At 67.1% G+C, this 57,671-nt stretch carries 47 protein-coding genes (1 of these 47 only partly in view); 36 read left to right on the top strand and 11 right to left on the bottom strand.

Translation table 11 applies throughout. The features are described from left to right. Window positions 1-384 precede the first annotated feature (384 nt). Together DFJ67_RS35210 and DFJ67_RS35205 are read right to left on the bottom strand one after the other, a co-directional pair. The gene (locus DFJ67_RS35210; RefSeq protein WP_116073005.1) at window positions 385-1,779 is read right to left on the bottom strand and encodes an alpha,alpha-trehalose-phosphate synthase (UDP-forming); all 1,395 of its coding nucleotides are present in this window, start codon (window positions 1,777-1,779) and stop codon (window positions 385-387) included. Window positions 1,780-1,847: 68 nt separating this feature from the next. Then, a complete protein-coding gene (locus tag DFJ67_RS35205) occupies window positions 1,848-2,510 on the bottom strand; it encodes an HAD family hydrolase (protein ID WP_116073003.1) in 663 nt (220 codons plus the stop codon). Window positions 2,511-2,765: 255 nt separating this feature from the next. On the opposite strand from DFJ67_RS35205, the gene tkt reads away from it, so the two are divergent. Both tkt and tal read left to right on the top strand, forming a co-directional pair. After that, a complete protein-coding gene (gene tkt / locus DFJ67_RS35200) occupies window positions 2,766-4,889 on the top strand; it encodes a transketolase (protein WP_116077018.1) in 2,124 nt (707 codons plus the stop codon). A gap of 46 nt (window positions 4,890-4,935) precedes the next feature. Further along, entirely contained in the window at window positions 4,936-6,036 is a 1,101-nt protein-coding gene (tal, locus tag DFJ67_RS35195; RefSeq protein ID WP_116073001.1) for a transaldolase, read from the top strand. A gap of 1,262 nt (window positions 6,037-7,298) precedes the next feature. On the opposite strand, the gene DFJ67_RS35185 is transcribed toward tal, so the two are convergent. From DFJ67_RS35185 to DFJ67_RS35175, 3 genes are all read right to left on the bottom strand, one after another. Next, window positions 7,299-7,616: a hypothetical protein gene (locus DFJ67_RS35185; RefSeq protein WP_116072997.1), complete on the bottom strand. Its 318-nt coding sequence runs from the start codon at window positions 7,614-7,616 to the stop codon at window positions 7,299-7,301. A gap of 91 nt (window positions 7,617-7,707) precedes the next feature. Further along, window positions 7,708-8,400, bottom strand: a complete 693-nt coding sequence (locus tag DFJ67_RS35180; protein WP_116072995.1) for a hypothetical protein — start codon at window positions 8,398-8,400, stop codon at window positions 7,708-7,710. Window positions 8,401-8,553: 153 nt separating this feature from the next. After that, a complete protein-coding gene (locus tag DFJ67_RS35175) occupies window positions 8,554-9,120 on the bottom strand; it encodes a DUF8370 family protein (RefSeq protein WP_147315735.1) in 567 nt (188 codons plus the stop codon). A gap of 309 nt (window positions 9,121-9,429) precedes the next feature. On the opposite strand from DFJ67_RS35175, the gene DFJ67_RS35170 reads away from it, so the two are divergent. The 7 genes from DFJ67_RS35170 (at window position 9,430) to DFJ67_RS44820 (ending at window position 15,273) form a co-directional block, all read left to right on the top strand. Beyond that, complete coding sequence (locus tag DFJ67_RS35170; protein ID WP_147315734.1) at window positions 9,430-10,824, top strand: YopA family protein; 1,395 nt, start codon at window positions 9,430-9,432, stop codon at window positions 10,822-10,824. A gap of 159 nt (window positions 10,825-10,983) precedes the next feature. After that, window positions 10,984-11,280, top strand: a complete 297-nt coding sequence (locus DFJ67_RS35165; protein WP_239097106.1) for an ArsR/SmtB family transcription factor — start codon at window positions 10,984-10,986, stop codon at window positions 11,278-11,280. Window positions 11,281-11,288: 8 nt separating this feature from the next. Then, window positions 11,289-11,762 carry a GNAT family N-acetyltransferase gene (locus DFJ67_RS35160; protein WP_239097105.1) on the top strand — a complete coding sequence of 158 codons (474 nt, stop codon included), beginning with the start codon at window positions 11,289-11,291 and terminating at the stop codon, window positions 11,760-11,762. A 66-nt stretch (window positions 11,763-11,828) separates the two neighbouring features. Next, entirely contained in the window at window positions 11,829-13,253 is a 1,425-nt protein-coding gene (locus DFJ67_RS35155; RefSeq protein ID WP_203783467.1) for an FAD-dependent oxidoreductase, read from the top strand. A 4-nt stretch (window positions 13,254-13,257) separates the two neighbouring features. Further along, entirely contained in the window at window positions 13,258-14,508 is a 1,251-nt protein-coding gene (locus DFJ67_RS35150; protein ID WP_116072981.1) for an MFS transporter, read from the top strand. A 53-nt stretch (window positions 14,509-14,561) separates the two neighbouring features. After that, entirely contained in the window at window positions 14,562-14,690 is a 129-nt protein-coding gene (locus DFJ67_RS44490) for a hypothetical protein (protein ID WP_275407641.1), read from the top strand. Between the two features lie 40 nt (window positions 14,691-14,730). After that, entirely contained in the window at window positions 14,731-15,273 is a 543-nt protein-coding gene (locus DFJ67_RS44820; protein ID WP_116072979.1) for a DUF3515 family protein, read from the top strand. 999 nt (window positions 15,274-16,272) lie between these two features. Here the strand turns inward: DFJ67_RS44820 and DFJ67_RS35140 are convergent. Continuing rightward, window positions 16,273-16,716, bottom strand: coding sequence for a hypothetical protein (locus DFJ67_RS35140; protein WP_116072977.1), 444 nt, complete (start codon window positions 16,714-16,716; stop codon window positions 16,273-16,275). 256 nt (window positions 16,717-16,972) lie between these two features. Here DFJ67_RS35140 and DFJ67_RS35135 point away from each other — a divergent pair, with 256 nt between their 5' ends. From DFJ67_RS35135 to idi, 11 genes are all read left to right on the top strand, one after another. Beyond that, on the top strand, window positions 16,973-19,537 hold the full coding sequence (locus tag DFJ67_RS35135) for an ATP-binding protein (RefSeq protein WP_116072975.1): 2,565 nt from the start codon (window positions 16,973-16,975) through the stop codon (window positions 19,535-19,537). Window positions 19,538-20,178: 641 nt separating this feature from the next. Next, complete coding sequence (locus tag DFJ67_RS35130) at window positions 20,179-21,204, top strand: glycoside hydrolase family 99-like domain-containing protein (protein WP_116072973.1); 1,026 nt, start codon at window positions 20,179-20,181, stop codon at window positions 21,202-21,204. A gap of 20 nt (window positions 21,205-21,224) precedes the next feature. Beyond that, complete coding sequence (locus DFJ67_RS35125) at window positions 21,225-21,929, top strand: glycoside hydrolase family 99-like domain-containing protein (RefSeq protein ID WP_147315733.1); 705 nt, start codon at window positions 21,225-21,227, stop codon at window positions 21,927-21,929. 33 nt (window positions 21,930-21,962) lie between these two features. Beyond that, entirely contained in the window at window positions 21,963-22,610 is a 648-nt protein-coding gene (locus DFJ67_RS35120; RefSeq protein ID WP_147315732.1) for a streptomycin biosynthesis protein StrG, read from the top strand. A gap of 6 nt (window positions 22,611-22,616) precedes the next feature. After that, window positions 22,617-23,153 carry a glycoside hydrolase family 99-like domain-containing protein gene (locus tag DFJ67_RS35115; protein ID WP_116072967.1) on the top strand — a complete coding sequence of 179 codons (537 nt, stop codon included), beginning with the start codon at window positions 22,617-22,619 and terminating at the stop codon, window positions 23,151-23,153. A gap of 52 nt (window positions 23,154-23,205) precedes the next feature. Then, the gene (locus tag DFJ67_RS35110; RefSeq protein WP_170216120.1) at window positions 23,206-23,928 is read left to right on the top strand and encodes a glycoside hydrolase family 99-like domain-containing protein; all 723 of its coding nucleotides are present in this window, start codon (window positions 23,206-23,208) and stop codon (window positions 23,926-23,928) included. Further along, a complete protein-coding gene (locus DFJ67_RS35105) occupies window positions 23,925-25,868 on the top strand; it encodes a carbamoyltransferase family protein (RefSeq protein WP_116072962.1) in 1,944 nt (647 codons plus the stop codon). Before DFJ67_RS35110 ends, DFJ67_RS35105 begins: the two co-directional genes overlap by 4 nt. 23 nt (window positions 25,869-25,891) lie before the next feature. After that, window positions 25,892-27,160 (top strand): twitch domain-containing radical SAM protein, encoded by a 1,269-nt coding sequence (locus tag DFJ67_RS35100; protein WP_116072960.1) that lies wholly within the window; start codon window positions 25,892-25,894, stop codon window positions 27,158-27,160. A 562-nt stretch (window positions 27,161-27,722) separates the two neighbouring features. After that, entirely contained in the window at window positions 27,723-28,208 is a 486-nt protein-coding gene (locus tag DFJ67_RS44485; RefSeq protein WP_409362899.1) for a LuxR C-terminal-related transcriptional regulator, read from the top strand. A gap of 259 nt (window positions 28,209-28,467) precedes the next feature. Beyond that, window positions 28,468-29,232 (top strand): DUF3050 domain-containing protein, encoded by a 765-nt coding sequence (locus DFJ67_RS35090; protein WP_203783457.1) that lies wholly within the window; start codon window positions 28,468-28,470, stop codon window positions 29,230-29,232. Window positions 29,233-29,273: 41 nt separating this feature from the next. Continuing rightward, window positions 29,274-29,822: an isopentenyl-diphosphate Delta-isomerase gene (idi, locus tag DFJ67_RS35085; protein ID WP_203783456.1), complete on the top strand. Its 549-nt coding sequence runs from the start codon at window positions 29,274-29,276 to the stop codon at window positions 29,820-29,822. Between the two features lie 19 nt (window positions 29,823-29,841). Here idi and DFJ67_RS35080 read toward each other — a convergent pair whose 3' ends face one another. Together DFJ67_RS35080 and DFJ67_RS35075 are read right to left on the bottom strand one after the other, a co-directional pair. Beyond that, a complete protein-coding gene (locus DFJ67_RS35080) occupies window positions 29,842-32,382 on the bottom strand; it encodes an ATP-binding protein (RefSeq protein WP_239097104.1) in 2,541 nt (846 codons plus the stop codon). A gap of 206 nt (window positions 32,383-32,588) precedes the next feature. After that, window positions 32,589-34,760, bottom strand: coding sequence for an MMPL family transporter (locus tag DFJ67_RS35075; protein WP_116072954.1), 2,172 nt, complete (start codon window positions 34,758-34,760; stop codon window positions 32,589-32,591). A gap of 461 nt (window positions 34,761-35,221) precedes the next feature. Here DFJ67_RS35075 and DFJ67_RS35070 point away from each other — a divergent pair, with 461 nt between their 5' ends. After that, complete coding sequence (locus DFJ67_RS35070) at window positions 35,222-37,207, top strand: helix-turn-helix transcriptional regulator (protein WP_203783455.1); 1,986 nt, start codon at window positions 35,222-35,224, stop codon at window positions 37,205-37,207. A 7-nt stretch (window positions 37,208-37,214) separates the two neighbouring features. On the opposite strand, the gene DFJ67_RS35065 is transcribed toward DFJ67_RS35070, so the two are convergent. Beyond that, window positions 37,215-39,692, bottom strand: coding sequence for a BREX system ATP-binding domain-containing protein (locus tag DFJ67_RS35065; protein WP_116072950.1), 2,478 nt, complete (start codon window positions 39,690-39,692; stop codon window positions 37,215-37,217). Between the two features lie 161 nt (window positions 39,693-39,853). On the opposite strand from DFJ67_RS35065, the gene DFJ67_RS35060 reads away from it, so the two are divergent. The 9 genes from DFJ67_RS35060 (at window position 39,854) to DFJ67_RS35020 (ending at window position 49,883) form a co-directional block, all read left to right on the top strand. Further along, the gene (locus DFJ67_RS35060) at window positions 39,854-41,020 is read left to right on the top strand and encodes a polyprenyl synthetase family protein (RefSeq protein ID WP_203783453.1); all 1,167 of its coding nucleotides are present in this window, start codon (window positions 39,854-39,856) and stop codon (window positions 41,018-41,020) included. Continuing rightward, window positions 41,020-42,102: a mevalonate kinase gene (mvk, locus tag DFJ67_RS35055; protein WP_116072946.1), complete on the top strand. Its 1,083-nt coding sequence runs from the start codon at window positions 41,020-41,022 to the stop codon at window positions 42,100-42,102. Before DFJ67_RS35060 ends, mvk begins: the two co-directional genes overlap by 1 nt. Then, window positions 42,092-43,093 (top strand): diphosphomevalonate decarboxylase, encoded by a 1,002-nt coding sequence (gene mvaD / locus DFJ67_RS35050; protein ID WP_116072944.1) that lies wholly within the window; start codon window positions 42,092-42,094, stop codon window positions 43,091-43,093. The genes mvk and mvaD overlap by 11 nt, the downstream gene beginning before the upstream one ends. Continuing rightward, window positions 43,090-44,187 carry a phosphomevalonate kinase gene (locus DFJ67_RS35045; RefSeq protein WP_116072942.1) on the top strand — a complete coding sequence of 366 codons (1,098 nt, stop codon included), beginning with the start codon at window positions 43,090-43,092 and terminating at the stop codon, window positions 44,185-44,187. The genes mvaD and DFJ67_RS35045 overlap by 4 nt, the downstream gene beginning before the upstream one ends. Continuing rightward, window positions 44,184-45,248 (top strand): hydroxymethylglutaryl-coenzyme A reductase family protein, encoded by a 1,065-nt coding sequence (locus DFJ67_RS35040; RefSeq protein WP_116072940.1) that lies wholly within the window; start codon window positions 44,184-44,186, stop codon window positions 45,246-45,248. The genes DFJ67_RS35045 and DFJ67_RS35040 overlap by 4 nt, the downstream gene beginning before the upstream one ends. 2 nt (window positions 45,249-45,250) lie before the next feature. Next, window positions 45,251-46,447 (top strand): hydroxymethylglutaryl-CoA synthase, encoded by a 1,197-nt coding sequence (locus DFJ67_RS35035; RefSeq protein ID WP_116072938.1) that lies wholly within the window; start codon window positions 45,251-45,253, stop codon window positions 46,445-46,447. Window positions 46,448-46,467: 20 nt separating this feature from the next. Further along, a complete protein-coding gene (locus DFJ67_RS35030; protein ID WP_203783451.1) occupies window positions 46,468-47,337 on the top strand; it encodes an aromatic prenyltransferase in 870 nt (289 codons plus the stop codon). A 139-nt stretch (window positions 47,338-47,476) separates the two neighbouring features. Continuing rightward, a complete protein-coding gene (locus DFJ67_RS35025; RefSeq protein ID WP_116072934.1) occupies window positions 47,477-47,899 on the top strand; it encodes a DUF6220 domain-containing protein in 423 nt (140 codons plus the stop codon). A 13-nt stretch (window positions 47,900-47,912) separates the two neighbouring features. Continuing rightward, complete coding sequence (locus tag DFJ67_RS35020) at window positions 47,913-49,883, top strand: multicopper oxidase family protein (RefSeq protein WP_116072932.1); 1,971 nt, start codon at window positions 47,913-47,915, stop codon at window positions 49,881-49,883. On the opposite strand, the gene DFJ67_RS35015 is transcribed toward DFJ67_RS35020, so the two are convergent. After that, a complete protein-coding gene (locus DFJ67_RS35015; protein ID WP_147315731.1) occupies window positions 49,843-50,292 on the bottom strand; it encodes a DUF6069 family protein in 450 nt (149 codons plus the stop codon). The two genes, DFJ67_RS35020 and DFJ67_RS35015, sit on opposite strands and share 41 nt — an antisense overlap. 154 nt (window positions 50,293-50,446) lie before the next feature. Between DFJ67_RS35015 and DFJ67_RS35010 the strand changes: the two genes are divergently transcribed. After that, complete coding sequence (locus DFJ67_RS35010; RefSeq protein ID WP_116072928.1) at window positions 50,447-51,577, top strand: sensor histidine kinase; 1,131 nt, start codon at window positions 50,447-50,449, stop codon at window positions 51,575-51,577. Beyond that, window positions 51,574-52,236 (top strand): response regulator, encoded by a 663-nt coding sequence (locus DFJ67_RS35005; protein ID WP_116072926.1) that lies wholly within the window; start codon window positions 51,574-51,576, stop codon window positions 52,234-52,236. Before DFJ67_RS35010 ends, DFJ67_RS35005 begins: the two co-directional genes overlap by 4 nt. Here DFJ67_RS35005 and DFJ67_RS35000 read toward each other — a convergent pair. After that, window positions 52,142-54,166 (bottom strand): anthranilate synthase family protein, encoded by a 2,025-nt coding sequence (locus tag DFJ67_RS35000; protein ID WP_116072924.1) that lies wholly within the window; start codon window positions 54,164-54,166, stop codon window positions 52,142-52,144. The genes DFJ67_RS35005 and DFJ67_RS35000 overlap by 95 nt on opposite strands. A 234-nt stretch (window positions 54,167-54,400) precedes the next feature. Here DFJ67_RS35000 and DFJ67_RS34995 point away from each other — a divergent pair, with 234 nt between their 5' ends. The 4 genes in view from DFJ67_RS34995 to DFJ67_RS34980 are tightly spaced (at most 42 nt apart) and all read left to right on the top strand, a layout consistent with a single transcriptional unit that may run on beyond the window. Next, window positions 54,401-55,651 carry an aspartate kinase gene (locus DFJ67_RS34995; RefSeq protein ID WP_239097110.1) on the top strand — a complete coding sequence of 417 codons (1,251 nt, stop codon included), beginning with the start codon at window positions 54,401-54,403 and terminating at the stop codon, window positions 55,649-55,651. 15 nt (window positions 55,652-55,666) lie between these two features. Next, window positions 55,667-56,491: a 2-amino-3,7-dideoxy-D-threo-hept-6-ulosonate synthase gene (locus DFJ67_RS34990; RefSeq protein ID WP_116072920.1), complete on the top strand. Its 825-nt coding sequence runs from the start codon at window positions 55,667-55,669 to the stop codon at window positions 56,489-56,491. A 30-nt stretch (window positions 56,492-56,521) separates the two neighbouring features. Continuing rightward, window positions 56,522-57,625, top strand: a complete 1,104-nt coding sequence (locus tag DFJ67_RS34985) for a 3-dehydroquinate synthase II (protein WP_116072918.1) — start codon at window positions 56,522-56,524, stop codon at window positions 57,623-57,625. Between the two features lie 42 nt (window positions 57,626-57,667). Next, window positions 57,668-57,671, top strand: the 5' portion of a protein-coding gene (locus tag DFJ67_RS34980; RefSeq protein WP_203783447.1) for an amidohydrolase family protein. Its footprint extends 728 nt past the window's final position; the window shows 4 of its 732 coding nt (coding positions 1-4); the start codon lies at window positions 57,668-57,670; its stop codon lies beyond the right edge, outside the window.

The raw sequence follows: 57,671 nt of genomic DNA, 5'->3' as shown, positions 1-57,671 counted from the left end.
CCGACGCCTACCGACGTCAGGGCTTGCCGCAGACCATTCCGATGCCATCGACTCTCGGTTTTACCGAGCTTGCACCGCCGGTGAGTCACCGTCTGGCGATGTTTGCCCAACCCTGCCTATCTCCGCGGCAACTGCAGTCGCGGCGGCCTGGGCCATCGTTGCGTAGGTCAGTGCGACTATCGCCAGTGCGGCGGACTGCGTAGGTTCCTCGATCGCCATTGCCCGCTCGGCGCATGTGTCCGCATTACGCAGGGACGAGTCGTACTCAGCCCGGTGCTGACGTGCGCGGTCATCAGTCATCGATATCTCCTTTGTGCGAGGGCGCAGTCCTAAAAGGAGCGTCCGCGTACTGCGTGCCCGCGGCGCGACCAAGACTCGCGGTGTTCATCGTGAGGCGATTGTGAGTGCGCCGAGGAAGTCGTGTGCCCACTTGTCGATGTCGTTCTCGCGGACCTGATTACGCATCGGCCGCATGCGTTCGGCGAGCTCGGAGGTGTCGGCGTGCAGGGCGTCGGTGAGTGCTCGTTTTATGTCTTCGACGTCGTGGGGGTTGACCTGGAAGGCAGTGTCGAGTTCGGCGGCGGCGCCGGCGAACTCGCTAAGTACCAAGGCGCCTTGGTCGTCGAGACGGGCGGCGACGTATTCCTTGGCGACGAGGTTCATGCCGTCGCGCAAGGGGGTGATGAGCATGATGTCGGCGGCGAGGTACAGCGCGACGAGTTCGGCGCGGTTCATCGACTGGAACAGGTAGTGCACGGGGACCTGGCCGACGGCGCCGTATTCGCCGTTGATTCGGCCTACTTCGCGTTCGACCCGGGCGCGGAGTTCCTGGTATTCCAGCACGCGCATCCGGCTGGGGGTGGCGACCTGGACCAGGACCACGTCGTCGTTGGACACGGTGCCGTCGGCGAGCAGTTCGCCGTACGCCTCGAGTCGTTGTTCGATGCCCTTGGTGTAGTCGAGGCGGTCGACGCCGAGCAGCATGCGACGGTCGCCGCCGAGTTCGGTGCGCATCCGGCGAGCCTCGGCCTGCACAGCTGGGTCGGCGGCGAGCTTCTCCACCTCGCCGACGTCAATAGAGATCGGGAATGCCCGTGCCGTGACGACGCGTCCGTCATACACGACGTGCTGCTCCTGGGGATCGAGGCCCAGGAGGCGGCCGGTCAGTTGCAGGAAGTTCTGCGCCGCCAGCGGGCGTTGGAAGCCGACCAGATCCGCGCCCAGCAGGCCGCGCAACAGGTCGCCGCGGCGCGGCAGCTGCATGAACAACTCGACCGGCGGGAACGGGATATGCAGGAAGAAACCGATCCGTAGATCGGGCCGAAGCTCCCGCAGCATCGCCGGCACCAGCATGAGCTGATAGTCATGGATCCACACCGTGCCCGCTGGCGCGGCGAGGTGGGCGGCCGCCTCAGCGAACCGCCGGTTCACGGCCTCATAGGCCTGGCGCCACGGCCGGCGGTGCGTCGGTTGCTCGACGGCGTCGTGGAACAGCGGCCAGATGGTGGCGTTGGACTGCCCTTCGTAGTAGCGGTCGACGTCGTCGGCGCTGAGCCCGACCGGGTGCAGGTGCATGCCGTCGGTGTCGAACGGCTCGGGTGCGTCGCCCGGCTGTCCGGTCCAGCCGACCCAGGCGCCCCCGTGACTGCGCACGATCGGCTGCAGCGCGCTGACCAGGCCGCCAGGGCTGCGTGCCCAACTGCGGCTGCCGTCATCGTCCACGACCTCGTCCACAGGGAGCCGATTGGCGACCACTACGAACTCGTACGACTGGTTCACTTCGCTGTCCTCACCACACGGCAATACCTCTGGCTGACCAGATCAAACGCCTCATGCCCCTCGATCATTCAGCGGCTGGCGCGTGCCAAGGGCGTGCCGTCCAGGGCCCGGCGGAAGGCCACGAGCGAGTCGAAGACCTGCAGGACGCCGGCCTCCTGCAGCTCGCCGACGGAGAAGCCGCCGGTGCGGACTCCGATGATGGGGATTTTGAGTTTGGCTGCCGCTTGCGCGTCGTAGATCGAGTCGCCGACCATGATGCCGCTGGCGCCTTCGACCTTGGCCAGCGCCGTCGCCACGACATCGGGTTCGGGTTCGCTCTTGGCTACATCGTCGGAGGTGGTCCAGGCATCGGCGAGGGATTTGGCGCCGATGAGGTCGAGAAACGTTTCGACGTGCTGGGTCTTGCCGGAGCTGGCCAGGACCAGGCGGAATCCGCGCTCCTTGACTTCGGCCAGCAGCTCGTACGCGCCCTCGAAGGGCTGGATCTCCCCGATGAGCTCGTCGAATTCGTGCGTCCATGCCTCGCGCAGGTCGTCGCCGTGCGCCTGCTCGACCTCGGGGCCGCCTACTTCGGGCACGAACGTGTCCCCGCCCATCCCGATGCCGCGGTGGATGCGCCACATCGGCCGGGTGATGTCGTAGCGGCGGAAGGCGCGGAACCAGGCGAGGGCGTGTTGGTAGTTGGTGTCTACGAGAGTGCCGTCGACGTCGAAGATCGCGGTATCGGCCATGGTCTTTGACTGCCCTGCGGAGAGATTGTCATGCGGTACGGGGTGTTCAAATCGGTAAGCGGGGTAGTCAGGAACCCCCGGGCGAATCCGTATGCGCGTTTCGAGCGTTGACCGTCCTGTTCAAGGGAGCGCCGCTACCCGATGACCGCCAATGAGTCGGATCCCGTCACCGGGACGAAGAGCACCCGCCCGGAGGCCCCGGCCGAAGCCGCGAGCGATGCGCCAACCGGCAATCCCGTTCAGCCGCGTCCGACCATGCCCGATGGGATGGGCGAGTTGGACCGCCGCGCGATCGACACCGTGCGCGTGCTGGCCATGGACGCCGTGCAGAAGGTTGGCAACGGACACCCCGGCACGGCGATGAGTCTGGCACCCACGGCCTACCTGCTCTTCCAGAAGTGGCTGTGCCACGACCCGAGCGACCCGCAGTGGACCGGCCGCGACCGTTTCGTCCTGTCCATGGGGCACTCGAGCTTGACCCTCTACATCCAGCTTTTCCTTTCCGGCTACGGCCTGGAGCTTTCCGACCTGCAGGCGCTGCGCACCTGGGGTTCGCTGACTCCTGGCCACCCCGAGGTCAATCACACCCCGGGCGTGGAGACGACGACCGGCCCGCTGGGCCAGGGCGTCGGCAACGCCGTCGGCATGGCCATGGCCGCCCGCCGTGAGCGCGGCATGCTCGATCCTGACGTCCCCGACGGTGCGAGCGTGTTCGACCACACCGTCTGGGCGTTCGCCTCCGACGGCGATCTTGAGGAGGGGGTCAGCGGCGAGGCCTCGTCGCTGGCGGGCACGCAGGAGCTCGGCAACCTCGTCCTGGTGTATGACGCGAACCGGATCTCGATCGAGGACGACACGCAGATCGCCTTCACCGAGGACGTCGGCATGCGCTACGAGGCCTATGGCTGGCACGTCCAGCACATCGACGACGGTGAGGACCTGGCCGCGGTCGACCGGGCGCTGGCCGCAGCCAAGGCCGAGGCCGGCCGCCCATCGTTGATCGTGCTGCGGACGATCATCGGCTGGCCCTCGCCGAACAAGCAGAACACCGGCGCGGCGCACGGTTCCGCGCTCGGCGAGGATGAGGTCCGCGCTACCAAGCAGATCCTCGGCTTCGACCCGGAGAAGACCTTCGACGTCGCTCCTGAGGTGCTTGAACACGCCCGCCAGGTCGCCGAGCGCGGCAAGCAGGCGCACGCCCGTTGGCAGCAGCGCTTCGACGCGTGGCGGGCCGACAACCCGGACGGCGCTGCCCTGCTTGAACGGATGTCCGCCCGCACCCTGCCCGAGGGCTGGGCCGACAAGCTGCCCACCTGGGATGCCGACTCCAAGGGAGTGGCCACCCGTAAGGCCTCCGGCGAAATCCTGGCTGCCATCTACCCGGTCCTGCCGGAGTTGTGGGGCGGGTCTGCCGACCTCGCGGAGAGCAACAACACCGCGGTCAAAGGCGAGGCCTCGTTCCTGCCGACCGACCGGCAGACCAAGATGTGGAGCGGCGGCCCGTACGGGCGCACGCTGCACTTCGGCGTCCGCGAGCACGCTATGGGCGCGATCATGAACGGTATCGCGCAGCACGGCGGGACCCGCGTCTACGGCGGAACGTTCCTCACCTTCTCCGACTACATGCGCGGCGCCGTCCGGCTGGCCGCCCTCATGCAGCTGCCCGTCACGTACGTGTGGACACACGACTCCATCGGCCTGGGTGAGGACGGCCCCACCCACCAGCCGGTCGAGCACTACGCCGCGCTGCGGGCCATCCCCGGCCTTGACTTCGTCCGCCCGGCCGACGCCAACGAGACCGCGGTCGCATGGCGCACCATCCTCGAGCACAACGACCGCCCGGCCGGGCTCGCGCTCTCCCGGCAGAATCTGCCCGTCTTCGACCGCACCCAGTTCGGGTCCGCCGACGGGGTCGCCAGGGGCGGGTACGTACTGGCCGAGGCTTCCGGCGGCAACCCCAAGCTCATCCTCATGGGCACCGGCTCGGAGGTGCAGATCGCCGTCGCGGCCCGCGAAGCGCTGGAGGCCGACGGCGTTCCTACCCGCGTGGTGTCGCTGCCATGTTGGGAGTGGTTCGCCGCCCAGGACCGCAGCTACCGCGAGCAGGTGTTACCGCCCTCGGTGCGCGCCCGGGTCAGCGTCGAGGCCGGCGTGTCCATGGGCTGGCGCGAATTCGTCGGCGACGCCGGCCGCATCGTCGGGCTCAACCACTACGGCGCGAGCGCTGCCTACACCGTGCTGTATGAGCAGTTCGGCCTCACCGCCGACGCCGTCGTCACGGCGGCACGCGAGAGTCTCGCAGCCGCCGAGGCGCCGGCGCTCGCACCCACCGGTCCGGACGGCGCAGGCGTCCTGCACAGCCCCACCGGCGACCGCTGACCCGCGATCGCTCATCTCCGCACCCCACGATCCGGAAGGCACTGTCATGGCGCAGAACGAGAACCTGGCCGAGCTGTCGACGGCGGGGGTGGCCGTCTGGCTGGACGACCTCTCCCGTGACCGCATCCGCCGCGGCAACCTGCAGTCGCTGGTCGACGAATACTCGGTCGTTGGCGTCACCACGAACCCGACGATCTTCGCGGCCGCGATCAGCGGGTCCGACTCCTACGACGACCAGGTGCACGCGATGGCCGTCCGGAAGGTCAGCGTCGAGGAGGCGCTGCGGACGATCACCGCCGCCGACGTCCGCGACGCCTGCGACCTGCTGTCCCCGGTGGCGAAGCGCACCGGTCGCGACGGCCGGGTGTCGCTGGAAGTGTCCCCCGGGGTGGCGCGCGACACCGACGCCACAGCGGCGGAGGCGGCGCATCTGTGGTGGCTGGTGGACCGGCCCAACCTGTTCATCAAGATTCCAGCAACACAGGAAGGCCTGGCAGCGATCACCACGTCAATCGCCAAGGGCATCAGCGTCAACGTCACGCTGATCTTCAGCCCCGAGCGGTACCGGGCGGTCATGGACGCCTACCTGTCAGGGTTGGAGCAGCGGGTGCGCAACGGCGGATCGCTGAGCGGGATCGAGTCGGTTGCGTCCTTCTTCGTCTCCCGCGTGGACACCGAGATCGACAAGCGCCTGGACAAGGCCGGCGCCGACCCTTCCCTGAGGGGCAAGGCCGCGCTCGCGAACGCGCAGCTGGCCTACCAGGCCTACGAGGAGATCGTCTCTTCCGACCGGTGGCGCACGCTGAAGGCGCATGGCGCGAACCCCCAGCGGCCGCTGTGGGCTTCGACCGGAGTAAAGAACCCCGAATACCCGGACACCCTCTACGTCAGCGGCCTCATCGCGCCGGACACGGTAAACACCATGCCGGAGAAGACGCTGAAGGCCTACGCCGACCACGGCGGCCTCGGCACGCCCATTCAGAAGACCTACGACAAGGCAGCTCAGGTCATGGATGCCGTTTCCGCTGCCGGCGTCGACCTCGACGACGTGTTCAAAGTCATCGAAGACGAGGGCATCCAGAAGTTCGTCGACTCCTGGGACGAACTCACCGAATCGGTCCGCTCGGAGCTGGAGGATAAGAGTTGAGCCAGCTCATTGAGATGTTGAGGCTCTTGTCCCGGGTCGAGTTCGGCCATGTGTCGGCAGGTTCCTCGATGGACGCTCGCTGTGGGTCGACTACGGCAGCGAGTTGCTGGACGAGGACACCCAGCGGCGTCTACGAGCTCGAGCCGGGCGGCGGCGGCGGTCCATCGTGGGTCCACCAGTGGGAATCGCGTCGGCGTTGATCCGTGGAGGGGCGGCGGCATCCTGCTGGTCGCCGAGGTTCTCAGGACGCGGACTAGCCGGCGCCAGGTCTAGAAGAAGCGACGCCGCTTACGGCGCCCCATGCCGAGCAGATCGGCGAACTGCTGCATGCTTCTGGTCATCCCGCTGGGGCCCCCACGACGGGCTTCCAAAACCTGGCTGACCTTCCGAACCCCGGCGGCGGCCAGCGGCAATGCGACCGCCACGACGGCCCAACGACCCACTACGGTGGCGAGCATTAGCGGTTCCTCTCCTCGACAGTGCTGACACCTCTTGAATGCCCGGGCCGGACAGGAGGCGGACGGCTGTGCCAGGTGACGAGCTCATTCCGGACCAGGCTGCCATTTTCCTAAGACGGGAGCGCTCCACGGAGGCGTTCCTCGCCGAGTTCCAGCCTTCGACAGCCTCACCGACAGCGAGTTCGGCAGCGCCTTACGCGAAGCCAGGCCACCAGCACGCGCGGAAGCGTTCAGCCGCTATCACCACTACCTGCCCGCGCCATCCGCGACGGAAACCCGAACCCGGTCACGGAGCCGCATCGTTGAAACGGCCGCATGACCGACCCGCGCGACAACGACGTCCACAACCCGCGAAACATCGCTTGGGGCATGGCGGAAGAACAGACCTTAAACGAAGATCGCCCTGGTTTCGACCTAGCGCGTTCCTCGTGGGCAGCGATTCCCGCACTGTGGGGTCCGGGGTCGCCCCGGAAGGAAGATGCCATTTGTGGACCCAATGTGGCGGCATCCGAACCGCATTCCAGCAGCTCCGGGCCAGTTCGTGACCGTCACACCTGTGCGAAATCGGCGGTTGTAGTGCGTTCGCTGCGAGATCGCGCGGGGTCGCGTTGGGCCGCAGATCCTTCGTAGGCGGTTCGGGCTGCGGTGGATCGGGAATAGCGAACTTGCTCGTCCTGCCATCGCGATCCGGCCATGCTGGTGAGGGGTCTTGGCGATCGAGGATCCGCGTCGATTTGCCGAAATGTGAACTGCCTCAAGGTCGAGGCGAGCCGGGCCGCCTGGTTGGCGCGCCGACAGATCGGCTTATGAGCGGTAGCGCTCGCCAGGGTTCTCCACGGTGAACCACCGTTGCCCGCTCCCTTCCGAGTCGAACCCGTAGTGGCGGGCCCTGTACTGCTTGAGCGCGGCCTGCCACTGGCTGAGGATGAGGACCGCGTCGCTGTTCTGTGGCAGGGTCTCCTCGTCGAGCATGTCGACGAAGGCATGGCTGGGGTCCTTTTCGATGACCATGCTGAGCTCGCCGAGGAGCCGGTTGAGCATCTTGATCTTGAGGGTGTTGACAACGCCGTCCTGCTTCTTCTTGGACAGCTCCGTCATCTCGCGGTGAGCGGCCTCCAGCATCGGGACGAGCCGGTCGTACGTCGCGCCTGCTCTTCGGTCGGCGACGGCGAGGAGGCGTCGTTCGTCTGGGTACGGCGGGGCATGCGGTCTCCTATTTCGGGAGCAGGCGTGTGAACTCGACGTACTTCTTGCGTAGGGCCTCGATGGGGCGCCGCCCGGACTCGAGCAGAGCGACCATGAGGTCGAGATCGGAGTCGTCCAGGCACAGGATGACTTGGCGTTTGGACGAGTGCAGGTCGACGATGTTGCGCTGGACGCTGCTCTTGGGTGGGTTGCGCGCAACAAGGATGCCGAGGCGGCCCATGTCCTCGTCGTCGAGGTAGCGGTAGAGCTGGTTGACGTGTTCGGTATCGAGCGAGGCGACGTTCTTGAGTTCGAAGACGAGCTGCCGAGCGCCGTACAGGTCGCGCAGGTCGGTTAAGAACGGCGTCTTGCCGTCGTTGTGGAAGATGACGTCGCGGATGTGAGCGCCGCTGATGGTGCGATCTTGCTGGCCGGCAAGATCAAGCTCGGGGTACAGCGCGGAGGACAGGACGTCGAACGCGAGATCCTCGAACTTCTTGTCCGCGCCGTTGGCCCGGCCGGTCGGCAGCGCCTTGGTCTCCTTGACCTTCTTGGTGATGGTCGCGAGTCGCAGCGGGGTGAACAGCGGGTCGGGGGCGCAGACTTCGGCGGCGGCCTCCCGCTCGGCGACGTAGCCGCGAACGGTGTCGAAGTGGGCCCGGTTGTAGGCGAGCACTTCCTGCTTGGCGACGGCTCGGCCCGCGCGTCCGGGCGGCAGCACGAGCGGCGCATAGGCGGTGCGGTAGTAGTCGCCGTAGTTGATCCACGGGAGTCTGCGCAGCAGATTCAGCGGTGCGAGTATGACTGGCGAGCCGTCGGACGGATTGTACGGAAGCTGCGCGTCGAACGGCCGCCAGTCGAGCGCAGCCGGGTCCTAGCCGACCAGCCGGCGGCGCTTCGTGGGGATGCCCCACTGCTGGCAGTGGCGCTCGGTGAACTCGGCCAGCCAGCGTTTGATGACCGAGGCGGTCAGGTCGCTGATGCGGTCCTCGGCGATGCCGGGGACGAGCAGCGCGAGGATCTCCAGGTGGTCCAGGCCGGCGCTCTGCAGCTGGGGGACCTGCTGGAACGTGCGGATGATGCCTTCGATGGTGCCCGGACCCAGTGCCGATCCCCGCTTGGTGTCGGCGGCGTAGCCCAGGCCAAGCTCGACCGGCTCGCTGACCTCCGACAGGAGCACGGCCGCCCGGGTGGCCTGCCCGCCGACAGCGTGCCGGCGGATCTCCTCGACGAAGCCGAGCAGGTTGGCGTGAAGCTGTCTGTACTGCGGGTCCTCGGACTTCCAGAGCAGGAACGGGTCTATGTAGAGAGGCAGATCCTCGCGCAGGTGAGGGACGACGAAGTCCACTTCGTCCTGCCGGATGACCAGGCCGAAGACGTCACTGAGGCGCGGATTGACCATACCCATGGCGGGATCAACCTCGTCGTCGTCCGTTGCCACGTCACCCTGCCTTCAGACTTTTCCGCGAAGCCACGCTAACGGAGAGTCCTGACACTTCTGCGCCCCACCCCACGCAGACGCATCCGCCGACCGGCTGTCGCGCGACTCTACGAACAATCCACCGAACACGTCGCGGATCCTGCTGGTCGCTATCGCGCTCCACCTGCACAGTCCGTGAGCGTATCTCGACGCGTCAGTCTCCGGTCGCGGTGGCGACACGCCGTCACCCTGCAATATCGCGGCCGCGTGTGCGGGTAGTCTGGACGGCTGCCCACCCGGCGGCTATGACCTCTGAAAAGGACGGCTGCCATGCCCGAGATCGGCCCGATGAACCAACCTGAGGACCGGGAGCCGATGCGACCGGTGTACCCGTTCAACGAGCCCGGTAGCTCAATTGCCTTGTACGAGGGACCGATCGTCGGCGTCGCCCCAGGCCCCCGGGTTGGCCGGATTGAGCTGAGCTGTCGACCCAACAATGGCCTGCGATGGCACATCCGACCCGAGGGGAGCGACGGCCGCGTCGATCCGAGGCCAGCGTCGCTGATGGTGCAAAGGCGCGGGGGCGATTGGACGGTTGAGGCCCACCGACGCAACCTCAGCGAGGGCTGGATCAACATGGCGAGGTTTTCGCTGCCGGATGCACGCCTGCGGCGAGTGATAGCTCACTGGATGAATCTGCCCAAGATCTCTGGACCGATCGGTTTGACCACATCGGACGCCGATGGGAGGCGCTGGTGGCTCGGACGCTGGAAGACAGAAGTCGACGGGTGGATCCTTACGATGGACGTTCGCCCCGACTACGCCGAAGCCATGGCGGAGGCACATACAACGCACCTTTACCTGATCACGCACGTCATGGAGATCCGCAGGGCGGACGACGGTGACTTTGACGTCGAGTCGGTCGAGCAACTGTTGGACTGCCTGCGGGTTACTTTCTCGTTCGCGTTTGGCAGATGGGTCGCCCCTGTATTGCCGGTCGGGTACGACGCCATCGGTGACGTCGTATGGGAGATGTGGACCTCTCCCATCTGCGATCCAGCAAAACGGATCCCATCAGCGTGGCTCTTCAAGGGACGCCCGGAGGACCTGACCGAACTGACCCGCAAGGCGTTACCGGCGTTCAGAGATCAGCGGCGACCGGGTTTCGCCCGATTCCAGATGTGTATGGCCATTCAAGCCGTCGAGTCCGGCTTTGTAGAGCAACGGATTTTGGCCGCGGCACCGGCGCTCGAACACCTCGCGTGGGCCAACCTCGTGTCCGGCCAGCGCTGGTCACGAGACGACTACAGCAACCGATATGCCGAAGACCGGCTGCGATTCCTCCTCCAGGAAGCACGCATCCCCACTGACATCGACTCGGTCATATTGCCCGCGCTAGCGAACTTCGCGCGCCCTGAAAGCCTTGACGGACCGACCGCCACGACCCGCGTACGCAATCGCCTAATCCATCCCCAGACGCCAGAGGACCAGATCTACCGCCACGATGGCCTGGTGCAGGATGCTTGGCTTCTCTCGCGCCACTACGTCACACTCCTCATCCTCCACTCCATCGGCTATCGAGGCTCGACGGTGAGCCTCGTACAACAGACTGGGTGGGAAGGCAACGCGGTACCCGTGCCCTGGGCCGACGGCGAAGCCCCGTGCCCCGAGCCCAGGATGCCGCCGATCAGACGAAACGGTCGCCGAGGGAATCGACCCAGTTGACGTTGAGGATCGTTACTCGGCGTGTGTCATCACTTGCACCTGGCATCTAGGTTGGCTCCGATCTTGTGGATCGCTCCCGCTGCGTTGCAATTCGGGCTGGGCTCTCCGGCGGCGGTCTCCGCTGTCCCCTCGGCCGGATCCATGGTTGGCCGACCATGCGTGTTAGCGTGGTTCCGCGCTCTCGCGGACCCCACCCGGGTGCAGATCGTGGAATACCTGGCCCGCCAGGCGCGTCCGATGCCGGTCGGGGAGATCGTCGCCGCGGTCGGGTTCGCCCAGTCGACGGTCTCGCAGCACCTCAAGGTCCTCACTGAGGTCGGCTTCGTGCGGGTCGAGCCGGTCGGCAACGCCCGCCACTACCGCATCAACCAGACCTGCGTGGACTGCTTCCCGTCGGCGGCCGACGTCGTCATGGGCCGCCCCGCACCGACTCCGACCGGAGGGTGCGAATGCTGATCCGCCCGATGAAGGACGTTGACGCCGACGCGGTGCTGCGCATCTACCAGGCCGGCCTCGACACCGGCAACGCCAGCTTCGAGGTGACCGCGCCGACGTGGGAGGCCTTCGACGCAGCCAGGCTGCCCGCGCACCGGCACCTCGCCGTCAGCGACGATGGCACGATCGTCGGATGGGTCGCGGTGTCCGCGGTTTCGGCGCGACCCGTCTACGCCGGTGTCGTCGAACACTCGGTCTACGTCGACCCAAACGCGCAAGGCAAGGGCGTCGCCAAGGCCCTGCTGATGGCGTTGATCGCCTCCACGGAAGCCGCCGGCATCTGGACGATCCAGTCCGGCATCTTCGAGGAGAACACTGCCAGTCTCGCCCTGCACCAACGGGCCGGCTTCCGGACGATCGGTACCCGCGAGCGAGTCGGCCGGCACCACGACCGATGGCGCGACGTCATCCTGCTCGAACGCCGCAGCCCCACCGTCACCTGACCATCGCGAACCCCGCCCGAGCCGGACTCCACCCAGCTGATTCGAACGATTTCTAGACAAGGAGCCATCGTGAGTACGTCACTCCACGACCTGCCCGTCGTGGTCATCGGCGGCGGCCCGGTCGGCCTGGCCGCCGCCGCACACCTGGCCGAGCGCGAGATCCCGTTCGTCGTCCTGGAGGCCGGCGACGCGCCTGCCGCTGCTGTCCGTCAGTGGGGCCATGTCCGGCTCTTCTCGCCGTGGCGCTACAACGTTGACGCCGCCGCGCGCAGGCTGCTCGCCGACGCCGGCTGGGTCGAACCCGACCTCGACGTCCTGCCGACCGGCGCGCAGCTCGCCGACGACTACCTGCGCCCACTGGCCGACCTACCCGCGCTCAAGCCGCACGTCCGCTACGACTCCCGCGTCATCGCCGTCACCCGGCAGGGCATGGACCGCGTCCGCACCGCCAACCGTGCGACAACCCCGCTGCTCGTCCGGCTCGCCAACGGCGACGACCTGCTGGCCCGCGCCGTGATCGACGCATCCGGCACATGGACCAACCCCAACGTCCTGGGCGCATCCGGGATCCCCGCGCACGGCGAAGGTGAGGCGGTCGCCTTCCTGGAGCACGCGCTGCCCGATGTCGCGGGCGCCGACCGCAACCGGTTCGCCGGCAAGCGCACCCTGGTCGTCGGCGCCGGACACTCCGCCGCCAACACCCTGCTCTCCCTCGCGGAGCTCGCCGGCCAGACGCCCGAAACGAGCGTGGTGTGGGCGATCCGATCGACCAGCCCGGCCCGCACCTACGGCGGCGAGGCCGACGACGCCCTCCCTGCTCGCGGCGCGCTCGGATCGCGGCTTCGCGCCCACGTCGAGGACGGCACCATCGAACTCGTCACCGGCTTCGCGGTCGAACACCTCGAAACAACCACGGACGACCGGGTACGCGTCTCCCACGGCGCCACAACCATCACGGCAGATCGGATCGTGTCGGCGACCGGCTTCCGCCCTGACCACACCTTCGTCTCCGAGCTGCGACTGGACCTCGACCCGATCCTGGGCTCCACCCGCGCGCTGGCGCCGCTGATCGACCCGAACGAACACTCCTGTGGCACGGTCCCACCGCACGGCGCTGACGAGCTCGCCCAGCCCGAACCTGGCTTCTACGCCATCGGCGTCAAGAGCTACGGACGCGCACCGACGTTCCTGCTGGCGACCGGGTACGAACAGGCTCGCTCGGTTGTCGCGGCGCTTGCCGGCGACTGGGAGGCCGCCCGCGACGTCCAGCTCGACCTGCCCGAAACCGGCGTCTGCAACAGCAACCCCGTCCTCGACAGCGACACCATCGCCGGCGGCAGCTGCTGCGACACCAGCGCCGCGCCGGCTACCGAGCCTGCCGCGCGCGGCCTCGCGACCGGGATCGACGGCGGGCTGCTACGCGCGCCCTTGACCCTCATCTCGGTCACCGAAGCGGGTAACTCCGACCAGGCCGGCACCTGCTGCGGCTGAGCCGATGTCGACACCGACGCGGATGGCCGCCGACCGCACGGTTGGCGGCCCCCTGCCGGCGTTCCACGGTTGGCGCATCGTCGCCGTCTTCGGGATCACCCAGACCATCGGCTACGGCACCCTCTACTACGCCTTCGCCGTGCTGCTCCACCCGATCGCCACCGAGCTGCACGCCTCACCGACCGCCGTCACCGGCGCGCTCACCACCGCGATCCTGGCCTGGGCCGCTGCGGCCGTACCCGTCGGGAAATGGCTCGACCGGCACGGCGGCCGCGCCCTCATGACCGCCGGCGCCGCGGCGGGCGCGGTGTTGCTCGTCGCCTGGTCGCAGGTCCGCACCGTCGGCCAGCTCTACCTCGTCTTCGCCGGCCTGGGCGTCGCGATGGCCATGGCCCTCTACGAGCCCGCGACCGCGGTCATCGTGTCCTGGTTCGATCCGGCGCGGCGGTCCCGTGCCGTGCTCGCCATGATCGTCGTCGCCGGGTTCGCCAGCACGATCTTCATGCCGCTGACCGGATACCTCGAAGACCACCACGGCTGGCGCACGACTCTGCTGATCCTGGCCGCCCTCTACGCGGCCACCGCCGTGCCGCTGCACGCCACCGTGGTCCGCCGACCACCCGGCGCGCACCCGAGCGAGCGAACCGACTCCGAATCAGCCCGTGCCGATAGCGTCCGGGCAGCACGCCGCGACCCGCGATTCTGGTTCCTCGCCGTCGCCTTCGTCGCACACAGCGCGGCGATGAGCACCATGACCGTGCACCTCGTCGGCTTCCTCTCCGACGCCGGCCACCCCGCCACGTTCGCAGCCACCATCGCCGGACTGCTCGGCGTCCTTTCCGTCACCGGCCGCCTGCTCCTCACCGGCGCCCAACGAAAAGTCCCGCTCACCGTGCTGGTCGCCGCCATCTTCACCATCCAGGCCCTCGCCGCGGTCACCCTCCCGCTCCTCGCCGGCACCCGCGTCGGCGCCGCCGTCGGCGTGACCGCCTTCGGCATCGGCTTCGGCGTCGCCAGCCTGGCGGCACCCGCCCTGTTGGCCGACCGTTACGGCACCACGGCGTACGCCACGATCGCCGGAACCCTCGCCACACCCGTGACGCTCGCGAAAGCGGGAGCACCCCTCGGCGCCGCCGCGCTGCTCGCCGTCAGCGGCGGCTACCCGCCCGTCCTGGCCGCAGTCGGCGCCGCCTGCCTCATCGCCGCGGCCGGCATCCTCGCCCGCGCCCGCGCACCAGCCCCGACTGTCGGCTGACCGCGGACTGGCAGAGCATGGTCGAGGCGTAGCCACCAGGTCACAATTGTTTGGTGCTCGTCGAACTGCGCTCCGTACTGGACTGCCCGAAGCTTGATCGCGTCGGCGGGACCGCCACGCTGCAGCGTCGGCGCATCATCATGGCTTCTGACCGTGCACTACCTTCGTTCGTTGCCTACTAGGGGTGATGGGTAAGCCGTGGATCGCACTACACGTCAAGCGATGATCTACGCGACGGCAACAGCAATTCCACTTGCCGCAATAGCCGCGCTCTTGTTGTACGGGTATGGCTCTCCGACCTCGGATACTGCCGAGGCGACCGAGTCGGCACGGCCGCAGGCCACCGGGCCGGTGTCGATGATCGCGCCGAATATCCCGTCCGCCGCTGCTGACGTGTGCAAGAGGTTGGTCTCCGCGCTTCCGGTGGCGTTGCGGGATCGGCAGCGGCGGCCTGTGACAGCTGGGCCGGAACAGAACGCCGCCTACGGCGATCCACCTATTACCTTGACTTGTGGAGTTAGTCCTGCCGCGTTCCCCTCCACCGACCAGCTCTGGCGGCTCGACGCCGTGTGTTGGCACCACCGTGACGACGGCGACGCCACGGTATGGACAACCGTCGACCGTCAAGTGCCGGTGCAAGTGCGGCTGCCGCGTAAGTACGAGCCGGCGACGCAATGGACGATCGGCTTCTCCTCGAGTGTGAGCACCAGTGTGCCTACGCTTCCAGCGGTGCCAAGCGGCTGTCGGCCGAACGTCACGAGTTGATCCAAAGTGGTGTCATGCCGTTCTCGGGCTACGTCTCAGCTGGCTTCGGAGAGACGTCATCGGCCCGATCCTGGCAGCCAGCGACGCGGGATAGGTTGCCGGCGAGGAGCCCGATCGCAACGCCCCGATCCCAACCGTGGTTGACGGAACCCATGGGTCCATCACGGCATTCCACGCGCGCAGAACAGACACAGCGAGAGTCACGGCCACGCCGAGCGCTGGTGCGCACCGCCTGTGGTTCCGCTGCACGGAGATCAACAGCCGAGGACTCGAACTTCGCGTTACCTCTCGTCACGATCGTGCTCTCAACTACCCTCTTCTCAACCGGCGCGATGACGAACCCCGGTGCGAGGACGGATCGGTGCCGGGGTTCGTCATCGCGCCTACTGGCCTGGATCGATCAGCACCGGCTCGCTCTCATCGGCCTGCGCCAGCAGCGCATCGATCTCTGGCTGGACAGCCGTGGGTGTTGGCCCGCGACTTCCTGACGTGATCACACCGTCAACGCCGGCATTCGAAACGATGCGATGGCATTGGACGTTCGCCCCGTTGGTGCGCGTTCTCCGAGCGGGCCGGCATTGACTCCTACGGAGGCGGCGACGCCCCGGCTTCTCCGTCTGGTTTGCCAGCGGCTAGGCGCCTTCGCAGCAGCAAGGCGGAAATCAGAAGGCCGGCACCAGCAACGTCGCCAGTAACGCAAGCAAGACCCGCAGCAGCGCCAAGGGCCAAGCGGCATCCCGGTCGATCACCAGCAGTGCCCACTGCCCGAGAGCAAGGACGACCCAACCACCGCCAAAGATGAAGCCTTACTTCGGCGTCTTTGTCGTCTGCCACCAGGGCCGCGAGGGTGGGGTCACGACCACCAGTCTGTCTGTCTCCGCCCGACCCCGGCGACCCCTGGCTCGTGAGTCTCCGCGCGAGGCGGGCGTGCCTCCTTAATGGACGGTTACTTGCCCATCCAGCCAATTGCGGATCGCACTTTGGCAACCGTCCTTCGGTCTACTGGTTGCCGACCTTGCCATCGAGCTTCTCTGCCAGCGCGGCCGCCGTGTCGGGGGCGTCCGTGACGGCTGCCCAGCCCTTACCCGTCACCGCGGTACCCCCGAATGCCGCGCCGGCGTCCACCCACGCCGTCCGGTTTTCGGCGGTGTCGAACACCGCCAGCGTGACCTCGCCACCCGCGAGCTGGCACCGGCCGGTTTCGTACGAGTACAGCTGGGTCCCTATCACTTTGCCCTTGCACCCAGCGGTCTTCATCAGGCTCGCGACCCGCAGCCGCTTGGTGGCTAGTTGCGGTGCCCCAGTTTCCAGCGCGGGCGTGCTGGCGGCACCAACGGTCCAGGTCGGGTCTGCTTGGTCATCGCTGATGCCACAGCCTGCGAGCGAGAGGGACACAGCAGCGAGCATGACGGCGGCCGTGGCGGGCGAGGTGTGTGAGGTCATCCGGGCAGGGTGCCAGCTGTCCATCCGTGATCGGCAGTCCACGGTCGAAAGGTCAGCCTTCAGGGGGCGAAATGATGTTTGTGTTGCCATGCACGTTTGTCCGCCAGCGGGCGTCGGATCCGATAAGGGTCGTCGTCAGATCCGGCGGCCAGGCAGAACATCGCAGCCACGGGTCTTAGAACCCTTAACCTCGATCATGGGGAGTGTGGGCGGGACGCGGTCGCCGTGGCAGTAGCCAGGCGAGGGGGAATGGGCGATGTCCGAGCAATCGGTGATCTTGACCCCGGACCAGCGGTTGCGCGTGTTCGTGAGTTCGTCGATGACCGAGCTGGCGCCGGAGCGGCAGGCCGTCGGCGCGGCGGTGCGGCGGCTGCGGCTGGTACCGGTGATGTTCGAGCAGGGCGCCCGGCCTCACCCGCCGCGGGACCTCTACCGGGCCTACCTCGAGCAGAGCCAGATCTTCATCGGCGTGTACGGCGAAAGCTACGGCTGGATCGCGCCGGGGGCCGACCGGTCCGGGCTTGCCGACGAGCTCGACCTGGCTCGCCCGCTCCCTCGGCTCATCTACGTCAAGGAGCCGGCGCCACGGCGGGATCCGCGGTTGGAGAGCCTTCTCGAGGCGGTCCGTTGTGCCGGCGACGTGTCCTACCGGCGTTTCAGCGATGCCCCGGAGCTGCGTTCGCAGGTCGAGGAGGACCTCGCGGTGCTGCTCTCCGAGCGTTTCTCGCCGACCCCGCCGGTGGCGTGGGCGGAGCCGGGCGGCGGCGTTCCCGCGGCGCTGAACCCGCTGGTTGGCCGCGCCGACGACCTGGCCGCTGTCGACGCGATGCTGGCGGACGATCATGTGCCGCTGGTCACCCTGATCGGCCCGGGCGGGATCGGGAAGACCCGGCTGGCCCTGGCGGCCACCGAGCGGGCAGTGGACCGGTTTCCGGACGGCGCTCGCTACGTCGACCTCTCAGCAGTGTCCGACCCGGAGCTCTTGGGTGAGGCGCTCGCCCGTGGAATGGGCGTGCGCACCTCGGGCAGTGTGCCCCCGGCGGCCGACATCGCGTCCTGGCTGCGCTACAAGCGCCTGCTGCTGGTCGTCGACAACTTCGAACAGCTCACCGACGCGGCGCCCAGGGTCGCCGAGATCCTGCGCGCGGCACCAGGCGTGACGGCGCTGGTGACCAGCCGGGCACCGCTGCGCGTGGCCGGCGAGTGGGTGTACGCCGTGCCGCCACTGCCGACGACAGCCGCCGATCCCGCGACCTCGCCCGCCGCGCAACTTTTCCTACAGCGGGCGCGGGCCGCCTCGGCCAGCTTCGCGCTGACCCCGGACAACGCCGCCGCGGTCGACGAGATCGCGCGTCGCCTCGACGGATTGCCGCTGGCCATCGAGCTCGCCGCCGCCAGGACCGTTCTGCTCTCGCCCGCCGCGATCCTCGACCGGCTCAGCGACCGGCTCGGCCTGCTCACCAGCGGCGCACGCGACATGCCCGACCGCCACCGCACGCTGCGCGACACCATCGCGTGGAGCTACAACCTGCTTGGCGCTGACGAGCGCGGCCTCTTCAACCGGTTCGGGGTCTTCGCCGGCACATGCGACTTCGCGGCGGTCGAGGCGGTCGCCGAACCGCACCGCGACCCGTTCGCCGGTGTCGAGTCGCTGGTCGAATCGAGCCTGCTCGTCCAGCGGGCCGGTCCCGACGGCGAGCCCCGGTTCACGATGCTCGACACCATCCGCGCCTTCGCGCGGGAGAAACTGCGGGACAGCGGTAACTGGGCGGCGGTGTCGGCCACGCACGCCGAGCATTACCTGCAGATGACCAAGGACATCGCGCCGGAGCTCAACACGTCCGCCGCGCCGAGGCTGCTGCGCCGGCTGGAGTTCGAACACGACAACGTGGTCGCGGCGATGGAGTGGTTCCACGCCCACGACGACCCTGCCGCGGCGCTGGAGATCATGTGGGCAACCTGGGTGTTCTGGTGGCGCACCGGACACGTCGAGCAGGGCAACCGATACATGTCCCAGATCCTCGCCCGTGCCGATCTGCTCGACGACGGGCAGATCGGCATGGCATTGATGTTGGCCGGCGGTGTGGCGCTGGTGTCAGGCCAGTCGGACCGCGCCGAGAGCATGCTGGAGCCGGCACTCCCGCGGCTACGGGCAAGTGGCCACGGCCCGCTCGCGGCGCTCGCCGCGGTGACGGTCGCCCAGCTCGCCCTCGAACGCGGGGAGCAGGATCGCGCCGACCGCTATCTGCGCGAGTGCCACAAGCTAGCTCCGCGTGCCGGCAGCGGCTGGGAGGCGAGCCTGTTCCACAGCCGACTCGCGCTGATCGCCATGCGCCAGGGCCGACTCGACGACGCCCACGACAACCTGCGCGCGGCCCTCGACAAGTCCGGCACCGACCAGCTCGCCATGGTCGTCGCCGAATACCTCTTCGCGATCTATGCGGTCACCCAGGGCCGCATCGACGAGACGCGCCAGCACCTCCTCAACGGGCTGTCGGTCACCACGGCCGCGGGCGACGAGGGCGGGCTCGGGACCTTCCTCGCCGCGATCGCGGATCTCGACACCCGCACCGGAGACCTCGAGCGGGCCGTCCGGCTGGCCGCCGCGGCACAGGCGCTGCACACGCCGTCGAACGAGATGTGGATGCGGGGATTCGTATCGCCGTGGCCCACCACCGGCCTCGACGCCGCCGCTGTCCGCGCACAGTTGGGCGCGGACACCTACGGCACCGCCTGGCGGGCCGGCGAACGACTCGGCACCCAAGAGGCGGTCCGCGAGGCCATCAGCGAGCGACCCCCACCGGAAGAGGGCGCTACCTGAACGAAGAGCGCTACCTGAACGACGACCTCCGCCAACGGTGTGGCTGCACCTTGGCGTCTATTGATCTATTGATTCAGAATTGAGGAACCGGCTGTCCTTGCCAGACCCGTGCCGCCGGTCGAACGGCCGCTGTTTCGTCGATGATATTGCGATCGGTCAGCTCGCGCACGTCATGAACCGACATCGCGGTCGAGGACCCGAGCGCCGCGATCGGCCGGGGTTTGGCTGAGATCTGCAGCCGCCAACATAACCCGCATATCACGCGACGTTTAACCAACAGACCCTTCGAGGTCGGGCCCGGCACGCTGGGGAGGGGTTGATAGCCGCCTGGAATGCGTAGAACATCCGAAACAGATCGTTGGTGCAGCCTGCCAAGATCGCTATTCGCCCTGGATCAATGCCATGATCGGGGTTGGGCAAAGATTGTCTAAGGGCAAGTCTGTTGTGTCGGGGATGATAACGGCCGGTCACGAATCGATGTCTCAGCCGGCACGATTGACGAAGGCATCCATCCCACACGCTGCCATCTCAAGAATCGAACATGAACATCTTAGGCTAGCAGATCAAACGAAGTCTATCAATGCTCGACATGTTGTGTCCGTTGGCGTTATCTTCATACGGGGACCAACCTGGAGGCCGGCATGGCGAACCAGAAACGGGCCGTGTCCACATTCATCGCCTACTACTATCCTGGCTGGCACCGGTCGTCGTGGAAAGACTTCGACGAGTGGGGCCTACTGGATGAGAAGCGGCCGTGTTTTCCTGGTCACGAGCCGCTCGATGGACCCTTGAGCGGTCCATACGACGACACATCCAAACCGGTTGTTGGCCAGCAGATGGCAACCGCTCAGCACTACGGCGTGGCGGCGTTCTCGTTCTTCTTCTACCACGCCACCGGTGGGTATGTTCTGGAGCAGCCCTTCGAGCACGCACTCGCCTTGTCCGCGGACTCGGCATTTAAAGTGTCTGCCACTTGGTGCCTGCGGCTCCCTCATCAGTATTTCCCGATTCCGCTGGGCGACGATGACGCTCCGATCGCGGTGCCCGAGTTACCTCAGGAGAAGGCCAGTGAGCCACTGAGCCTCCGCCGACTGATTCCTGAAGCTCTTCTAGACACTCCCGTCTCTGCATTGTGCGACTGGTTCGCACCCGCCAATGTAACGCCGGTCCAACGGGGAGCGCCCATGAGTATGGCTATGTCAATGGTTCCTCAAAAGCTCGTGCCGCGGGAGGTGCCTCGTGCGACCATCCGCCAGGTTGTCGACCTACTAACCGGCATTGCGGCCGACCCCGACGAGCTGGGTGGCTGGCCCCTTGCCAAGTTGGAGCGTCACCTTGGGCTGGTCGGGCTTTTGGACCTGCAGGTCCGGTCGTTGCTGTTGCTCATGGATCGCCTGCACCTGGAAGCCGAGGTGCTCGACACGCTCACGGCCGAGGACATCGTCCTCGCGTTTGAGGAGACGGACGACACGATCACAGCTCAGGACCTCAGGAGGCTCGCAGCGTTGGGGATGCGGGCGGCGAATGATCTCGAGGTACTCGAGACGGTCACCGTGGACGAACTCAAGGGCGCCATGTCGCTGGGTGGCATGAGTGTCTTTTCGCTCAGAGATATTCGTGCCGCGCTGGAGGGAATCGCGCACGACACGGCCGCGCGGGACACATAGTGGGTGCGACACAGCGCATCGTGAAGCTCGCTCCCGAGCAGGCTAGTCGGTTTTTCGACCAGTTTGCGCGTCGTTTTGTGGACAATCGTGGTTACCAGACCATTGCCGGACGCCCGCTCATCGCCGTCCTCAACCTCCCTGACTTTCAAGCCGCCTACGGGACGGACGGACTCGCTCTACTGATGAGTTTGCTGAGAGCCCGAGTCGAGGAGACTCTAGGAATAGATCCGTTCCTGGTCGGCCTGCTTCCCGATGGTAAGGACGCCAGTATCGACGTGGCGGCGCGGATGCCCTGTGATGCCATTACTGGATACGGACTCCTCCCGGACTGGGCCGGTCCTCCGCTTCAGCGATATGAAGAGCTTCTCGAGCAGCGAGTCGCCGAGTGGTACCGCATCCAACGACGGATAAGCGTGCCGTTCTTTCCAGTGGTCTGCGTCGGGTGGGATGCGAGTCGACGCGGAGCACACATCTCAGACCTCCGTTCGGTCCGCAGCTTTCCCTGGCGGCCAATCATCGTCGGCAGCAATCCAGCGGCGTTCGGTGTTTTTCTCGATGAAGCCGAACGCTTCCTTGACGCGACCGACCCACCCGTTCGGTGTGTCTACATCCACGCTTGGAACGAGTGGTCGGAGGGGTCTGCGGTTGAGCCAGGGACCCGTTGGTCGGACGACTTTTTGAAGGAAATCGAAAAGCGTAACCGGATACAGGTTCTGACAATGTGACGAGGACCGTTCTCACGTTCGATCGGGGGCAGAATGACGCGAGCAGGACCCACCGTACCGTGGACGATCATCGCCTACGACCTGAACGAGTATCCATTCCCCGCACTCGTCGCGCGGATCCTACGAACATCCGAGCTGGCCGGCCTGCGACCATCGGAGGATGTGCCGCTGCTTAGCCGTCAGATGGATCAAAGCACCGCGTTCCATCGCATGTTCTACGAGAATTTCGACGGCGAACTGCGGGCGGTCTACGAAGCGTTCATTGCGGAGGTCATCGCCGACGAACTCGGCGAGCCATTTTGCTTTCAGGCGGTTCCCACGTTCCGGGTGCACCTGCCCGGAAACGTTGCGGTGGGCGAGTTCCACCGTGACGCCGACTATCACCATCCGCCGGGCGAACTCAACTACTGGTTGCCTTTGACACCGGCGTGGGACTCCAACACCGTATGGATTGAGGTCCCGGGAACCGAGCGCCAACTGCCGGCTGCGGCCATGCCGGGTCAAGTCGTCCATTTCGACGCTCTAAATCTCAGACACGGCAACGTTCAGAACCAAACCGGGGTCACCCGGGTTAGTTTTGACTTCCGGTGCATCCCGTTGCGCCTTTATGCGGAATCCGAAGGTCGCTCGGTTAACACCGGGCGAAGATTCGCGATAGGCGAATATTATAAGCATTTGTGAGGCGGCATGACCACGTCCGACGACCCTGCCACCGACCGCCCTGTCTTCGTCGTGTACGTATACCCCGGTTGGCACTTGAGCGATTACCGCACAGTGGACGAGTGGGATCTTCTTGAGCGAGCTCCGCAGCTTTTCCCCGGCCATCGGCCGCCCGCGCGGCCATTAGACGGAACATACGACGATGCCCAGGACGGCACGGCAAGGCGCCAACTCATGCTCGTCGCGGGTAGTGGAATATCGGCGCTCTCGTACTTCACCTACTTCTCCGGCGAACGACTAATCATGAATATTCCTTGGCAAAAGGCGATGCAGCAGGCGCCGACGGTTGAAGGCGTCCGACTGGCGATGACCCTATGTGTGCGTCTGCCGCACCCGACCTTTCCGGTTGGACCGGTACCCGCGCTTGCTGATGGCGTGGAGTTCGATCGACCGCCAGATGCTGACGACACGGGGTTGCTCGACCGCGATCTATCCACGCTGGGCCCGGGTGAACTCCATGCGATACTGGCGGCAATTGCGAGCCCCAAGACAGCGGCTCGGTAGGGTCGCGATTGTGTCCGGTACCACTCGCGTGTCGCCCAGTCGCGTCCCTCGGTTGACCAGTCGCAATCTGGAGCAGTTCATCGACTACTGGTCGGTGCAGGTGCGGTCGGACCGGTACTTACGCATCGACGGACGCCCGGTGCTGCAGTTGCTGAACCTCACCGATCTCTCGGACCTGTTCGGGGATCAGCGCGTTCCGATCATCGTGGAGATTCTACGGTCGCTAGCGCGCCGCCGCGCCCTCGACCCATATCTTGTCGGTGTGATAGGCCAAATCGATGAGCGCAATGCGGCCGCCTGTCGCCGGCTGGCGCTGGATGCGGTGACCGGGTATGGGCTGCTTCCCACCTGGCTTGGGGCCAGTATTCAGCGATACTCGGAACTAATCGACATCCGGGTACGCGAGTGGTATCAGTTCCAAGCCGACATCCCGATACCGTTCTACCCGGTAGTCTGCGCCGGATGGGATGCCTCGCCGCGCGGCATCCCCGTGGAGGAGTACCGCGACAATCTCGGATACCCGTACTCGCCAGTCGTCGTGGGGGAGTCGCCCAGCTTGTTCCACCGGTTTGTCGACGAGGCGCGGCTCTTCAACGCCGCCCATCCCCCGCGCGAGAACGTGATATTCGTTCATGCACTCAATGAATGGACGGAGGGATCCGTGATCGAACCGAGTGACCGTCATGGGTTCGGTTATCTGGAGGTGCTCCGCACGGCGACCGTCACCACCGCTGCCCAAGCCCGGCGCGGCGACCGATCTCCTACGTCGTCATGAACGTCTTGGGTCTAACAGGCGGCCCCCATACGCTGCTCGACGATTACCGAACGGTCCCGCACCTTGACGGCTATTGGCACGACGCCGCCGCGGCTTTGATCGTCGACGGCGTCCTCCGCTCGGCGCACGAGGAGGAGCGGCACACGCGCGTAAAGAACACCAGCGTCTTCCCGGCAAACTCAGTCGCGGCCTGCATGTCAGACGCGGGGATCGCAGCAGACGGACTCGACGCCGTCGCTGTGTACTTCACCGAGGCGTACTGGCGCAGGTATCTGAATCTGGTCAGACACTACGTGCCCGACTTCGCCTTCCTCGATCCGCGTGCGCTGATCCGTCAACGCCTGCGCGAAGTGCTCGGTGATGAGGTCTGCGCCCCGTTGCACTTCGTCGACCACCACCTCTGTCATGGATACAGCGCCTTGGCTTATTCCGGTTACCAGGACTGCCTCGTGCTCACTTTGGATGGCGCCGGCGATGAGGAAGCCGGGCGACTCGTACGTGTCAGGGACCGTCGGCAGGAGACACTCCATACGGTTTCCTTAGACAACAGCCTCGGTGGACTGTACCTGCATGTGACCAAGCACCTCGGCTACGGACAGTTCGACGAGTACAAGGTGATGGGCCTGGCGAGCTATGGCGACCCCAACCAGCTGGCCGACGACCTCGGAATGGTCCGGCTCAAAGAGGCAGGGCGATTCGAGGTCGAGTGGTCGTTCGTCGACAAGCTGGAGTCTGTGCTCCCGGCTCGCCGCCGGCACGAGCCGATCACGCAAGATCACGCGGACCTCGCCGCGTGCGTCCAGCGAGCGCTCGAAGGGGCGGTGCTGCACCTGCTGCAGTGGCACTGCGCTGAGGACGGATCGGACCGACTCTGCTTCGCCGGTGGCGTCGCTCACAACTCGACGTTGAATGGGGTTATCGAAGCGTCAGGCCTAGTCCGTAGCCTCTTCGTGCCGCCCGGCGCGCACGACGGGGGCTGCTCGATTGGGGCGGCCACGGCAACGTACCTGCGGGCACATCCACGCAGCCGCAGCACTCGAATGGCATCGGCCTACCTGGGCACGGCGATTCCCAAAGCTACAGCTGACGAGCTGGTACCCAAGTCCCTGCACCGCTTTCTGTCATTGGTCGACCTAACCACATTGGACAATCCTGTTGCGTCGTTAGCAGCGCGGCTCGCGGCCGGCGAAGTGATCGGTGTCGCCCGTGGACGCGCCGAGTTCGGTCCGCGCGCCTTAGGAAATCGCAGCATCTTGGCGGATCCCCGGCAGGCGGCGATGCGTGACCGGATCAACTCGATGATCAAGTCCAGGGAGGGCTACCGACCGTTCGCCCCGGTCGTCGCTGCTGAGGACGCATCCCGCTACTTCGTTCTCAACGGTGCCGTCGAGGACTACAGCTTTATGTCGAGTCGCGTTACCGTACGCAACGAGTTCAGGCACGCACTGGCCGCCGTCACGCACGTCGACGGCTCGGCCCGTCTGCAAACAGTGAGCCGCGACCAGAATCCGTGGCTGTGGCGTCTACTGCACGCCTTCAAGCGACACAGCGGCCTTCCCATCCTCCTCAACACCAGCCTGAACGTGAGCGCCGAGCCTATCGTCGATAGTGTGGAGGATGCGCTGCTCTGCTTGCTCACGAGTGGACTGTCAGGCCTCGTCCTAGGGGAGTTGGCGGTGACGCCGACAAGACAGTTCGCCGTTGAGGATTTCGAGTGGGTGCCGATGCCCGGGGTCAGACTCCTCGCGCAGTGGGCTCCTGCACAAGCCAAGGCCGCATGGGCGTTGGAGAAGACGGGGCCGCGCCGGTTTACGAGCGCGATCAGTGGCGAGGTCGCCAGCCTGTTGCTCCAACATTTAGAGCCAATGCCGTTCGATGATGGAGTGGCGGCAGAGATCGAGCAGCTCTGGCGAACTCGGTATGTGCGACCGGTGATGTGATCGACGTCTGTTGGGGGACCTAAATGCCTGGCACGATGTGTGTACTTCCCTGGCTACAAATGATTGTCCGCGCAGACGGCCAAGTGCAGGTGTGCAACCGGATGAGTGGCTTCGTGGAAAACGAGCGCCGCCCCGTTAACGTCTCGACTGCCAGCCCCACGGATATCTGGAACGCTCGCGGCCTTGTCGAGATGCGTCACCGGATGCTCACGGGCGAGCGGGTAGATGCGTGCAGCGAGTGCTACCTGCTCGAGGAGCGCGGCGCGGAAAGCCTGCGCCTGGAGATGCTCCGCCGTTGGGAGGCCGGCTTCTTGAACGAAGGGCGGCACACGCTCGAGGTCTTTATGGCCGAACGCAGACCAACCGCCACAGACGGTCCGCGGTGGATACAGGGAGATCTTGGGAACCGCTGCAACCTGGCCTGCCGCATGTGCAACAGCGGCGCGAGCAGCAAGATTCTCCACGACCCCGTGCACGGGCGGTGGTCGGGACCCGCGCTGGACGCCACCCGACAGACTGACGCCTGGTATGGCGATCCCGTCCTTCTCGCTGGCTTGCTCACTAGCGCACCCGACCTTCGGCAGCTCCACATCATCGGCGGAGAGCCGACTCTCATGACCGAGATCGACGAAGTTCTCGACCTCGTGGTTCAGACTGGCCGGGCCCCCCAGATCGAGTTGAGTTTTCATACGAACGCATCCCGGCCCAGCGCACCGTGGTTCAAATGGTTCGCCCACTTCCGGGCCGTGGTGGCGTACATCAGCGTCGACGGCGCTGAGGAGGACTACGAGTACATTCGCTACCCAGCAAAATGGCCACGGTTCACCAAGAACCTGGAGCAATTACTCACTGTGGAAGGCTTGGAGGTCAGGGCCCACGTCGTCGTCCAGGCGTACAACGTGTTACGGATCGGCCGGTTGCTGGCCTTCCTGGAACAGCATGGCGTCCGGGTGGACATCCATCTGCTCGCGGAGCCCGCGTACCTAGACGTACAAGTGTTACCGCCCTCGGCTCGCCGATTGGCACGTGAGCGTATCGCCACGTACGCCGACGTGACTGCCGACGCTGACCTGCGGGGCAAGTTGCTCGGCATCTGTGAGTACCTTTCTGCAGAGCACGTCCAGTCGCCCGAGGTTGCGATGTTCATGACGTTCACCAATGACATCGACGCCAGCCGGCGGCAAAATATCCGCATTTCGAACCCCGAACTTGTCGCTGCGTACGACGCGGATGGCATGCCTTGGCAGACCACTTACAGGCACGCCGACCGTCCCAAAGGCGATGGCGGCTGATCGTCGCCATGGACGATTGCGGTCGACTTGTGTCGGCAGGTCGACCGCTGCCCAACTGGCATCGGGAAGCATCAGGGGTTGACCTGCTGACAGCGGCGGCGTCGTGGCGTTTGCCCCGCTAGGCCTGCGGGTGGGGCGGACAGACCCCACACCGGCCTTAAGCGATCTCGGCCGGTTCCGGATACTGGTCTCGCGGGCCTCGGCGATGTCATCCACAAACCTTCGCCGGGGCCCGCCGCACGCACCTCGATCGCACGTCCAGTGGTCAGACAGCGGCGCCCTGGCGTGGTGTTGGAGCAGCGACAAGGGTCACGGCCATGGCCGCGGCGCGGGCTGCCGGGACCACCACGGTGCTTACCTGCTCGATTCGAAACCCAACGACGGGTACGGCCGGGGCGCGCGGCAAATCATGGACCGAGTCGGCTCGGGCGCGGAGATCACTACGAGGCAGCGAGTCACGCGTCTCGCAGTCTCAGAGCGAGTAGCCCGACCACCAGAGCGCCGGCCGACCACAGGCCCAGGACGCCTAGGCCCTGCCACGGCCCGATCAGTAGCCTATCCAGTGGGGGCCAGCGGCTTTCCGCTCAAGGACGTCACGGCTGAGCGCCTGTTCGACGCCGTCCGGGTCGTCGCAGCCGGCGAAGCGCTTCTCGCGCCGAGGGTGACCCGGCGACTGATCGGGGAGTTCGCCCGGCTGCCCCCGCGCTCGCCCCGACACCTGGGCCCGCTCGCCTCCCTTACGCCGCGCGAGACCGATGTACTGCGGCTCATGGCCGAGGGGCTGTCCAACCCGGAGATCGCCAAAAGGCTTGTGGTCAGCGACGAAACCGTGAAGACCCACGACAGCCGCCTGCTGGGCAAACTTGCCTGCGGGACAAGACACAGGCCGTCATCGTGGCGTACGAAACTGGCCTGGTCTTCCCCCGCGGCAATCGTGATTGACGGCCCCCAGGCTCGGCTCGCGCGTTCTACCGACGCGCCTACCTCCGGTGGATCGACGGCACGAAACGCCAACCCGGCCAACGATCTCATCGCGTCGCCGAAATGACCAACCTCCTTGAAGCCGGGCATCAAGGAACGCACAAGACAGCTGAGAGTCGACGCCTCGCGCGCCCTGCCGCTGGCTAACGGGTTCGCCGTTGCCCGGCTTCCAACGGATTCCAAGCCAACGCCAAGCGGTGGGACAGGGTCGCCAAGCTGACGCCATCGCGTTCAACAAGTCACTCCCAAGCGCTGTCATCGATGCTCAGCACGCGGCACCGAACGCTGGAGTTCCGAACCTCGAGGAGGACAAGGTGACTGGGCCCGTGGAATTCGACACAGCACGTGGCGAGTTGATCGGCCATCCCCTCTACGCGCAAATCACCAGCGAGGATCGCTTGAGGATCTTCATGAAGCACCACGTGTTCGCCGTGTGGGACTTCTTCACCCTTCTCAAGCGTCTACAGGCAGAGGTGACAACGGTGACGTTGCCCTGGCGGCCTCGCGGGCGCGCCGACCATGGCCGGTTCATCCTGGAGATTGTGCTCGCGGAGGAGACCGACGAGGACATCGGCGGTGGATACATCAGCCACTTCGAGCTCTATCGGCGGGCGATGGACGAGATCGGTGCCGACGCACGCCCGATCGACGAGTTCTTGGCAGCCCTCGACAGCGGCCTCGCCCCGCTGTCAGCGCTCAAGGAGGCTAACATTCCTCCGAGTGTCAGGGAGTTTGTGGGGCACACGCTCGACGTCGCGATGAACGGTGCCCCGCACGAGGTGGCGTCATCCTTCTGCCACGGTCGGGAGAACCTCCTGCCGGACGTGTTCTCCGCAGTCCGCGCCAATGTGGACGATGTGCTTGCCAATGCGCCGGTGTTCCGCCACTACTTGGACAGGCACATCGCCCTCGATCACGATGAGCACGGCCCACTCGCCCTGCGCCTGCTCGCGTCGCTGTGCGACGGAGACCCGGTTTCCAAGGCCGAAGCCGATTCCGTGAGTGTGGCCGCGATCCGGGCACGCACCCTCTTGTGGGACGGTGTGCTTGCCGAGTTCGACGACGCTCACGGGGCCACCGGAGCTGCCTGACACAGCCGGCGTTCGGATGACGGAAAGGCAGGTGCCTTGGCATGGGTGCTCGTGAAGCTCAGCTGGTGGAGTTGGTCGACGGGAACGGTGTGGCCACGGGTTCCTGCACGGTCGCCGAGGCGCACGCCGCGCCAGGCCGGCTGCATCGGGCGTTCTCTGTGGTGCTGCTGGACGGTGCGGGGCGCGTGCTCGTGCAACAGCGGGCTGCGGTGAAGACTAGGTTCGCGGGGCGCTGGGCCAACGCGTGTTGCGGTCACCCGGCGCCCGGCGAGACCGTGCGGGACGCTGCCTCCCAGCGCCTGATGGAGGAGATCGGCTTACAAGGGGTGACGCTGCACGAGGCTGGGGTGTATCCATACCGGGCGGAAGATCCGCGGACTGGCCGGGTCGAGCACGAGTACGACCACGTCGTGATCGGTCGGGTGCAAGCGGACCCGCGCTTTCGGCTCGATCCCGCTGAGGTCGCCGATGTCCGTTGGCTCCCATTGGACCGCTTGCGCGCGGATCTCGAAGACAACGCAGATCGTTATTCCCCCTGGCTAAATGGCGTGCTGGCCGTGGCAGCCGGCGTTGCGGCACGCAAGCCCTGACCGTAGCCGGCCGGGATGCTCACGTGGCCGCGTAAACGCGCGGTTTGAAGTAGTCCGCGCCGTCCAGCGCAGCGGCGCGTAAGTTGAGGCCATCGTCCCGCCGACGCGCGGCAGCCAGACACGAAAGCGCGAGCGAGCGGTGTACTGGATCGGCGATGTGTAGCAACCCACGTTCGAGGACGTGGACGAGCCGGTCGCCAAGTTCGTCGCAGCCGGCCACGTGCGAACTGAACTCGCTGAGAGCGGCGACCGCGGTTGTTATCCTCGACCCGGGCTCGGGCTGGCCGCCGCTGCCCTGACTCGCGAGGCATTCCTCCATCGCCTGGGCGAAGCTGGAGAGTCCGTCACAGGCGTCGCCGGCGCGGCACAGGGACGTACCCAGCCCGATCAGCAGCGAGTAGCGGTCCAGCTTCTCCTCTCCCGCGAGCTCCGCGGAGGTTAGCGCTTGACGCCACCACTCGGTGGCGTCGTCGAAGGCGAGTCTTGCGTCGGCGACGCGAGCCGCCGCGGCGGCGTGCTGTGAGGCCAGCGCGGCCGCCGTCGGGTCGAGTTCGGCGGCGAGTAGCCAGTGTCGGGCGATCTCGGCCGCCTTATCCGTTGCACCTGTCCACGCTCGTGCTGCCGCCGTGCCGATCCGCCGATGGAGGCGGGCTCGGCGGAGCCGTCCGGTCGTCTCGTACAAGGCCTCGGCGACCAAGGGCTGGGTGAAGCGAAACCAGCCCAACTGCGTGGTGTCTTCCGCAATCAGACTGGCTGCGACCGCGACATCGAGTGCCTCCAGGGCAGCCTCGATCTCGATCGATGCGGCTTCGGCGACGACCTCGATGTCGAAATGCTGGCCAACGGCAGCGGCCACGGACAACACCTCAGCCGCAGCCGTCGGCAGTTGGCTGACGTGCCGCAGCACCACATCCCGCACCTGCACCGGCATCGGAGCCGCATGCGGTTGGTCCAGGTCCGGCTCGTGGCTCAGCGACTTGATCAGCTCCGCCAGGAAGAACGGATTGCCGTCGGTACGCGCACGTAATGCCTCGGCGGCGGACATGGTGACGTCCCGCTGGAGGATCGCGGTCGCCAGCGTTCGGGTCTCGTATGCGTTCAAGCCAGCAAGGTCGATTCGGGTCATCCCGGTGCGTGCCAACGCCGCCATCGCCTCGGCGAGAGATGCCGCTTCGCCTGATTGGTATGAGACGGCCAGCAGTATCCGGGTCGTTGGTACCGACGCTGCCAGGTGTGCCAGGAGCTGAAGTGAACCGGGGTCCGCGCGGTGAGCGTGGTCGAGGACGACAACCAACGGTGCTGACTGCGTCGCCCGCGCCAGGTAGTCGACGATCTCTTCGAAGGGTCGCAACGTCGCGCCGGCCGCGTCGGCATCGACTGTCGTCGGCTGCGTGTGGCCGCTCAGCACGTCAGTCACTGATCGCGGTACGCGATGCTGCGGGAAGCGGGCCGCGACCGCCCGCAGCACCTGTTCCCACAACCACAATGGAGGGGCGTCGACGTGTTCGGGACAGCTGCCCCAGACCACCTGAGCCTCCGCCTGATCGGCGAAGCGCCGCAGCAGGGTCGTTTTGCCGATCCCCGGCTCGCCGGATACCGCTATCACCCGTCCCCGACCGGCGACCGTCGCGTCGAGCGCGCCGTTGAGACGCTGCAGTGCCTCCTCACGTCCGACGAAGACCTCCCCATCTGCCGTCGGTCCGGTCCGGTTGCCGGTGAGAAGCTCGGTCCCGCTGACCATGCGGGAGGTTGGGACGCCTGTCGCCGGGTGCCAGTCGAGCGTGGTGTCCTGGTTGAGGATCTCCCGCTCCAGGCGTCGCAACGATGGTCCGGCGTCGATGCCCAGTTCCGTAGCAAGTCGGCGTTGGACGTTTCGCAGCACGCCTAGCGCTTCAGCCTGACGCCCATCGCGGTAGAGGGCCAAACTCAAGAGTTCACTTCCACGCTCGCGCAGTGGATGAGCGTGCACGAAGCCCTCCAGCTCTGCGACCGCCTGGCGTGCTCCGACGGCGAGCAGGGCGCCAGCGCGTGCTTCGATCGTCGATAGGCGCAGCTCCTCCAGGCGTGCCACCTCGGGCGCTACGCAAGGGGCGTCCGCTGTCTCGGCATACGGCTTTCCACGCCACAGCGTCAGGCCGGACTCGAACTCCGTCAGCGCCTGCCGCGGGTCGCCGCGGTCCCATGCTCGCCACCCAGCCGCGACGTACTCGCCGAACCGGTGGACATCGAGGTCGACGGCGAGTCGGTCCAGCAGGTAGCCGAGCGGGCCATGACAGAGGACCGTCGCCGGGGTCCGGGGGGCCCGAGCCGGTTCGAGAACTCTGCGGAGGTTGGCTATGTAGGCGTGCAGTGAGGCGATCGCCGAGCGAGGCGGACTGCCCGCCCACAAGACGTCCTGCATCGTCTCGACCGTGACGGGCTGACCAACGCGAGCGACCAAGAGCGTGAGCAGAGTCCGCTGTTTCGGCGTTCCGAGGTCGACGGGTCGATCGGCGACCAAAGCCTCCAACGGACCCAGCGCCCGTAAAGCCACCGGTTGGCCGCTGGCGGCGCTACCCATAGGTTGCGGATCGCATGACGTACCCCTTCCCCGCGTGGATACGAAGGCCATCATCGCGAGTGGGTGTCACCGGGAGCAACAACGGCGAGGTATCGCCGCGGGTAGTTGCGCACTACTCGAATGTGTAGGCGACATCGAAAAGGAGCGCGGGGATTGGCGGCCAGTGCACTGACCTGGGGGGCCCCGCGCTCCTCCTCGAGGAAGGGTCAGATTCTCGCCGCTTCCTCAACCTCGGCCGGGGGTGCCGAGGCGACCTTCCGTGACCGACGTCCGGGCATCCACCAGTTGGCCTCGCCGCACAGTTCCATGATCGCCGGCACGAGGATCATCCGGATGATGGTGGCGTCGACCAGCACGGCGACGGCCATACCCAGACCGATCTGCTTGACGGAGACGTCGGGGCCGAGGACGGCGGTCGTGAAGATTGCGATCATGATTGCCGCCGCGGCGGTGATCACTTTGGCGGTCTTCGCCAGGCCGCGGGTGACGGCTTGGCGGGTGTCGCCGGTGCGTTCGTACTCCTCGCGGATCCGCGAGATCAGGAAGACCTCGTAGTCCATCGAGAGGCCGAACAGCAGTGGGAACATCATCATCGGAACCCAGGTCGTGATGGGCATCTCGGTGGGGAAGCCGAGCACGGAGCCCAACCACCCCCATTGGACGATCGCCACGAGTACGCCGTAGGCAGCCCCGATCGAGAGCAGGTTCATCACGGCCGCCTGGAAGGCGATCGTGACCGACCGGACGAGCAGGATCAGGAGGAGCAGTGACAGCACGATCACGACCGTGATCATCAGGGGGAGGCGCGAGCTCGTCTCCTCTGCGAAGTCGATCGCGCCGGCGTTCGGGCCGCCGAGGAAGACTTCGGTGCCGCGGGCCGACTGGGGCAGCACCTCGTCGCGGAGCTTGTGCACCAGGTCTGTCGTCGCCTCGTCCTGGAAGCCGGTCTTGGGGAAGGCCATGAACATGGCGGCCTGACCGTCCTGGCTGACCGCAGGCGGGGTGGTGAAGGCGATGCCCGGGGTTGTGCTGACCGCTTCGACGACGGGAGCGAGATCGGCGCCCGGCGAGTCGACCTTGGCCGCGAAGACCATGGGCGCGCCGTAGCCGATGCCGAAGCCTTCGGAAAGGATCTGGTGGGAGGCGAAGCTGCTTCGGTCGTGTGGCTGCACGCTGGCGTCCGGCAGGCTCAGCCGCATCGACAGCGCGGGCGCGGCGAGGGCGAGCAGGATCGCAGTAGCGATGAGAGCGGCAACTACGGGCCGGCGCTGCACGACGCCCGCCCAGCGTTCGGCCAGCGGTCGGCGCTCCCGCGGTGCGGCGTCACGCGGGCGCCGAGGCGTGCGCCGTGGCAGGCGCAGGGAGTCGATTCGGCGGCCGATGAAGCCAAGAAACGCCGGCAAGAGGGTCACTGCGGCGATCATCGTTACCAGTACGGCCGTCGACGCGCCGATGGCGACGCCGGTCATCATCCGCTGTCCCATAGCGATCAAGCCCAGCAGCGCGATCACCACGGTCGTACCGGCGAAGAGAACGGCGTGACCCGCGGTCGAGATGGCCGTGACTGTTGCGCTCTCGGGATCGTCTCCGTCGTGCAGGCTGTCGCGGTAGCGAGTCAGGATGAACAGCGCGTAGTCGATGCCGACGCCGAGCCCGATCAGCACGGCGACCAAGATGGTGAAGTCGGGCGAAGGTGCGAGATGGCCGACGAGCTTCATCACGCCGATGCCGCCGAGGACCGCCATCAGGCCGGTGACCAGCGGTAGGCCCATCGCCACCAGCGAGCCGAACGCGATGAACAGGATGATCGCGGCCGTCAGCAGACCCACGCCCTCGGCGGGCCCCTGCGGTGGTGTCTCGGCTTTCTCTGCCTTGTCTCCGCCGAGCCCGAGCGTCAGGCCCTGGCCGGAGGCGTCCTTGACGATGTCGACCAGGGGTTTGACGTCGGCCTTCGGCACGTCCATGTCGGTGAGCGGGACGGTGGTGCGCGCGATGCGACGGTCCTGCGTCACGAGAGTCGGATCGTCGTATGGCGACGTGACGGGCCCCGTGACCGGCGATGCCGCGAGGTCGGCGATGACCTTCTCGACTCGTTGGCGGGTGGCGGCGTCGTCTATGCCGTTGGTCGCCTTGATCGCGAGAGTGAGGGTGTCGCCCTGGCGGTCAGGGAAGTGCTGCTCGATGAGGGCCTGTGCCTTGGCCGAGTGCGAGTCGCCACCGGAGTAGGCGTTGTCGGAGGGTGCGCCGAAGCGGAAGCCGAGGAAGGCCAGGGCCAGCACTCCGACGACCCAGGTCAACAGGACCAGGCGGCGTCGCCGGAAACAGAACCGGGCCAGTCCCGCCAACGCCCCGTCCGTGCGGCGAGTCTCGGTAGGCATCTCTTCTCCCTCACGCGTCATTGAACCCAACGTCTCAATGCTCGTTTTGGTTGTCGCCCACGTCGACATACGTATGAAGACAATTTGTGCCGCCGACTACTTCAGGCGCGGTACTCCATCTGTTGTAGACCGCACTCTATAGAGGTCGAATAGAGTAACCCGCGTCACAGGCCGATGGGGGTGGAGAATCGATGATGGCAATTGCCGGCTTCTGTCCGATATCGGCAGGGGCTGACCGGCATTCTACGGGTTCGCAGTGAGACGTGCCAAGCGCCAGGCATTGGGCTGCCAGATAAGAGATAGATCGTCGACATCGCCTGTGCTACGATGATCAAATTCGTGGACAGCCGTCAAGTTCGGGTTTTGCGCATAATCTCGGGGGGATTATGACAACGGGACGTGCAGCGCGTAACGAAAAAGAGAAATCGCCGATAAGTAAGGTAACAAACGTCGGGGGGCCGATGTTGAACGGGTCGCAGGACGGGGAGACCCTGCGGGACATCCTCGGAGTCGAGGCGGATCGCGAGCTCATCGAGTTCGCGGCCGGCGCCGGTGGCAGCCGCCAAATGCTGACCGAGTTCGTGCTCGGACTCACCGAGGAAGGGCTAGTCCGAGAGAGCAGCGGAAAAATCCAACTGGTCGAACGCCGGGTGCCACGCCGCATTCTCGACGTGGTGAAGCGTCAGCTGAGCGACTTGACCGCCGGCTGCCAACATTTCCTCAAGGTCGCGGCGACGCTCGGACGATCATTCATGTTGGAGGATGTCTCCAGAATGTTGGATCGACCAGCCGCCACCCTGCTCTCGCCACTGGAGGAGGCGATGGCGGCCGGGTTCATCATCGCCGCCGCGCACCGGCTCGCCTTCCAGAGCGACTTTCTCCTGCAGGGGACGATCGCGTCGATGCCGGCGCCGATCCGGGAAACGCTGCGGCGTGAGGCCATTGGGCTGTCGGCGCCGCACGACCATCGCTACGACCACCGGCCGTGGAGTGGTGAGCGCTCGAACACGTCGTCCATTCTGGTCAGACAGGACACCGGCGGATCATGCTCGACCGCACATCGCCTCGTGATCAGCGGGGATGCGACAGCGGGCGTCCGGGTCGCCCGCGAGGTTTTGGCCAGCCCGGGCAGCTCCGCCGCTGCTCGCCTCGACGCGGAAGCGTCGCTGATCCTCGGTTACTCGCTGCTCGACAGCGATGAAGCCGAGCGGATGTCAGCTCAGATCCTGCAGGAACGGGGAAGCCAACAGGGTGACATCGCTGCGTCAATGGCGCTCATGACGCGGTCCAACAGGTTGTGGCGCCTGGGCGAGCTGGTGGAAGGAATGAGCCTGGGGCGCGCCGCCGTGCATTACGGTGAAGGTGCAGATCCGGTATGGCGCCTCCATTTCCAGCTTGCGCTGGCCGGCAAATTTGCGAATCTTCGCGAGTTCGAGAAGGCCGAAGCTCTGATTAGCGATGTGGAAGCCGGGTTGCGTTCACTTCCGTTGCCGGTCTGGACGGCCGCCCCAGCGGTGATGCGAGCACGGCTCTATCTCCAGGCAGGCCGAATCGGAGATGCGCGCAGCGAGGCGGCGGCTGCGACCGCCGCAATGGGGCATGACGCAGTTCCGATGCTTCTACCCTTGGCATACTCGGTGCTCAGCATCGCCTCCTTCTACATGGGAGACCTACCACGAGCTGAAGGATATTCGCAGCTTGCGCAAGAAGGCTTGGCGCGGCATGCCGTGCTCGATTCTGCGCAATACGCGTGGACGGAAGTGCTCATCGCGGTGAAGCGGGCGGGACCGCGCGCGGGAGCGCAGCTCTTGTCCAGCAAATACCGCTGCCTCCCGACGCTGCCGAGCCTGTATATCGAGGTGCCGAGCGCCGCAGCATTCCTGGTTCTTCTGGCGCGTGACGTAAGCGACTCGCAGCTCGAGCGAAGCGTTCTGGAAACGGTGAACGGTCTCGCAGGCGACAACCCTGGCTTCTCAGTCGTCGGGCTGACCGCCATGCACGCCAACGCGCTCGCCAACAGTGCTCCGGCCGCCTTGTCGCTGATCATCGTGCAGTCGCCCGACCCGATCTCGGTTGCCCTGGCGACCGAGGAGCTCGCCAAGCTCTACGCGGCCAAGGCCCCGGTGGACGGTCGGCAGGGCGCTGGGCCATATTCCGAAGTCGTGGGCTCGCCGCTCGCCGCGTGTTGGTCGACGCTTTCCGATATGGAGCAACGCATCGCCTATCTGGTCAGCGTCGGCCTGACCAACCGGCAGATAGCCAAGCAGGTGCATCTGTCGCAGCACACGGTCAATTACCACCTGAGGAAGATCTACAAGAAGCTGGGCATCGGAACCCGTGTCGAACTCGTTCGCGGTGCGGCGACCTACACGGGAACGGCCGCGGTCTACTCGATGGACGAGGACGCGAACTACCGGGCCGGTCACGCGCACGGAGCGGCCAGCTGACCGCCGGTCAGCTGGCCGAGCCCGACTGCGGCGCGCTGGCGAGCATCGCGGGGTGTGCTTCGTGCGCGATGAAGCGCTTGGTCAGTTCGACGCGACTCTTGATCGCGAGCTTCGAGAACACTCGCCGAAGATGAGTGTCGACGGTATGGGGTGACAGGAACAGCATGCTTGCGGCCTCCCTGTTGGTCCTGCCGTCGACGATTGCGCGTACGACGCGAAGCTCCGCACTGGTCAGGCTTTCCCAGCCTGACTTAGGGCGTTCCGGCCCCAGCCGGCGTACGTTGTGCGCCGCCGACTTCTCGAGCAGGCGCACCGACGGATTGCCGCCCTGCACACTGCGTGCCACCCGCGCCGCATCCTCGAGTCCGACGCCGGCCGCCAGCGGACGCCCCGCGAGCCGGTAGAGGTCTGCCGCGCGGTGCAGCGCGACCGGGTCGTCGTGCAGGAGACCGTCGGCATGAGCGGCGCCGGCGGCCAACGACTGCACCGCGGGATTGCGCCGCGCGGTCAGTGCGGCCAAGTCGGCCGCCCGTTGCGCCTCAGCTCGGAGCCCCGCCTGCTTGGCCTGCCGGATGACCGCCGCCGCCGCCGTCGGCGTCTCAGTGAACAACAACGGGTCGAGCGCGATGTGCCCGGCTGTGTCGACGAGGGATTGAACCATCGTCGCCGGCCGTCCGCTGGCGGCGTGGAGTCGCGCGCGGGCCCAGTCGACCCGCGCCTGGTCCGCCGTCATCACGGTGGTCAGCCGCTCGGTTGTGCGGAGGTGGTCGCCGGCCGCGACAAGATCGCCGTAATGCAGGCTGACCCCGGCCAGCACGGCGTGTGCCGGCACCGCATCCTCGGGAGCCGACCGGTCGGCGAGCCGAAGTGCGGTCTCGGCCGCAGACCGGGCCTCGTTGATCTGTCCGAGGGCGACCAGCAGCTCGGCTCGATGGCCATGCCAGAGGGACGCTGACAATGTCGCGTCCCGCTCCCGCGCCTCCTGTCGGACCGCGTCGAGGACCGCGGCCGCCTCGTCGAACTGGTCGGCGGCGACGAGACCGCGGACCAGCCAGGTCCACAGCGGGCGTTCACACGAATCACCGTGCCGCAGGCTGTTCCACCGGCTACGCCAGGGCGGCGCCGCGCCGCCGGTAGGCTCCGCTTCCTCCGCGAGCGCCCGGTTAAGTTTGGCTCGGTCCAGCTCGCAGATGTCCCCCCTTGCCAGCGTCCGGGCGAGCAACGCCGCCGCTGCGCCGGTCCCGCCGGCGTCCCGCAACCCCGGCGCCAGATCGAGCACCAGGCGTGCCTCGGCCGCCGGCTCGAGGCCGGAACGCAGGGCGAGGTCCGCGAGGCGGTGGGCCTCACCGCCGCGTCCCGCACTGGCGAGCAGCCGCAGGGCACGCGCGAGCGTGCGCGGACCATCATCGATTCGTCCGAGAAGAGCGATGGCCGCGGTCGTCAGCTCCTCGCAGCCGCACGGCGGTGGCAAAGGACGGATCAGGGGAGCCGAGGGAGGCGCCTCGGCCCGGAGTGCTTCTTGGATCACCGGGTGATGGAACGCGAGGTCGGCACCGACGTCTCGGATCAAGCCGACCCGCACCGCCTCCTCCACCGCGGAGGACAAATCGAGGGACGAGTCGCCTACCACCTCTGCCGCCTCGGCGGCCGTGAACGTGCCACCGGCCCGGCTGCCGGCCACGAGGAGTTGACGGATTGCGGGCGAGAAGCCATCAATGAGGTCGTGGACCAGAGTGCGTACGCCGTCGGGCAGGTGCTCGGCTACCACGGACGCCGCCCCGTCCGTGATGATCATCTGCCCCGCTTTGATGAGCGCGCTGAAGACGTTCTCCATCAGCCACGGGTTGCCGTCGCAGCGGGCGGCCCAGCCGAGTACGGATGAGTCCGGCCGAGCTCCCAGGAAGGAGGTGCACAGCTCGGTCACGGCCTGTTCGGTAAGTGTGTCGAGGTGGTGGCGCGTGGCGGCATGGTCGATCAGCCACTCGAAGACCGACTGGGCCAACGGTTGGCTATGTATCGGGCGTCGGGCGAGCAGCCAGAGCACCGGTGCCGACGCCAGCGACTGCACCAGCCCGCGAAGCGCCAGAGCGCTCACGTCATCGATGCGCTGGGCATCGTCCAGGACGACGAGGAGTGGATGCTGGCGTGCCGCGCGTGCCGTGAGCTCGCCGACCCGGTCGATCAGCCAGAACGGGTTGGTTCCCGGGCGTAGCAGGTCATCGATGTCGGCCTGATCCGCAGTCGCGTGCCGGAGGAAGTTGATCAGCAAGTGGATGGGGATCGGTTGGTCGGTGACGCTGGTCCGGCCGGCGACCACGGTCAGGCCGCGTTCGGCGCCCTCCATGGCGGCGGCCTTCAGCACATGGGTCTTCCCACTGCCGAACGGTCCTTCGACCACCACGCAGCCGCCTTTTCCTTGCCGGGTGGCGTCCAATTGTCCGACCAATGAGGACAGTATATGATCGCGCCCCACCAAGGCATTCATGCTGCCACCCCGCGTTTCTCTGGAGATTCGTCCGCGTACGTTGTTCAACTGTCCAAACCCGTCAGTTGAACAACGTGGATGTACGGGCCTACTCAGTTATACGGGTATCCGCAGCGACGTAGCGGGGTTGCCGTTGCTAGCCTGCACTACTCGCGCGAGTAGTGGGCACTGCCCCCATCCGGCGCTTACCGTCGTACCATGTCGATCCGGTATTGGGCGCCCCGGCTGGGGAAAAGACAATGACGGTCAGCTATCTCGATGCCGCACTGAGCGCCGCCGCTGTCGATGTCGCGATGCGGGACTTCTTCACCGCGCGGCGCGCGGAAGCAGACGTTTTCGGAAGTGACTTCGCCGCAACCGTGGCGGAGCTCGAGAGCTTCGTGATGCGCGGTGGCAAGCGCCTCCGGCCGGCCTTCGCCTGGCTGGGTTGGCTGGGCGCAGGCGGTGACCCGGAAGCCCCGGTCGCGGGCGCGGTGCTCACCGCCTGCGCGGGCTTCGAGTTGCTGCACGCATCCGGACTGATCCACGACGACATCATCGACGCATCCCGGACCCGCCGTGGCCGCCCGGCCGCGCACGTGGCCTACGCCGAGCGGCACCGGGCGTGGGGCTTCTCGGGAGATCCCGAGACCTTCGGCAACGGCACCGCGATCCTGATCGGCGACCTCGCGCTGATCTGGGCCGACGTCCTGGTCCGTTCATCAGGGCTGCCGGAAGACGCGCATACCCGCATCTCCCCGGTCTGGTCGGCGGTCCGCACCGAGGTCATGTACGGCCAACTCAACGACCTGATCACCCAGATGAGCGGCAACGAAGACGTCGACCAGGCGCGCAGTGTCATCCGCTACAAGACGGCCTCGTACACGGTGGAACGCCCGCTGCACTTCGGCGCTGCCATCGCTGGCGCGGACGCTGATCTCGTGGCCGCCTACCGGGCATTCGGGGCCGACATCGGGATCGCGTTCCAGCTTCGTGACGACCTGCTCGGTGTGTTCGGCGATCCGGCCGTGACGGGCAAGCCCTCGGGTGACGACCTGCGCGAGGGCAAGCGCACGGTGCTGCTCGCGACGGCACTCAAGCTCGGGGACGAACGCGATCCCGACGCGGCGCGTTTCCTCAGGGAAAAGGTGGGTCGAAAGCTCTCCGGCGAAGACCTAGCGCGTGTCCGCGCAATCCTCGTCGACATCGGTGCCGTGGACCAGATCGAGTCGGAGATCGCGCACCTGTCGGAACGCGCCATGGTCGCACTGGAGGCGAGCACCGCCACCGCCTACGCGAAACACCAGCTCGCCGAGATGGCGATCAAGGCGACGCAGCGGACGCAGTGATGTCGACCGCGAAATCACTCACCTTCACAGGCCGCCAACCGGCTGAAGGCACCCGCGTCGGTATCGGGCGCGCCCACGGCAAAGCCATCCTGCTCGGGGAGCACGCGGTCGTCTATGGCGCACCCGCATTGGCCATCCCCGTTCCGCAGTTGGCGGCGACCGCGACGGCCACCCGGCGCACGGATCCGGGCGACAGCGCGGACCGGGTCTCATTCGCCGTCAGCGGATCGGGCGGCACGTCCGCGACGCCCTTCGGCTCGGCCGACCTGGAGGAGCTCGTGTCGGTCTTCAAGGAGCGAACCGCCGTCACGGAACGGATGTCCGTCAACGTGCTCATCGACTCAGCCGTGCCGCGGGGCGCTGGACTCGGCTCGAGCGCCGCATGCGCGCGCGCTGCGGTACTCGCGCTGGCGGACCTTTTCGACCGCAGGCTAGACGCCCGCGCGGTATTCGATCTCGTGCAGGTTTCAGAAACGTTGGCACACGGCCGCGCGAGCGGCATCGACGCCCTCGCCGCCGGCGCGACATCCGCGCTCTACTTCCGCGACGGCGCGGCACGCGAACTGCCCATCGCAGTCGCTGACTACGCTGCGACCAACTCTCGCCGCTGGACCTCCGCCTCTGACGTGCATCGGCCCTGGGGCTTCGACGGGATCTTCGTCATTGCGGACAGCGGCGTGGCCGGCAACACCAAGGATGCGGTGGAGCTGTTGCGCGACAGGTTTCAGCGCGCTCCGCAGGAATTGGACGCGTTCGTTCGCCAGGTGTCGAGCCTGACGATCGGAGCTTTGTACGACCTCGGGCGCGGCCGGGTCGCCGACTTCGGTGAGCGCCTGACCGAGAACCACCGACTGCTGCGCGAGATCGGGATCAGCACGGGTCAGATCGACTCCATGGTCGACGCGGCTCTCGCGGCCGGCGGGTTGGGCGCCAAGGTCAGTGGCGGCGGGCTGGGTGGCTGCATGATCGCGCTGGCGGCCGACCTGGCGAGCGCCGGCGCGGTCGCTGAACGACTCCGCACCGCCGGCGCCACCCGCAGTTGGCTCGTGCCGGTGGGGAGGTTCGCGACCCATGGCAGTTGACCACACGGCCGTCGCCCACCCCAACATCGCGCTGATCAAGTACTGGGGCAAGCGTGACGAGAAGCTGGTGATCCCCAACGCTGACAGCCTCTCGATGACGTTGGACGTGTTCCCGACCGTGACCACCGTCCGGGTCAGCCCCGACGAGCGGGCAGATCGGGTGACGCTCGACGGCGCAGCCGCGGAAGGCGAGCCACGGCAACGCATCACCGCGTTTCTCGATCTCGTCCGGGAGTTGGCCGGACGGTCCGAGGCGGCCACGGTGGATACCCGCAACGCCGTACCCACCGGAGCCGGGCTCGCCTCGTCGGCGAGTGGGTTCGCCGCCCTGGCCGTCGCCGCCGGCGCGGCGTACGGTCTCGATCTCGATCCCACTGCGTTGTCGCGCCTGGCTCGGCGTGGATCCGCGTCGGCGGCCCGGTCGGTCTTCGGCGGTTTCGCGATCTGTTACGCGAGCCGGGGTATCTCCGCGGACGCGGACCTCAACGCCTACGCCGAGCCGTTGTCGGTGCCCGACTTCGACCCGGCACTGGTGATCGCGGTGGTGAACGCCGGCCCGAAGCCGGTGTCGAGCCGCGCGGCGATGCGGCTAACCGTGGAGACGTCGCCGCTCTACTGGCCGTGGGTGCAGGCGAGCCGGACCGACCTGGCCGCGATGCGCACAGCGCTGCGCCGCGGCGACCTTGACGAGGTCGGCGAGATCGCCGAGCGCAACGCCCTTGGTATGCACGCCACGATGCTCGCCGCGCGCCCGGCAGTGCGCTACCTGTCGCCCGCCACCGTTGCCGTGCTCGACAGTGTCCTGCTGCTGCGGGCTGACGGGGTGTCGGCGTACGCGACGATGGACGCCGGGCCGAACGTCAAGGTCCTCTGCCACCCCGCGGACGCGCCCCGGGTCGCCGAGACCGTGCGCGCCGCCGCGCCCGGATCCGCGGTAGTCACCGCCCGCCGTGGGCCCGGCGCCGGACTTCGAACGCGGTACCAGCGGTGACAGGCCCGCGAACGGTCAGCCGGCGCGCTCCCGGCAAGCTCTTCATCGCCGGCGAGTACGCCGTGCTCGAACCCGGGCACCCGGCGATCCTGGTCGCCGTGGACCGGGAGGTGACCGCCACGGTGTCGACCGGCGGCGACACCGACGCCGTGGTCGAATCCGACCTGTGCATCGGGCCGACGCGGCTGCGGCGACACGACGGCGGTTTCGTGGGAATCGACGACGGCGACCGCAGCCGCGTGCAGCACGACCTCAGCCACGTGGTGTCGGCGATCGAGGTGGTCGACGCGCTGCTGACCGAGCGCGGCCAGTCGCTTCCGGCGGTGCATGTCTCGATCAGCAGCCGCCTGCACCGCGACGGCGTCAAGTTCGGGCTGGGCTCGAGCGGCGCCGTCACGGTCGCCACCGTCACCGCGGTCGCCGCGTGTGCCGGCATGGACCTGTCTCCCGACGAGCGCTTCCGTCTGTCCATGCTCGCGACCGGCGCCGGATCGTCCGGGGGCGATCTGGCTGCCAGCGCCTGGGGCGGATGGATCGCCTACCAGGCACCCGACCGCGCCGCCGTCCGCGACATGGCGCTACGGGACGGTATCGGGCGCGCCATGTGCGCGCCGTGGCCGGGCTTCGCCGTGCGCATGCTGCCGCCGCCGCGCGACCTGACCCTGGAGGTGGGGTGGACAGGCCAACCGGCGAAGACGTCCGTGTTGGCCGGCCGGCTACGAAGCCGGGGCTTGCCGCAGCCGAGCTTCCTTGCACGCAGTGACGAGCGGGTCCGGGCCGCGATCCACGCTCTCGACCATGGAGACGACGACGCGCTGCTGAGCGAGGTTCGGGGGGCTCGCCAGGTGCTCGCCGACCTGGACGACGACTTTGGGCTCGGCATCTTCACCGCCAAGCTCACCGCGCTCTGCGCGGCGGCGGAGGCGATCGGCGCGGCGGCCAAGCCATCGGGCGCCGGGGGAGGCGACTGCGGCATCGCGTTGCTGGACGCTGCCGCTGCCACAGACGTCGTACGGCTGCGGGAGCAGTGGGCCGAGGCCGGGGTGCTTCCCCTGCCGATTCGGGTCCAGCCCACGAAGGGGAGCGAAGCATGAACACGGATCAGGACCTGACCGCCGGTGTGCCGATGAAGTGGGTCGGACCGCTGCGGATCTCTGGAAACGTGGGCGCGATCGAGACGGCGGTGCCGCTGGCTACCTACGAGTCGCCGTTGTGGCCATCCGTGGGCCGGGGCGCACGGATCTCCATGATGGTCGAGCCGGGCATCGTGGCGACTCTGGTCGACGAGCGGATGACTCGGTCCGTCCTCGTTCGCGCAACCGACGCGCAGACCGCGTACCTCGCCTCGCTAGAGGTCGACGCGCGACTCGACGAACTGCGCGCGATCGTGCGTACCTGCGGCAGGTTCGTCGAACTGCTCGGGTTCCACCACGAGATCACGGCGAACCTGCTGTTCCTGCGGTTCGACTTCAGCACCGGGGACGCATCGGGACACAACATGGCCACGCTCGCGGCCGACGCTCTGCTGACACACATCCTGCGGACGGTCCCTGGGATCTCGTACGGCTCGATCTCCGGAAACTACTGCACCGACAAGAAGGCGACCGCGGTCAACGGCATCCTCGGCCGCGGCAAGAACGTGGTTACCGAGTTGCTGGTGCCCCGGGAGCTCGTCCACCGGTCGCTGCGCACCACCGCGCGAGCGATCGCGGAGCTCAACGTGCACAAGAACCTGATCGGCACCCTCCTGGCCGGCGGCATCCGCTCCGCCAACGCCCACTACGCGAACATGCTGCTCGGGTTCTACCTGGCCACCGGCCAGGACGCGGCCAACATCGTGGAGGGCTCCCAAGGTGTCACCGTCGCCGAGGACCGCGACGGCGATCTGTACTTCTCCTGCACCGTGCCGAACCTGATCGTCGGCACTGTCGGCAACGGCAAGGGCCTCGACTTCGTCGAGGCCAACCTGACCCGGCTCGGCTGCCGGGACACCCGCCAACCCGGTGAAAACGCGCGCCGGCTCGCGGTCATCGCCGCCGCGACGGTGCTGTGCGGGGAGCTGTCGTTGCTTGCCGCTCAGACGAATCCCGGCGAGCTGATGCACGCACACGTCCGGCTCGAACGTGCCGATACAACCGCGAAGATCGGAGGGTAGCGATGCCCAGCGAGATCGCCATCGGAATTCACGACCTCTCGATCGCGTCGACGCAGTACATGCTGACGCACGCGACGCTGGCCGCGCAGAACGGCGCGAACCTCGGCAAGTACGAAAGAGGGATAGGCCAGCGCTCGATGAGCATGCCTGCCCTCGACGAAGACATCGTGACCATGGCGGCCGCCGCGGCCGCTCCGATCCTGCAGCGGCACAGCGCCGACCGGATCCGCACGGTCGTCTTCGCGACCGAGTCGGCGGTCGACCAGGCGAAGGCAGCGGGCATTCATGTCCACTCGCTGCTCGGGTTGCCCTCCGCGACTCGCGTGGTCGAGCTCAAGCAGGCGTGTTACGGCGGCACGGCAGGTTTGCAGTTCGCGGTCAGCCTGGTCCATCGCGACCCCGCGGAGCAGGTCCTCGTCATCGCCAGCGACCTCTCCAAGTACGACCTCGGTAGTCCGGGCGAAGCCACCCAGGGCGCGGCAGCGGTCGCGATGCTGGTCAGCGCCGCACCAGCGCTGGTGCGCGTCGACGAACCGTCCGGCTTGTTCACCGCCGACGTCATGGACTTCTGGCGACCGAACTATCGCACGACCGCGCTGGTCGACGGGCGCGAGTCCATTTCCGCCTACCTACAGGCGGTGGAGGGCACGTGGAAGGACTACACCGAGCGGGGCGGTCGTTCCCTCGGGGAGTTCAGCGCCTTCTGCTACCACCAGCCGTTCACGAAGATGGCCCACAAAGCACACGTCCACCTGCTCAACTACTGCGGGCGCGAGGTCGACACGGGCGCGGTCGACCGCGCCGTCGGACCGACGACGGCGTACAACGCCGTGATCGGCAATAGCTACACCGCTTCGATGTACCTGGGGCTCGCGGCGCTGCTCGACAACGCCGACGACCTCTCCAACCGGACTATCGGCTTCCTCAGTTACGGATCCGGCGCGGTCGCGGAGTTCTTCGCCGGCACGGTGACCCCGGGCTACCGCGCCCACCTGCGATCGGCGGCGCACCGTGCGGTGATCAGCCGGCGGCAGGAGATCGACTACGCCAGGTACCGCGCGATCCACGAGCACGCCTTTCCGGTGGACGGGGGGAACTACCCCGTGCCACGCGAGACGACGGGGCCGTTCCGGTTGGCCGGCCTGTCCGGCCACAAGCGCATCTATGAGCTGACCAGCAACCCGCACCTGGAGGCGTGATGTCAGGAAATTCGGAATCGGTGGAGCTCTACTCCACCATCGAGGAATCGGCCCGGCTGCTGGACGTGCCGTGCTCACGTGACACGGTCTGGCCCATCCTGTCCACCTACGAGGAGGCGTTCACGCATCCTGCCGCCGTGGTCGCGTTCCGGGTGGCGACCGCGCTGCGGCACGCGGGCGAGCTGGATTGTCGATTCAGGACACACCCAGACGTCCGTGACCCCTACGCCCTTGCCCTTTCGAAGGGCCTGACGCCGGCGACGGACCACCCGGTGGGCACGCTGCTGTCGGACATTCACGACCGGTGTTTCGTCGAGAGTCATGGCATCGACTTCGGCGTCGTCGGCGGTTTCAAGAAGATCTACGGCGCGTTCACGCCGGACGACCTTCAGGAAGTGTCGAAGCTAGCCGCCATCCCGGCCATGCCGCGCAGCCTTGCCGAGAACGCCGAGTTCTTCGTCCGACACGGCCTGGACGACCGCGTCGGAGTGCTGGGGATCGACTATCCCAACCGCACGGTGAACGTCTACTTCAACGACGTTCCCGCCGAGAGCTTCGAGCCGACCTCCATTCATTCGACGCTTGCCGAACTTGGGATGGCCGAACCCACCGAGCAGATGCTCAAACTCGGCGGGAAAGCGTTCGGGCTCTACGTGACGCTCGGATGGGACTCGCCGAAAATCGAGCGCATCTGCTACGCCGCCGCCACCACCGACCTGACAAAACTGCCTGTTCCCGTCGAGCCCGCGATCGAGAAGTTCGTGCAGAGCGTCCCGTACGGTGGCGATGACCGCAAATTCGTCTACGGCGTCGCGCTCACTCCTCACGGCGAGTACTACAAGCTCGAATCGCATTATAAATGGAAGCCTGGCGCGGTGAATTTCATCTGACGGTGTACTGCGGGTGAAGACTGTCCTACTGCGGATGCAGTCCTCACTACCGCAAATGTAGTCGTGGACACCGGCCGCCATTGCTGGAAATATCACCGGCATCGTCGGCGTGAGACCAATTGACCGAAAGGGCATTCCCATGCGCAAAGCGTTCGCTGGCGTCGCCGCGTTGTTGATGGTCGTGGTCGTCATTCAGTTCTTCCTGGCCGGCTCCGGCGCATTCGACAATGGGCCGGTCGACGAGGCGTTCAAACCGCACCGCTCCCTCGGCTACCTGACTGTCATCCTGGCCATCGTCCTGACATTGGCCGCCGCCGTTGCGAGGATGCCTGGTCGGATCATCGGTCTGGCCGGCCTCGTCGCCGGGCTCACGCTCCTGCAACCGGTGATCGCTGTCGTCGCCAAGGGTTTCGGTGACGAAGGGACCACGACCACGGCCGGGCAGATCGTGTTCGGCCTGCACGCCGTCAACGGCCTGGTCATCATGGCGGTGCTTCGCAACGTCCTGATGGCGTCGCGGCAGCAGGCGGCCCCGGCGCACAGCGCGCGGACGGCCAGCTAGTGCGATCGGCATCATGACCACGGTCCAACTGATCCTGCTGGACCACGGTGTCGCACTGGCGGTCGTCGCCGCCTGGTTCGCGACCGGTGTCGCCGTAGCCGGCCGCCGCCACCGGCTCGCGTCGGGGCTGCTTATCGCAGCGGCGGCGGCGACCGTCGTGCGACTGGCCACCGTGGCTGCATTGTCCAGCCGCGGCTGGTGGTTCGTGCAGGAGAAGGTCCTCCTCGGCCTCCCGATGCTCGTCATCGCCGGGCTAGCAGCAGTGGTCATCGCTGGACCTCCTCTCTGGGCAGCGCGCCGCACCTCAGGTGGTGGGCTCGTCGCACTGCTGACCGCGGCGTACGCCGCGCTGGCCGGCCTGTTGGTGACCCTCCTCGCCGGCTACCCGCTGGCGTGGAGCACGGCTCTGATCGCCGTGGCGTTCGTCGGTGCTGCCTCTCTCCTGACCGTGCGCGTGGTCGCGGCGCCGGTGCCGCGCGGTGAGGCCAAGGATTCGAGGGCACATGCTGACGGGTCCAGGATGTCCCGGCGCAGCTTTCTGGGTCTGGCAGGCGGCCTGGCCACCCTGGCCGCCGGCGGCGGCGGTGTCGCCCTGCTGTTCCGGAGGCCAGCCGCGGTAGCAGCCGACGGGCGGGTATCAGTGACCGATCTGCGGGGGCCCGATGGACCCGCGCCAGGTGGCATTACCCGGCGACACACCCTCACCGCTAGAACAGCCGCCGTCCCACTCCCGTCTGGGGGCAGCGTCGACGCGTGGACCTACGAGGGTCAATTGCCCGGCCCGGCGATCACCGCCATGGAGGGCGACCTGATCGAGGTCACGCTCCGTAACGTCGATATCGCGGATGGCGTCACCGTGCACTGGCATGGCTACGACGTGCCGTGCGGTGAAGACGGTGCGCCGGGTGTCACGCAGCACGCGGTCACCCCCGGCGGCGAGTTCGTCTACCGGTTCCGCGCCGACCAGGTCGGAACCTACTGGTACCACACCCATCAGGCATCGCATCCGGCTGTACGCAGGGGGCTCTACGGCACGCTCGTCGTTCGGCCGCGGACCGGGCAAGAGCTCGAGGAACTGGATCTCACGTTGCCGGTGCACACGTTCGACAACACGACGATCCTCGGGGACCGGGCAGGCCGGACCATCCACGTCGTCCGTCCGGGCGCGCTGGTACGGCTGCGGTTGATCAATACGGATTCGACTCCACACCGATTCGCGCTCACCGGCGTGACATTCCGGGTGGCGGCGGTCGACGGGCGGGACCTGCACCGCCCTGGCGAGGTCCGCGAGATCGGGTTGCGTCTGCCGGCAGGCGGACGCTATGACGTCGTCCTTGCCATGCCGGACACGCCGGTCGCACTCCTGCTCGACAACGACGGGAATGATGGAGTGTTGTTACGCCCGGCCGGGTACATCGGTGACGACCCGGCTCCGCCCGACGTGGGCGACTGGCCGGAGCTCGATCTGCTCCGCTACGGCGAACCGGTGACCGCGCCGTTCGACGTCGACCACGCCGACCGGCGCTTCACGATCGTGTTGGACCGTGCCCTGGCGACCGTCGACGGTCGCCCCACGTTCGCGCAGACCGTCGACCGGCGCGGATACCCGTCGATTCCCGACCACGTCGTAGCAGAGGGAGACATCGTCCGTTTCACCGTGGTCAACCGGAGCCTGGAAACCCACCCCTGGCACCTGCACGGCCACCCGGTGCTGGTCCTCTCCCGGGACGGGACGCGATCGTCGGGCAGCCCGCTGTGGGTGGACACCTTCGACGTGCGGCCCGGGGAGGTCTGGGACGTGGCGTTCCGGGCCGACAACCCGGGGATCTGGATGAACCACTGCCACAACCTGCCGCATCAGGAGCAGGGCATGATGCTCCGGCTCGCCTATGAGGACGTCCACTCGCCCTTCGCACACGCTGACCACTCCGGTGCGGCGGCGGTCAACGGCCGGCGGCGAGCCGCCTCGCCAGGATGGCGATGACCACGGAGGCAGCTATTACGTGCGCGCCCGCCAGCACGATCTGGGTCGAAACCGCGGTGTCGCGGGCCAGGACGGGTGCGGCGAGGGAGAGCGTGGTGAACGCGACCGTGGTGATGACGAACGTCCGTGCGGGTCTCCTGGCCCAGCGGTCCAGCGCTACCGCGAGGACGATCCCGCCGATCGACCAGAGCACGACGCTGCGGGCGATGTAGCCAATGGGGATGTGCGCCGCATGCTGCTCCCACACGCCAGCTGCGGCCATCGGAACGCCGGCGACCCGGGCCAGAAGTGAGAACGCCTCCGTCACGACGGCGGCGGCGAGAGCGGCCAGGATGCCGACCGACCACACTGGTCCGGTGCGCAGAATCCGGACCAGACGGGGCAGGGGCTTGGGTGCTATCGCGGCCAATGCGACGGCTCCTGTTCGATCGGTGCGATGATATGTCTATTGTAGATTTTGGCGCCGTTCCACAGAAGCGTTCACACGACTACTGCGGATGCGGTAGTCGTGTTTCCTCCGTCGGCAGGATTCGCGTGTCACGCGCTGCCGCTAAAGTGCCAACATGAGGACGGGTATGTCCACGCTCTGGGGTCGGTTCAGGAGTTGGATCATCGCGGTCTGCATCGCGATAGGTCTGCTGACCGTCGCGCTGGCCTCGGACCACGCCGCCACCGACTATGAGCTGGTCGGCTACGTCCTGTTGGTGATCAGTGGGCTCGCACTGGGCATCAGCGGATGGGCACCGATTCCCGTCCTGGTTGTCACGGGCCTGTGTGCGTTGGGCTACAACGCCATCGGGTTCGACGTTCCCGCAGTCGGATACCTATGGGCGGTCTACGCGACCGTACGCGCCGGGCACCGGATCGTCGCGTTGGTCGCGAGCCTCGTCATGCTGGTCACGCTGCCACTGGCGATCATGGCCTCGCCCCTCGACGGCCCCACGAAAGAGGCCTTGGCACAGGCGCGCCACGTCCTCGAACTGGCGTGGTTGGTCGCGGCCGCGGCCGCGGGTGAGGCGCTGCGGCTGGCGGAGCGGCGGGCAGACGACGCGGAGCGCACCCGCGAGGAGACCGCGCGTCACCGCGCCACCCAGGAGCGCTTGCACATCGCGCGTGAGCTGCACGACTCGCTCACCCACCAGATCTCGATCATCAAGGTGCAGTCCGAGGTCGCGGTCCACATCGCCCGCAAGCGCGGAGAAGAGGTCGCGGAGTCCCTGCTGGCTATCCAGCAGGCGAGTCGCGAGGCGAGCCGCGAGCTGCGAGCGACGCTCGAGACCCTGCGCGACGAGAACGAGTCGCCGTCCCACGGGCTCGATCACCTACCGCAGCTGTTGGCGGGTGCTCGTGGCATCGGGCTGACCACCACCCTGACGGTCGAGGGGGAACGGCAGGACATGCCAGACGCGGTGGACCGCACCGCGTATCGGATCATCCAGGAGTCGCTCACCAACACCGCTCGGCACTCCGGCTCGGCGACGGCTTCGATCCGGATCGCCTACCTCCCGGACGGGCTCACCATCCGGGTCGACGACAACGGCACAGCGAAACCGGATTCCTCCGCCGCACCCGGGGTCGGACTGGTGGGGATGCGCGAACGAGTCACCGCCCTGGGCGGCCGCCTCCGGGCGGAAGCCCGCCACGAGGGTGGATTCACTGTCCAAGCCGAGCTTCCGGTGGCGCAAATCTCATGATCCGCATCATGCTGCTCGACGACCAGCCGCTCCTGCGCAACGGCTTCCGCACGCTCCTTGACGCGGAAGACGACATCGCGGTCGTGGCTGAAGGTGCCAACGGCAAGGAGGGCCTGGCTCTCGCCAAGGAACACCTACCCGACATCGCGCTCGTCGACATCCAGATGCCCGTCATGGACGGCATCGAGACGACCCGGCGCATCGCCGCTGACCCCGAGCTGGCCGGTGTCCGCGTCGTCATCCTGACCAACTACGGCTTCGACGAGTACGTGTTCCACGCCCTGCGCGCCGGCGCCGCCGGGTTCCTGGTCAAGGACATCGAACCCGATGATCTCCTGCATTCCGTGCGGGTCGCGGCGCGCGGCGACGCGCTGCTGGCGCCGTCCATCACCAGGATGCTGATCAGCCGCTACGTCGCACAGCCCCTGGGCGTCGCACCAGGCTCAGGAATGACGGAGCTGACCAACCGCGAGCGCGAGGCCGTTGCCCTGGCGGCTCAGGGCCTGACCAACGACGAGATCGCCGACCACATGGTGATCAGCCCGCTGACCGCGAAGACGCACCTCAACCGTGCCATGGCGAAGGTCCAGGCACGGGACCGTGCGCAGCTGGTGGTCTTCGCGTACGAGTCTGGGCTGGTCGCTCCCAAGATCCGCTGAGCTCGGCGTCTCTGAGAAGGGAGCCGAGTAGCTCAGCGAGGATCCGCGGTCCGTGTTGGGTCAGAATCGATTCGAGGTGAAACTGCACCGACCGGAAACCGTCGCCGCGCAGGGCGTGGACCTCACCGGTCTCGGGGTTGCGGCTGACCTCGGTCGGCCCGCGTTGGCCATGAGCGATGGCGTCGTGTGCGGACCTCGCGGTGTAGGTGTTGTAGAAACCCACGAGCTCAGGCCGGCCGAACAGGTCGACCCGTTTCTGGACGCCCTGGCTGGGCAGCACGCGCCGGACAATCTCGAACCCCAGCTCGGCGGCGAGTATCTGGTGCCCGAGGCAGATGGACAAGAACGGCACGTTGCCGGCGAGCAGGTCGCGGGTGAGCGCACGAAGGGTGCCCATCCTGGGGTCGGTCAGGTCACTCGGGTCGCCCGGCCCGGGGCCGACGATGACCAGGTCGTAGTCGTCGGGAGCCAGCGGATGGTCGAATCGTGTGATCGTCGTCCGCAGACCGAGCGCACGTAGCTGGTGGCCGAGCATCCCCATGAAGAGGTCTTCGTTGTCCACCACCAGCACGTGCCGTCCAGCGAGCTCCGGAACCGAGGCTCGCCGGTGGACGCCGTCGAGCCAGAAGCGCGAGAGCGTTCTGTTACGTGTCTGGAGCGCGTCTTGCACCAGCGGGTGGCTGGCTGGTGAGGGCCGGACTCCGGCAGCAGCAGGCGCGGCCATGCGGTCGGCGCCGTCGGGTGCGAGGCCGAGGGCGGCCAGCATCCCGGCGGCCTTCGCCTTCGTCTCGGCCACTTCGGACTCCGGGTTCGAGTCGCGGACAAGGGTGGCGCCCACGCCAAGGCGCAGGGTGCCGTCGCCGTCGATTTCAGCGGTCCGAATCATGATCGCGGAGTCCAGCCTCCGCCTGCCGGCCGCGTCGTGGCCGATCAGCGCGAGGACGCCGCCGTAGTATCCGCGACCCGTCGTCTCATGGCGGGTGATGACCCGGAAGGCGTTTTCGAGCGGGCTGCCGGTGACGGTGGGTGCGAGCAGGGTCTCCCGTAACACATCGCGCACATCGAGATCGCTCTGCCCGGTGAGAACGTACTCGGAGTGGGTAAGGCGTGCCATTTCCTTGAGGAACGGGCCGTGCACCTGCCCGCCGAAGGTGCACATTCGCGCCATCATTTTCAGTTCTTCGTCGACAACCATAAAGAGTTCGTTCGCTTCTTTAGGGTCGTTCAGGAACTCCAGCAGACCGGTGATCTCCGGACCGGTTGCTGGATGCCGGTAGGTCCCGCTGATCGGGTTCATCGAGACGGTGCCGTCGAGCAGGCTGACGTGGCGCTCGGGCGACGCGCCGACGAACGTTCCGGCGCCGGTGTGAAACAAGAATGTCCAGTACGACCCGGTCTCCCCTGACAACAGTCGCCGGAAGATGGCGAACTCCGTGTCGACCGAGTAGTCGTCCAGCCGGGCGACGTAGGAGCGCCGGATGACAAAGTTCGACCCGGCGCCCTGCCCGATCTCGTCCGCAACCACCCGCTTGACGATCGCCGCGTAGTCCTCGTCGCTGACGTCGAACCCGGCGTCCGCCACCGCCACGTGTCGTTCGGCAAGAGCGGAGAGGGCTTGTCCGCGGGTGAGCTCGGACTGCTCGTGCACCCGCATTGCTAGCAGGGGTGCGTGGTCGTCGTGACAGTCGTAGCCGCGTTCGGTGATCTGCCGGTATGGGATGGCGACGAGCAGGTCATCGCCGGCGCCCGAGCCGTCGGGCGCCGGCAGGTCAGCGAGGCGGTCCGCCCGACACATCTGGCCCGTGAGGACCGTGACGCCGGCGTCCGTCGCCGTGCCTGGCCGGTAGAGCAGTGCGAAGGCGCGCCCGTCCGCTCCAAGCCCGGCCAGCTGATCAGAACGGCTTGCCGTGCGGGAATCCGTCCAGTCCATGTCGCTTCTCCTCGCCCGAGATCCGGTCGCACCTCGATACTGCGGTGACGAAAGGCGCCGGCACATGACGTGAAAGCACCATCCCGTATTCGCGTTAACGCCGCGGTGGCGTGGCGTAAACCGCTGAATAGCCGGCACTACCCGCCCGCGTCGTAGCCGCAGAGTCGGAGACGCATTTACTGTCGATCGCATCCCACTTCGGCGAGGGCGGTGAAAACGACCGTGAGCGCGTTGGTGCAGAAATACGGCGGTAGTTCGCTGCGGACTCTCGACCACGTCCGTCGTGCCGCCGAGCGAACGGCGCGATCGTGGCGCGATGGATCGGCGGTCGCCGTGGTCGTCTCGGCTCGCGGGAGCCGGACGGACGACCTGCTGCGGTTGGCGGCCGACGTCGGCGCGGCCGGTTCGTCGCGGGAGCTGGACCAGCTCCTGGCGGTGGGGGAGTCAGAGTCGGCGGCGTTGATGGCCCTGGCGCTCGACAGGCTCGGTGTGCCCGCCATCTCGCTGACCGGACCTCAGGCGGGGATCCACACCACGGATCGCCACGGTGACGCGCTCATCTCCCGCATCGAGGCGCTGCGCGTGCGGAAGGCCCTGGACGCCGGGCGGGTCGCCGTGGTCACCGGGTTCCAGGGCCTCGACGGCAGCGGAGACATCGCCACGCTCGGCCGGGGTGGCTCCGACACGACGGCGGTCGCGCTCGCTGCCCAGCTTCGGGCATCGGCCTGCGAGATATACACCGACGTGGACGGCGTGTTCAGCGCCGACCCGCGGATTCTGCCGGCGGCCAGGTTGCTGCCGTGGGTGTCGCCCGGCGTTATGGCGGAGATGGCGTTCGCCGGCGCCCGGGTCCTGCACACCCGGTGCATCGAATTGGCTGCAATGGAAGGGGTCGAAGTGCGCGTCCGAAACGCGTCGTCGCAGTCGCCCGGAACGACTGTCGTGGAGCGCGAAGACGTCCGTCCGCTAGAGACGCGACGGGCGGTCGTGGCGGTGACCCACGACACCGACGTCGCCCGGGTGTTGGTGCATTGCCGCGAGATCCGCCACGACCTGGCGCCGGACGTGTTCGCTGTACTGGCCGATTGCGGGACGGTGGTGGACCTGGTCGCCAGGTCGGGGCCGTACGAGAGCGAGTTCCGGATGGGGTTCACCGTCAAGCGCAGCCAGGCCGAACCGGTCCGCACCGCGTTGCACGAGTTGACCGCGGGCTTCGGTGGCGGCGTCCATTTCGATGAGAACGTTGGCAAGGTCTCGGTGGTCGGAATGGGACTGTTGAGCCGTCCGGAGTACGCGGCCCGCCTCATGGCGGCCCTGGCCGGCGCCGGGATACCGACGAGCTGGATTTCCACGTCTCAGATGCGGATCTCCGTGATCGTTCCGCGGGAGCGCACCGTCGAGGCGGTCGAGACACTGCATCGCGAGTTCCACCTTGACGGGCATGAGCCGACTGATATCGCCTCTGCCCGGTCCGGAATCGCTTGAGAGAGGCAGCACACCATGGCCATACTCAACGCCTCGTTCGCCCGGGCCCTGCGCCTGCGGCGCCTGTTCCGCCACGGCGACGGGCGGCTGGTCGTCGTCCCGCTGGACCACTCAGTCACCGACGGTCCGCTGAGCTCGGATCTGTTGAACTCGCTCCTGGGTGAGCTCGCCGGCTCCGGCGTCGACGCCGTGGTGCTCCACAAGGGCAGCCTCCGCCACGTCGACCACCGCTGGTTCGGCGACATGTCATTGATCGTCCACCTGAGTGCGAGCACCCGGCACGCGCCGGACCCCGACGCGAAGTACCTCGTCGCCGACGTCGAGGAGGCGCTGCGCCTGGGTGCCGACGCGGTCAGCGTCCACGTCAACCTCGGATCCGCCGCGGAGGCACGGCAGGTCGCGGATCTCGGCGCCGTGGCTGGGGAGTGCGACCGGTGGAACGTGCCGCTGCTCGCCATGGTGTATGCGCGCGGACCGAAGATCGCCAACGGGCGAGCGCCGGAGCTTCTGGCGCACGCCGCCACCCTCGCGGCCGATCTCGGCGCCGACGTCGTGAAGGTCGACTACGCGGGCACGCCGGAGTTGATGGCCGACGCGGTCCGCGGCTGCCCGATCCCGGTCATCGTGGCCGGCGGTGCCCGTGCGGCCGACGCTGACGCCGTGCTCGCCTACGTGTGCGACGCGCTGCGCGGCGGCGCTGCCGGAGTCGCGATGGGCCGCAACGTCTTCCAGGCCGACCAGCCGGGCCTGATGGCGTCCAGGATCGCGCGGCTGGTGCACGAGTCACCTCAAGTTCCCGAGCAGTACGACATCGAAGACCGGCTCGCTCTGACGTCCTGAACTCCCGGACCATCCGCGAAGGAGAGACCTGTGAAGCTGTGTTGGCTGGACATCCGAAACGTCGGCGGGGCCAAGGAGGCCATCGTCGAAGAGGCTCTCCATCAGCGGGTGGACGCCATCGTGGCGGCCGACCCGGCGGACCTGGAGTCGCTTCCCCCCACGGTCAAGAAGGTGCTGTTCCCGCAGAATGGGCCGCTGCCGGAGAAACTAGAACCCGCCGACCTGGTCATCGTCGAGCCGGGTCGCCACGGAGACCCGGCAGTGCTGGCAGAGCAGTTCCCCGATGTGGAGTTCGGCCGGTTCGTGGAGATCGTGGACGCGGAGAGCCTTGAAGAGGCCTGCCACGCCGCGCGCCACGAGAAGTGGAGCGTGCTCTACTTCCGAGACCCCACCAAGATCCCGCTGGAGATCGTCCTGGCCGCCGCCGCGGGCGCGGACGGCAGCATCATCACCGAGGTGGCGGACGTCGAGGAAGCGCAGATTGTCTTCGGCGTCCTGGAACACGGGTCCGACGGGGTGATGCTCGCGCCGGCCGCCGTGGGGGCTGCGACCGAGCTCAAGGCCGCCGCGGTCAGCATGGCAGCGAACCTGTCGCTGGTGGAGCTGGAGGTCACCGGCATCCGGCGGGTGGGAATGGGCGAACGTGCCTGCGTCGACACGTGCACGAACTTCGGGCTCGACGAGGGCATCCTGGTCGGGTCCCACTCGACCGGCATGATCCTTTGTTGCAGCGAGACCCACCCGCTGCCGTATATGCCCACGAGGCCGTTCCGGGTCAACGCCGGGGCGCTGCATTCCTACACGCTGTCGGCCAACGGACGCACGAACTATCTCAGCGAGCTCGTCTCCGGCGGCCGGGTGCTCGCCGTCGACGCGAAGGGCAACTCGCGGGTGGTCACCGTCGGCCGAGTCAAGATCGAGACACGTCCGCTCCTGGCGATCGACGCGGTCTCGCCCTCGGGCGTGAAGGTCAACCTCATCGTGCAGGACGACTGGCACGTGCGGGTGCTCGGGCCGGGCGCTTCGGTGCTGAACGTCACGGAGCTGGTGCCGGGCGCGAAGGTGCTCGGATACCTGCCGGTCGAGCAGCGCCACGTCGGCTACCCGATCGCCGAGTTCTGCATCGAGAAGTGAACGGGTCCGGTCGTGAACCGTCAACCTGTGCTGGACTTCCATGTGC

Source organism: Asanoa ferruginea (assembly GCF_003387075.1).
Lineage (GTDB): Bacteria > Actinomycetota > Actinomycetes > Mycobacteriales > Micromonosporaceae > Asanoa > Asanoa ferruginea.
The sequence above is the reverse complement of the archived record's forward strand: the minus strand, read 5'-3'. Positions and strand labels throughout refer to the sequence as shown.

Bases quoted from the DNA above. Each gene is read 5' to 3' on its own strand.
- DFJ67_RS35205 (WP_116073003.1), bottom strand. From the start codon at position 2,510: ATGGCCGATACCGCGATCTTCGACGTCGACGGCACTCTCGTAGACACC.
- tkt (WP_116077018.1), top strand. From the start codon at position 2,766: ATGCCCGATGGGATGGGCGAGTTGGACCGCCGCGCGATCGACACCGTG.
- tal (WP_116073001.1), top strand. From the start codon at position 4,936: ATGGCGCAGAACGAGAACCTGGCCGAGCTGTCGACGGCGGGGGTGGCC.
- DFJ67_RS35185 (WP_116072997.1), bottom strand. From the start codon at position 7,616: ATGCTGGAGGCCGCTCACCGCGAGATGACGGAGCTGTCCAAGAAGAAG.
- DFJ67_RS35170 (WP_147315734.1), top strand. From the start codon at position 9,430: ATGCCCGAGATCGGCCCGATGAACCAACCTGAGGACCGGGAGCCGATG.
- DFJ67_RS35160 (WP_239097105.1), top strand. From the start codon at position 11,289: ATGAAGGACGTTGACGCCGACGCGGTGCTGCGCATCTACCAGGCCGGC.
- DFJ67_RS35150 (WP_116072981.1), top strand. From the start codon at position 13,258: ATGTCGACACCGACGCGGATGGCCGCCGACCGCACGGTTGGCGGCCCC.
- DFJ67_RS44820 (WP_116072979.1), top strand. From the start codon at position 14,731: ATGATCTACGCGACGGCAACAGCAATTCCACTTGCCGCAATAGCCGCG.
- DFJ67_RS35140 (WP_116072977.1), bottom strand. From the start codon at position 16,716: ATGACCTCACACACCTCGCCCGCCACGGCCGCCGTCATGCTCGCTGCT.
- DFJ67_RS35135 (WP_116072975.1), top strand. From the start codon at position 16,973: ATGTCCGAGCAATCGGTGATCTTGACCCCGGACCAGCGGTTGCGCGTG.
- DFJ67_RS35130 (WP_116072973.1), top strand. From the start codon at position 20,179: ATGGCGAACCAGAAACGGGCCGTGTCCACATTCATCGCCTACTACTAT.
- DFJ67_RS35120 (WP_147315732.1), top strand. From the start codon at position 21,963: ATGACGCGAGCAGGACCCACCGTACCGTGGACGATCATCGCCTACGAC.
- DFJ67_RS35115 (WP_116072967.1), top strand. From the start codon at position 22,617: ATGACCACGTCCGACGACCCTGCCACCGACCGCCCTGTCTTCGTCGTG.
- DFJ67_RS35105 (WP_116072962.1), top strand. From the start codon at position 23,925: ATGAACGTCTTGGGTCTAACAGGCGGCCCCCATACGCTGCTCGACGAT.
- DFJ67_RS35100 (WP_116072960.1), top strand. From the start codon at position 25,892: ATGCCTGGCACGATGTGTGTACTTCCCTGGCTACAAATGATTGTCCGC.
- idi (WP_203783456.1), top strand. From the start codon at position 29,274: ATGGGTGCTCGTGAAGCTCAGCTGGTGGAGTTGGTCGACGGGAACGGT.
- DFJ67_RS35080 (WP_239097104.1), bottom strand. From the start codon at position 32,382: ATGGGTAGCGCCGCCAGCGGCCAACCGGTGGCTTTACGGGCGCTGGGT.
- DFJ67_RS35075 (WP_116072954.1), bottom strand. From the start codon at position 34,760: ATGCCTACCGAGACTCGCCGCACGGACGGGGCGTTGGCGGGACTGGCC.
- DFJ67_RS35070 (WP_203783455.1), top strand. From the start codon at position 35,222: ATGTTGAACGGGTCGCAGGACGGGGAGACCCTGCGGGACATCCTCGGA.
- DFJ67_RS35065 (WP_116072950.1), bottom strand. From the start codon at position 39,692: ATGAATGCCTTGGTGGGGCGCGATCATATACTGTCCTCATTGGTCGGA.
- mvk (WP_116072946.1), top strand. From the start codon at position 41,020: ATGTCGACCGCGAAATCACTCACCTTCACAGGCCGCCAACCGGCTGAA.
- mvaD (WP_116072944.1), top strand. From the start codon at position 42,092: ATGGCAGTTGACCACACGGCCGTCGCCCACCCCAACATCGCGCTGATC.
- DFJ67_RS35040 (WP_116072940.1), top strand. From the start codon at position 44,184: ATGAACACGGATCAGGACCTGACCGCCGGTGTGCCGATGAAGTGGGTC.
- DFJ67_RS35035 (WP_116072938.1), top strand. From the start codon at position 45,251: ATGCCCAGCGAGATCGCCATCGGAATTCACGACCTCTCGATCGCGTCG.
- DFJ67_RS35025 (WP_116072934.1), top strand. From the start codon at position 47,477: ATGCGCAAAGCGTTCGCTGGCGTCGCCGCGTTGTTGATGGTCGTGGTC.
- DFJ67_RS35020 (WP_116072932.1), top strand. From the start codon at position 47,913: ATGACCACGGTCCAACTGATCCTGCTGGACCACGGTGTCGCACTGGCG.
- DFJ67_RS35010 (WP_116072928.1), top strand. From the start codon at position 50,447: ATGAGGACGGGTATGTCCACGCTCTGGGGTCGGTTCAGGAGTTGGATC.
- DFJ67_RS35005 (WP_116072926.1), top strand. From the start codon at position 51,574: ATGATCCGCATCATGCTGCTCGACGACCAGCCGCTCCTGCGCAACGGC.
- DFJ67_RS35000 (WP_116072924.1), bottom strand. From the start codon at position 54,166: ATGGACTGGACGGATTCCCGCACGGCAAGCCGTTCTGATCAGCTGGCC.
- DFJ67_RS34990 (WP_116072920.1), top strand. From the start codon at position 55,667: ATGGCCATACTCAACGCCTCGTTCGCCCGGGCCCTGCGCCTGCGGCGC.